Raw genomic sequence first — 43,974 nt, forward strand, 5'->3', positions numbered from 1 at the left:
CTGCTCGCGCTGCTATCCGGGTTCTTCGCGGTGGTTGGCCTGGTGCTTGCCGCCGTGGGACTGTACGGCGTGTTGAGCTACTCCGTGGTGCGGCGAACGAAAGAGATCGGCATCAGGCTGGCACTCGGCGCGCAGCAACTCGCTGTCGTGCGGTCGGTCGTCGCCGATGCCGGCATCACGATACTCATCGGCGCAGCGTGTGGCATGGCCGGCGGCCTCTATCTCGCGCGCTTCGTGAGAACGCTTCTGTATGAGGTCGAGCCCTTCGACTTCTGGAGCCTTGTCCTGCCGGTCGGCTGTCTATTGTGTGCGGGCGCGCTGGCCGCAGCACTACCGGCCCGGCGCGCCGCGTCTGTCGATCCCGTCGTGGCACTTCGGCACGAATAGCAGCCTGCTGAGCCTCCGCGCAAGCTCCGTGCCGAGCTCGCCCCGGGGCGAGCTCGCCCGCGAGCGCTCGGACTACCCCCGAAAGCCGTGCGCGGCGAGCTGCACCGTCAGTCCATCCGGATCCGGAAAATAGATTCGATTGTCCGTGACACGCGGCTGAATCCCCTGCGCCCGGAGCTTCTCCGCCGCCCCGCCGGCGGTGTAGTCTTCGACCGAATAACAGTAATGGTCCATGCCCGGCGACTCGCCGCGGAACAGCGCCACGAAGTGCTCGCCGCATCTCAGAAAGCAGTTGTTGGCACCTTCCCTCATCACAGCCATGCCAAGATGCTTGATGTAGAAATCTCTGGACCGCGGAATGTCGGTCACGCGGAGCGCGATGTGGTTCAGGCCCGCGGCCTGGAACGTGCTCGAGTCTTGGGCTGCAGCAACGGGGACGCGACCCGCAGCTGTCGCGGTCACCAGGGCGGTAAGCCCGCCGATTGCTTGACGACGGGAGATCTCTCCACGTTCGAGGCACTCGATCAGTCTTTCGATGATCGTCTGCATGGCGACACTCCTTCTGGGGTCTTGACAGGTTGAGCGGTTATTATCGATCTCGAGGATCAACGAATGCCAGAGACGATGCAGTCGAATGCCACCACGTTACAATTTCTCCTCAATCGCCGCAGCATCTCCGCGCTGGTCGAGCCAGGGCCGACGCAGGAACAGTTGAGCGTCCTGCTGCGCGCAGCGACGACCGTCCCGGATCACGGTTGCTTGCGTCCGTATCGCTTCGTGGTCGTGCCGCCGAACGGTCGAGAAGCCTTTGGCGCGGCGCTCGTCGCCGCTGCGGAAGAACAGCGGCCAGACCTGCCGCCAGAGGCTCGCGAGAAGATCCGCAAGAAGGCGTTCGCCGCGCCGACGCGGATCGTGCTCATCGCCTCACCGCGAGACGATGAGAAGGTTCCGGAATGGGAGCAGATTGCCTCGGCATCCTGCACGGGCTACGCGATCGTGCTGGCTGCGCTCGCCCAAGGGCTCGGCGCCGCCTGGAGGAGCAGCCCCATCGTCGACGGCACAGCCTTGAGGGAGCTGCTTGCGATGCAGCCACGCGAGCGTGTGCTCGGATGGATCAATGTGGGAAGTCCCGCGGTGGTGCCCACGACGCAGGAACGGCGACCGCCTGACTTGAGCACATGCGTGACGGTCCTCGACGCTGATGGTAAGCGGCAATTCTTGGCGGCGACCGTCAAATAACCGCGTCGGGGGGCGGCATTCCACTCACAGCTCGTCTCGGAGGCGGTTGACCAATTCCCGCGCCGCACGTTCCCGCGATCGGCTCAGGGACATTCCGTGGAATTGGCATGTATGGTCGTGGCTGGCCGCCTGCCGGACATCCGTACACGATTACTTGTCGATCTGCATCTCGGTTGCGACGAAGGCTTTCACGCCTGGCACGCCCCAGACGCGGAGTCGCGCGGGGCCACCCTCTTCCGCCATGTCGAGCGTGAATCGCAGGAAGGGGCAGCACTTTCGTTCCATCTCGACCCACGCCATCACGGTCGACGGCGCGACAGCCGTGGTGTAGTGAAACGTGTAGCCCTCGGCATCTTCGGTCACCTGCGCTGTTGCTCGCTCGAGCGTGGCGCGAAGCTCCCGCTGTTGCTTCCGTTCGTCTGAGGTGAGCCCGTCGAGCCGGCACACGAAGACGGGCTGCTTGGACGATGCAGTTTGGTCCGACGAGGGGTCTGTCTCGCCCCGCGGCGGCAACACGGACGCGGCGGCGACAGCGACGAGCCCAGCGGCCGTGAGTACGGTTACGATGGTCATTGTGTTCACTCCTTCCGGCGCCCGTGTCAGGAGGACGCCGTAATCGGAGCGTACGACGTACAGCGCGCTTGAGGTCAAACACCAGGAGGAACCGTGCGAATTGGGGAAGTGGCAGCTCGGACGGGCGTGAGTCCCGCGACCTGCCGATACTATGAGCGATACGGTCTGCTGCCTCGCCCGGCTCGGCGGGCCGGCAAACGTGACTACGACCCCGCGGCCGTGGCACGGCTCGCGCTGATCCTGTTCGCGAAAGAGGCCGGCCTTTCGCTATCAGAGATCCGCGAGCTGCTGCGGCCGGGCCCCACACATGAGCGCTGGCGCGAGGCCAGGAGGCGAAAACTGGAGATGCTACGCGATCTGGAGCGCCTGCTGCGCAAGCAGCGCCGCCTCCTGCACGCCACGACCGAATGCGTCTGCACAACACCGGAGGAGTGCGGGCGTGCGACGAGCGCTCTCCTGGATCGCATCCCGAGGTATCAGGGGACAGGCCTGTAACGTGCGGCAAGCAGGCCAGTCGCTGCTGTGAGGTCGATGTCCGCGATCAGCAATCCTTCCTCACCATAGGGCTGGTAGCTGAGTAGTGTCCCGTCTGGACCAACGATCGCCGACGTGGTCGGTGACCCAGCACTCGCGAAGTTGACGATGGCGAAGTAGCAGTATAGCGAATCGAAGCGATTCCTCACTTCGACGCGAAGTGGTTCTCAGGCGGGCGCATGTCGATCGAGGCGCAGAAATAGCCGCACACGTTCTACTTCCGCCTCCAGCTCTCGGCGGAAGAGGCGATCAGACGGCTGCGACTCGACGTATCCGAACGAGGCGTGGAGCGACCCATTCTGCTGCGACAGATTGCCCCAACCAATCACCTGATCACGCCACAGCAGCGGCAGCGCGTAGTAGCCACGCTTGCGCTTTGCCGCCGGCGTGTATGCCTCGAACCGGTAAGCCCATCGCCAGAACAGCTCGAAGCGCCGCCGGTCCCACACCACAGGGTCGAACGGCCCGAGCAGGTGCACCATGTCCGAGGGCTGACCGCGCGGCACACGCTCTTGCGACGGCCAGTACCAATCGTGACCGTCGACGCGCGCACACGCTAGCCGCTCCTTGACCCGCTGCAGTGCTCCCTTCAACTCGTGCTGCCACTGCGGTACGGCGTACCGCAGCCGGCTGACGAGAGTCGGCAGCGACCGCCCGGGCAGCGGCGCGTAGAGGCTCGTCGCCAGGTCGACCAGCGCGTCAATCCGCTCGCGGCGGCCCGCTGCGTCCATTGGACCTGCGGGATGCTCGCGCGCGGCATAGACGCGAATGCCGCCCTCTCGTCGTGCCACCCGCAGAACGCCGCGCCGATGCATCAGGTCGAGCAGATGCGTTGTCGCGGCCGACGAGCCGCCCCAGTAGTTCGTCACCCTGCCGTGCGCGAAATGGCCGTCCACCTCGCGCGGGTGCACCTCGCCGCGCTCACGTACGAAATCGAGCAGCGCCCGCACGCGTTTACCGTGTGCAGAGGGCCAGCGTGCGGTGGCGCGCGGGTGCATCAGTGCCTGGATGCGGCGCGGCACGAAGCCGTAGTTGATGAAGAAGTCTTCCTCGACGTCCAGCGTGGCGTAGCGACGTTCGAGGTCACCGGCGCGATAGTCCTTGACGCGATGCCGCAGAGTGAGATCCTGGGCTCGGGCCGGCGCTCGGATCGGGTCGGCCTGCACGAAGCCAAGCCGATCGATCGCACGCTTCAGCGTTGTCGGTGTACAGAGGCTGCGGGCAATCGCAAAATGTCGCAGGTCGTCGATCGTAATCGGCATGACTGGCGCGGTGTGGTGAGGGAGCCGAGGATTGCACAAGACCTCCCACAAATGGTCGTCAGGGCCCTGAAAGTCTCCGGTGCTGCATCACGAATCCTGACTGTAACACTACTCGTCGTCCGATGAACTGTCTCGAACGAATCGGACATCCCGCAGGCTCTCCCTCGTTCGTGTCGATGTCCGCCGTGTCGAACATCCAAACGGGTAGAATGACCAGTTGGATTGAGGTGACCACCGTATGAAGGTACTCCGGACCATCGCCGAGCTGCGCCACGCGCTCGCGGCGGTACGCGCCGGTTCGACCGTTGGCCTCGTGCCAACCATGGGCGCGTTCCATGACGGCCACGTGGCGTTGATGCAGGCCGCGCGTGAGGCGTGCGATGTTGTCGTGACGAGCCTGTTCGTCAATCCAACGCAGTTCGGCGATCCGAAGGATCTATCGGCGTATCCGCGGGACCAGGCGGAGGATGAGAAAATCGCTGTAGGGGCCGGCGTTGATTGTCTGTTCATGCCGAGCGTCGCCGAGATGTACCCGCCGGGCTATGCCACCTGGATCGAGGTCGAAGGGCCGGCGCGAGGACTCGAAGGCGACTTCCGGCCAGGTCACTTTCGCGGTGTGGCGACGGTCTGCACGAAGCTGTTCACGATTGTTCGCCCAGACGTCGCCTTCTTTGGGCAGAAGGATGTGCAGCAGGTGGCCGTGGTGAAGCGTCTGGTGCGCGACTTGAACCTCGAAGTCGACATTCGCGTGCTCCCGACCATTCGCGACGCTGATGGGCTCGCGCTGTCCTCACGGAACGCGCGGCTCTCGTCCGACGAACGGAAGCGCGCGCTGGCGATTCCGCGCGCGCTCGAGGCCGGGCTCGCGGCGCAGCAGGCAGGTGGCGACGTGATTGCCGCCGCCCGCACGGCGCTTGCCGATCTCGAGGTGGATTACATCGCGGTTGCCGATCTCGACGGCCGGCCCACGCTGGCGATTGCCGCCCGCGTGGGCGCCACGCGACTGATTGACAACGTGCCGCTGGACGAGCCCGCTGTTGGAGCGGAACGGGTGCCGTCGGCCGCCTCGAAGACTTTCGTAACAGGAGGAGATCCGACGTGACGACCCAGACACCGGTACCGGCATCAGCCGCAGGTCCGCGCGACGCGGCCGGCGCCGCCAAGCTCTCACTACCGGAGCTCACCGACCTGAAGCGACGCGGGCAGCGCATCGCGATGGTCACGGCCTACGACGCGCCGAGCGCGCGGCTCGCCGAGGCCGCCGGCGTCGATCTCGTACTGGTCGGCGACTCAGCCGCGATGACGATGCTCGGCCACGACGCGACGCTGCCGGTGACCATCGAGGAGATGTTGATGCTCACACGCGCCGTGACGCGCGGCGCGCGACGTCCCATTGTCGTGGCGGACCTGCCCTTCGGCTCGTTCCAGGTTTCAGACGAGGCGGCGATTAACGCCGCCATTCGCTTTGTCAAGGAGGCAGCGGCCGACGCGGTGAAGCTGGAAGGTGCCGGGCCCACGCTCTCGCGAGCTCGTGCGATTGTTCAAGCCGGCATCCCGGTGATGGGGCACATCGGACTGACGCCACAGTCTGCCATGCTACTCGGCGGGCTGAAGGCGCAAGGGCGGACGGCGGAGGAGGCCCACCGCCTGTGCGAGGACGCCGTCGCACTGGAGCGCGCTGGCTGCTTCGCGCTGGTCGTCGAAGCGGTCCCGCCACCGGTTGCAGCACGCATTACCGAGACAGTGACAATTCCCACCATTGGTATTGGCGCCGGCGCCGCGTGCGACGGCCAGGTGCTCGTGTGGCACGACCTGTTGGGCCTCTCCGCCGGGCACGTACCTCGGTTCGTCAAGCAGTACGCCGACCTCTCTGGGAGGATTCTCGAGGCGCTCGAAGCCTACGTCGCGGATGTTCGCGCTGGCAAGTTCCCCGCGGAGCAGCATACGTATTCGATGTCGGCAGAGGAGCGCGAACGATTCGAGTCGGATCTACCGCCTTCACGCCGGTAGGGCGCTACCGCGGCAGGCCTAAAGGCCTGCGCTACGGCTGTCAAAGCCACATGCGGCAATCTTCTAGCCGCCACCGCGCGAGGCATCGCCAAGCGTGAAGCGAGGCATCACGAAGCTGTACGCGGTGTAGCGCATCTCGCTCCAGGCCAGCTCGGGCAGTGGATATCCTGGAAACAGCGGGATTCGCACCGGCGTGAACTTGACACGAACGCGAATCGCAGAGCGTCCCTCCGTCAGCGCGCGCGGGATCAGAAACTCATAATCCCGAAATCGCCGGTTGGAGGTTTGCACCACGTGCTCGGTTGGGCCGAGCTCTTTGCCGTCGCCTGGGTTCGAAAAGACGCACGTGTTGGAGCCGGCCAGATACCAGGTGCCCGCTCGCTCCCATTCGAGCTCGCCATCTGCATCGGCGTCGCTGACGTAGACCTCGGCACGCTGATTGGGGAAGGCGTAATCGAGCTTGCGACGAAGCATGACGCCGAGGTTCGTCGGGTCGATCCTCAGTGTGAATTCCGATCCTGTCGTCGTGACGCGTCCGCGGTCCGCGCGCGCCGGATAGATCTCGCGACCCGTCTTCGCTTCGCTTCGGCGAGGCTCGCCAGGGCGCAACGCGTGAGGGCGGTCGTCCACGGTATCCGGCCCCCACTCGTATCGTGAGACGATCTCGTAGGGCTCCGAGGCGTCCGGCGAGGAATAGCGATGCGAGCGCTCGCTGGCCTCATCGCCAATGATCAGCTCGTCAGTCTTTACCACTGAGGCCGCCGGCAAGCCATACCAGTACGTGACGGTCTCGTAGTGCTCGGTGGAATCGTTGACGGCGCCGTGCTCCAAGCGGATCAGTGCATTCTTGCCAAACGGCATCAGATCGGCGAGCAGGAAGCGATAGGCGGAGTTGATCTTGTCTTCCGCGCTCACGGCGGTCTCGGCATCCTTGGCGCCCACGGGATGCCCCGCGAGCGGCAGCGTCATGTTGCTTCCACCCCAATAGTCGCCGCCGCCGCCCCATTCTTCGGTGCCGGTGCCATAAGCCTGAGGCGTCTGGCTGTCGTCGAAGAAGAAGCGCGGGTCGCCTTCGAGCGTGCTGAGCTTCGCCTCGTGCGAAAAGATGAACGACGTTCCAACGAAGCTTCCCGACCAATCTCCCCCTCCCTCGACCGCGCGCGTATCCAGCAGGACGAGATCCTTGCCCAATTCAGGAGCAGGATGATCGCGATAGGTGGCATGGAAGTAGCCGACGTGATTGGCAGGATCCGTATAAGGCGCGTAACGGATGCGCCAGGCGACGTTCGAAATCGCGGCTCCTCCTGGGCCCGACAGCTCGACGCGAGCGGACCGAAAGAACGGCATCGGGAAGTAACAACTCAAATGGACCTGGTCACTGTCGTACCGGATGACCATCGGCAGTCCCTTGACGAGATATTCACGATTGTCGCGGTTGTAGAGAGTGCCTGCTCCGAAGAAGAGGGAGATGGGGGCATCTATCGAGGCGTCGGGGCGATCGTCCCAAGTGACGCGTAGGCGCGCCCGAGAGAAGGCGAGCGCTTGCTCGCGTGGCACCGAGAGCTCCAACGCGCGCACCATCGACGGGCCACGGCTCGAGCTCCAGACCTCGCGTGACTCGGCCGCAGGCAGATCGATTCTGCCCGATTCCTCACGAACGCCAGCCTCACCCGCTCGCGGCGCGATGTCGCTGCCTGCGCTCCGGAGCAGCTCGAGAACGTCATCGTCTGGCGGCGTCTTGCCGTCCCAGCGTTTGATGGGCCGTGAGAGCCTCGCGCCGTCGACGAACTGATGGTAGATGTAGTAACCCGTTCCATAGAACGTCCGCGAATAGCCCATGCGAAACGACTTCTCAAAGCCGATCGGTACCCACATCAAATCTGCGCCCTTGGTGTGCGACCAGGTCCACGTCAAGGGGTTGGGGAAGAGATGTTCCGGCAGAAAGACCGAGCCGGGTGTCGGGTTGAGCGGATCAGCAGTGCTCGTTTCGCGGACGATGTGATCGACCTCGTCGACCTCGTAGTGCCAGGGGCTGCCATGCCAGTGGTTGTAGCGGGCGAAGTACAAGATGCCAGGGCCCGCGACATCGAGGGTCACGTTGTGGTCGTTTGCCAGCTGATAGAGGAAGTGCGACGCGTCGGCTGACTCATTGCCGCCGCGCCTGTCGTAGGTGCTCCGCATGTAGGCCCGGGCACCGATGCGCTGATAGGGCCAGCGGTCCCACATCCGATAAGCATCGAGGCCGACCGGAATCACCGGAGGCTCCTGCGACGACGCTTGTTGTCCGAGGGTGGCACTCGCCGCGAGCAGGATCAGAACGGCCGCGTGGGGCAGTGCGCGCGCTCTCTGCATGGTGCGGGCAGTGTATCGCACCTGGGAAGGTCGTTGGTCCTTGGTTCTTGGTGCGCCTAGTACGCTTCGTAGTTTCCGTACGCCAAAGCGCACCAAGGACCAAGAACCAAGAACTAATGAATCGGTTTCTGACTCTGCTCCACCGCGTCCCGCACGGACAACCGCACATATGCCTCGCCGAGCATCGTCACCAGCCGCTCGAACTCCGCTGGGGACAGCGTGAGCGTCAGTGGACCGAGGCGCAGATGGAGGCAGCCGTGCTCGCAGCGAATGACCGCCCAGTCGGACGCGTCGGCGAGCGTGTGCAGCGATGGGTGGTCCTGATGGTCCATGGTCCGTAGCCTCGAGTCGCTACCGATCGTAGCGAAGCGTCGCGCCGACGTACACCCGCCGGCCCTGCGACGGAAAGTACCGCGCATCCTGTTCGTCGAAGATGTTCTCCGCGCCGACGAAGAGCGCGACGCGCTCGCCGATGTCCTGCCCGACGCGCAGGTCCCAGAGCGGCAAGGCAGGCGCGTAGTCGTCGATGTGGCCATCGCTGTCGAGATCCGCGAACGGACGACGACCGAGGTACCGGCCGAAGAGGGCCACGTTCGTGCCGGTGGACATGGAGTGCACCGAGACGCGGCCCTTGACGCTGTCTTTCGCGCGCGACGCCAGGGGCTCGTCCGTCTCGATGTCCTTCGCGTCGAGACGCGCGTAGCTCAACGAGGCGCTCAGCCACTGGCGAGGCGTGACGTCGATTTGCGTCTCCGCACCGCGGGTGCGCGCCTGACCGACGTTGGCCGTCTGAAACGTGAGCAGGCCGCTGGCAGGGTCTTGTGAGGCAAAGACACTGTCGATGAGATCGTCGATGCGGTGCTGGAACAGCGTGACGGCAACGCGCGCACGCTGGTCCCAGAAGTCCACTTCCACGCCGGCATTGACGCTGCGCGATTCCTCCGGGCGCAGGTCGGGGTTGCCGATCACCTCGTATCCCGCGCTTCGATTCGAGAACGCAAAGTACAGATCCTTCAGCTCCGGCGCCTTGAAGCCTTCACCGTACGACGCGCGCAGGCGAATGTTGTCGGTGCCGTGCAGCAGCACCGCGAGCTTCGGGCTCCAGGCATCGCCAAACTGGTCGTTGTGGTCGTAGCGCATGCCGGCGAGGAGACGAACGCGGTCGTGAACGAACCATTCGTCCTGGAGAAAGCCGACGCCCGTCCGCACATCACGCTCCCCGCCCGTGATGCGATCGGACCGCATGTCTGCTCGCTCGAACTCGCCGCCGACGGAGACGAAGTGACGTCCGCCAACGGGCCGGTCGTACTGCGCCTCCACCTCGCCCAACGCTTCGCGCGTCAGGTCCGGCACCATGACGCTGGTCTCGCGGCTCACCTGTTCTAGGAGATGGCGATACCTGCTCACGTGTCCACGGACACTGAGGGTGCCGTCGGCAACGCCCGTCCGCAGCTCCGCCATGTTCTGCCATCGGCTGTCGAGCACCTCATCGTCTCGGAGGGCGCTCTGGGTCGCCGTGACGTCGGTCGCCGACTCGTCGTAATACCGGCTCATCACGCGGAGATTCGTGTGCTCGTTGAATTGATAGCCGACGCGGCCGTTGACGGCCGCCTTCCTGAAATCGCTACCGGTCGTCGACGGCTCGTCAGGAACGAGGTCATAGGCGTCTCGCGTGATGTGGCTGGCCGAAAGCATCGCGTTCCATGGCCCACGTCCACCACCCGCCGAGACCATGGTCGTCGAGCCGCTCATTGATTCGAACCGCTGATCCACGGACAGTTGCAGGGGACGCGTCGCCTGTCGCGTAATGACGTTGATGACGCCCGCGAGCGCGTCCGAGCCATACACGGCCGACGCGGCGCCCTTCACGACTTCAATCCGCTCGATATCGTCGACGAGCAGGTTGCCGACGTCGACGCTGCTGTCGATGCGGCCAATCACCTCCTGGCCGTCGACCAACAGGAGCAGGCCACGGCCGTCGATCCCTTGAATCTGCACGGTGTCGCCCGCGAGACCGGGCACGATATCCACGCCCGCTTGGTGAGGCAGCACGTCGGCGATCGAGCGAGCGGCAACCGCCCGGACCGTCTCGGCATCGATGACGTCGGTGTACACGGGCACGTCTTTCAATGGCCGTTCCGTTCGTGTGCCCGTGACCACCACCTGCTCGTGATGCTGCAGCGATGCCGAAGAAGAGCCGGGCGCCGCTGCCGCCTGCGCGACGACCCAGTCCGCCATGCGGTCGTCCGGCAGCAGCGTTCGGCCCTCCCAGGCGAACTCCAGATCCTCGAGCACGCCCGGAATCTGCTCCGCGACGCGACCCGGCGCCACGAGCAGGGGAATGACGAGCACGCGCTGGCGAGCGGCAAGCGTGGCGACCGACTCGCGAAGCTCGGCGAGCGCTTTGTCCTTCACCGGCTTTGGCGCATCATCCCGTAGGAGCCGGACGTCGACCGTCGCAAAAGGCACGTTGGCGCGGATTTGCTTACCGAGATTCTCGATCGTGTCGTGCCAACGTGCGGCGTCGTCATCCGCGTTGGGACCGTGCGCGACAATCACGAGCGCTTCATTGGCGGGATCGCGGCTCAACGCGCGGGCGCGGTCCGCGAGGATGTCGGCGACAATCGGGTGGTCGTCCATGGCGCCCGCAACGCCCGTGATCGTGGCCGGCCCACTAATCTGGGTGAGCTTCATGTGCTCGGCATGGGGATAGTCGTCGCGCAACCCTCCGATGAACCTCACCTGCTCGGCATGAGCGCTGAACGATGAGACGAACAGCGGCACGATGACGACCTGCTTCACGCCGGAGGCCACGAGCTTGTCGTAGGCTTGCTGTGGCGTCTGGTCAGGGATCCCCATGAGGAAAGCGGGCTCGGCGGGCATGGTCCGGCGCACCTGCTCGACCACGGTGTGGACCCGCGCATTCCACGTTTGGTCCGCCCCGTGAGCGATGAGCACGACGCCGGTCCCATCGGCAGCGGAAGCAGGGGCGGAGGGCGACTGGCCAGCGTCAGCGAGCGTCGCGATCGAGGCAAGCGTGAGGCCGGTCAGAAAAGAGCAAACGAGCCGTGGCACGGCACGCGTCATGGAAACCTCCAAGGCGACTAGTTGGCGATCAGGCAGTCGCAAGTGAGACTCAGTCTCAAGTGCGCCTACAAGGTATATCCGACCAAAAAGGTCGGGTCAAGGGAAAAAGGACCAAGGACCGTACGAGGTAAGCTGTTGTTAGACATGAAAGTGACCGCACAACGTGTCGAGGATCCCATCTCCACGCTCGTTGCCGGCAGCAACGGCGATCCGTTTGCCGTGCTCGGCCCGCACGTCATCGAGCATGAGGGCGCTCGAGCCATCGTCATCCGGAGCTTCCAACCTCGCGCGACCGCCGTGGATGTCGTTCGTCTGGACTTGTCGGAGAGCACGCCGCGGTCGATGACGCGCCAGCATCCGGGCGGCCTCTTCGAGGCGATATTGCCCAACGAGGACGTCGTCTTCCCGTACCGGCTGCGCGTGACGAGGCCGGACGGTCGCCGCGACGAGATCGACGACCCCTACCGTTTCGCTCCCGTGCTCGGGGATCTCGACCTGCACCTGTTCGGCGAAGGGCGACACCTCCGGATCTTCGAGCGTCTCGGGGCGCACGCGATGGTCATCGACGGCTGCGCAGGCTTCTTCTTTGCCGTGTGGGCACCCAACGCGCAGCGTGTCAGTGTGGTGGGCGATTTCAACAACTGGGACGGCCGTGTGCATCCCATGAGGCTCCGTATCGGCAGCGGCATCTGGGAGCTCTTCGTTCCCGGGCTCGGTGAGGGCCGGCGATACAAGTACGAGATTCGCACTCCCAAGGGCCGGCAGGTGTTCTTGAAGGCGGATCCGTACGGTGTCACATCGGAGCAACCGCCGGGCTCGGCTTCGCTCACGCTCGGTCCCAGCCGCTACGAGTGGCAAGATGACGCGTGGATTGCCGCCCGGGCCGAAGGGGGTGGGCGGTTCGAGCGACCCATGGCCATCTACGAGGTCCACCTCGGGTCGTGGAAGCGGCGGGACGATGGCGGGTATCTCACGTACCGGCAGCTGGCGGCGGAGCTCGTGCCGTACGTCAAAGAGATGGGCTTCACGCACATCGAGCTGCTGCCGGTGCTCGAGCACCCATATGCGGCCTCGTGGGGATATCAGGTCACCGGCTTCTTTGCCCCGACGAGCCGCTTTGGAACGCCAGACGACTTCCGGGCGTTCGTCGATGCTTGCCATCAGCAGGGGATTGGCGTGCTCCTCGACTGGGTGCCGGGACATTTCCCCAAGGATGCGCCTGGCCTGGCGCGCTTCGACGGTACTTCGCTCTACGAGCACGAGGATCCACGGCTGGGCGAGCACCAGGATTGGGGCACGCTCATCTTCAACTACGGCCGCCACGAGGTGCGCAACTTCCTGCTCGCGAGCGCGCTGTATTGGATCGAGGAGCTCCACGTCGACGGGCTGCGGGTCGATGCCGTTGCATCGATGCTGTATCTCGACTACTCACGGCCGCCGGATCAGTGGCTGCCGAACAAGTACGGCGGGCGGGAGAACTTGGAGGCGGTGGACTTCCTCCACGAGCTCAACAGAATCGTTCATGGCGACTATCCTGGCGTGCTGACCGTCGCGGAGGAATCCACGGCGTGGCCTGGCGTCAGCCGGCCGGTACACCTCGGGGGGCTTGGCTTCACCTACAAATGGAACATGGGATGGATGCACGACATCCTGAGCTATATGAGCAAGGAGCCGGTGCACCGCCGTTGGGAGCACACCCTCCTGACCTTTTCGATGCTGTACGCGTACCACGAGAACTTCATCTTGCCTTTCTCCCACGACGAGGTCGTGCACGGCAAGCGCTCGCTCCTGGACAAGATGCCCGGAGACGCCTGGCAAAAGGCGGCGAACCTCCGGGCGTTGTACGGGTTCATGTACACGCACCCGGGCAAGAAGCTGCTCTTCATGGGCTGCGAGCTCGGTCAGTGGCTGGAGTGGAACCACGACGCCTCGCTGCCGTGGGACATCGTCGACGAGCCGCCGCACAACGCCATTCGCCAGTGGGTTCGCGATCTCAATCGTCTGTATCTGAGCGAGCCGGCGCTCTATGAGTGCGACTACGATCCTCACGGGTTCCGTTGGATCGACTGTCACGACGCGGACCACAGCATCGTGTCGTTCATCCGATGTGCGCGGGACGAGCGAGATTTTCTCGTCATTGTCCTCAACCTCACGCCGGTGCCGCGCGAAGCGTATCGTATTGGCGTGCCCCGCGGTGGTAGCTATCGCGAGGTACGGAACAGTGACGGCGCCGCCTACGGGGGGAGCAACCTGGGGAACGCTGGACAGGTCGAGGCCCAGGCCGTCCCGGCGCATGGCCACGAGCACTCGCTCGCGCTCACGCTGCCGCCGCTGGCGGCGTTGATCCTCAAGCCAGCATAGCCGTCAATGAAGGTGATCGATGCCCTGGCTGTTCAAGGAAGAGCCGTTGAATTACAGCTTCGATTCGCTAATGGAGGATGGTGGCACCACATGGACCGGCGTGAAGAATCCGGTTGCCCAGCGGCACCTGCGCAGCGTCAAGCAGGGTGACCAGATCTTCTACTACCATACCGGAAAGGAAAAGGCGATCGTCGGCATCGCTCGGGCATCAACGGATGCGTACCAGGATCCTGGAGACAAGACGGGCAGAGCGTACGTCGTCGACGTGCAGCCGGTCAGCCGCCTGAAGCACGGCGTGACCCTTGCCACGCTCAAGGCACATCCGGCGTTTGCGAGCCATCCCATCGCGCGTGTGCCACGGCTGTCGGTGATGCCGATCAGCGCGAGCGAATGGCAGATCGTCGAAACGCTGAGCAAGGACTCGAGCACATGACCGATTCGCCTGTTGCCTTCACCGAAGGCTACTTCGACGCCATCGTCGAGCGCCGCTTGGACGACCTGTTGAAACTCTACGAGAAGTCGAACGAGATGTTGGTGTTCGACGAGGGGCCCGGATGGTCGTTGGTTGGCTATGACCGGGTGGTAGCGAGCTGGCGCGAGTTCTTCGGCGGGAGCCTCGTGCTGCGCGGCTGTCGGTGGGTCGAGCCGCCGGTCAGCGAGATGGCCGGAGAGCTCGCGTGGGTGGCCGGCACGATCGGGCTCGAGCTTCAAGTGGGCGATCTCGTCAAGCGGGTCAAGGTCCGCGGGACGCTGGTGCTCCGGCGCGTCGATGGGCACTGGCGCATCGCCCACGAGCACTTCTCCCAACCCTCGGCCGATCCCTACCAGCACGGCGACTGGCTTTCCCCCGCGCATTGAAGGCAGTGGTCAGTGGTCAGCCGGTTGACGATCGCTTGGGGCTAGCGACGAGCTACCGCCGGGACGTGATGCTTGCCACCGGCGGTTGGTCGATCGGCTGGCCCCTGACCACATCCGATGGCGGATCCGATCCGTCCAACCGCGACGGCGTCCAGCTGCGCGACCAGGTCACATCGTGGCATCGAGCACCTCAGAAGGAGAATTGACCGCCCGTGCTGGTCATATCTAATCGATTAGATCGACGCTCGTGGGAACTGGCTCGACGTACTCGAACTCGATGCGCGTCACCTCGATCGCTGTGGTCGTCAGGCGGTGCCTGCGCAGGAACCGTGCGATGAAGTCATCCCTCGACCAGCACGGGAATCCTTCGCGAGGGAGCTCGTCTTCGGCGTAGCGCGCGTCCTCGATGAGGCGTGCGAGCGGCTCGACCCGGACGTTCTGGACCCGGAGGATGGCCAGCCGGCGGACGGGCCCAGCGCTCCTCGATCCAGGTGCCTTGTCGACAGCCTGGATGAGCTCGTTCGGCTTCAGGAACCGCCAGCCCAGGCGGCGCGTCACGGTCTTCATTCCTGCGCGTACTTCGGACGCGGCATGCGAGAACGACATGCGTCGCATTGGTCTCCTCTCTGCAGGTCACGCGCCGGCGGAACACGACCGTCGAGATCCTACGTCTACGGCCGTAGACGGCCTGCGACGATATGATCCCTTGCCCCTTGCCGCCCCCCAGTTTTTGACCTGCTCCCCCGAAAGGCCGGATGCCAGCGTCCCTCAAGGTAGGGAGAGGTGGCACCAGCCGCGCGCTCGCGCCGGCGATGACCCGTTTCGCCGCGTGGTGATAGTTGCGTGTAATATCGTAGCACGTGTGCGAGTGTTACGACGTGCCAAGCCTCACGGCCCGGCGGCTCGCCGGTCGTCGCCAGCAACTCGTCGCGCAGCTCGCCGGGCTGGGCCCTGCTCTGCGGGCGTCGTTGATTGAACGGTTCACCCAGTGCGGCAAACCCGGATGCAGGTGCATGCGGGGCGAGAAGCACGGGCCCGCCAGCGACCTCACCGTGAGCTACGCCCAGGGCAACACCCGGCAGGTGTATGTCCCCAAAGATCTGCGCCCGCTCGCTGAGCGGTGGGTCCGCCATGACCACCACGCGACGACCCTGCTCGAAGAGATCTCGAGCATTAATCTCGACCTCATCCGGCGCAAGGACCCGGATCCCCACCGCTCGGGTGGATCCCCATCGTGGTCGATCAAACGACCATGCGCGGGACGCCCGTCATCATGGCCGGCGTCCCCGTCGCGCACCGGATCCTGCCGGTCGCCTTCGTGTACTACGAGTATCAGACCCTGCGCACGAGTCAAACCGCGATCGAGGACGAAGACCGGCTTGCAACCGGGCGGCAGGATGCGGCGATCAGGAGGAGCGGCGACTCCTCGACCACATGTTGGCTTTTGCGCAGGGTGGCGTAGTCGCAACAGGCGAAGGCCACGGGGAGCACGCGGTGGGCCACGCGCACGCCGGCCAGGATCACCGGCGTCCCGCGGATGGTGGTCTGATCAACCACGATGGGAATCCAGCCTTGCGGGGCCGGGCCGAGGGCGAGGCGGACGAGCAGCGGCGTCATCACGGGACCGTCGAGGGCGGCGTTACGCAGCAGGCGATAGAGCCGCTTCGAGCGGGCCTTTTCGGATTCCTCAAGCGGCACGGTGCGCGACAAGGCGCAGAGCGTCAGCCAGCCAGAGGGCCGCTGCGGGCGCCGCGGCGGTGAAGCCGACGCCGCCTGCCGTCCGGCCGCCGCGGTCGAGCGCCTCGCATCGGCCAGCGCCCACAGGCCATCACGGTTATTGAAGGAGAACGACAGGGGACATTTCTATTTCGTTCAGAACGGGGACATTTCTATTTCGCCTTGACAAGTCCCAACAAGTCCCAACAAAAGTCTTGACAAATTGATGTCGACGTTATAAATACCCTGGACAATACTTTGTGCAGCATACATAATATATTCTACATCGACTTTAAGCCCTGAAACAGGAGGAGGAAGCGTTGAGAAAGACTACGCTTGCATTGCTGGGCTTAGGTTTGTTGGGGGCGCCTTGCGTGTGGGCTCAGGAGCAGTCGCCGTTCTCGAACCGGTTCTTCGAAGTCAAGCAGTACTCGCAGGAGGAGAACGAAGCGATTGTAAAGAAGTTTCGGGGACCTCTGGTGCGGACGACCGACGTGGCTGACGCGCTGCAGATGGTCGGACTGCACGGGGTCACCCTGATGGACCGTGACATCGACCCCATGTGGATCGACAACGAGAAATTCAGCCACGTCATCTACGGCGTGGCCATCACGCTACGATTGGTCCCTCCGCAGGAGCGCGCTCCGGCCCGGGCGTTCTCCTCCGACGAAGAATTTCAGCAGTGGAAGCGCGAATGGTCGGGGCGCTGGATGGGCGGGGGGCTCTCGGTCCACATCCAGCCCGACACCATCCTGGTCATCGATGCTCCGCTGCGGGCGGATAACGGCTATTGTGGTTCGAACAACGCCATGGGTTGGCTGGGGCGCGGCCTGCGGGGAATCGTCACCGACGCGGGCTGTCGCGACTCCGACGAGATGAGGCTCGAGGGGATTCCAGTCTACCAAAGGGAATCGACCCGTTGGATCAACCAGGGAACAATTGCGGTTGAGTCCTACAATCAGCCCGTCGTCGTAGGCGGCGTTCTCGTCATGCCCGGGGACGTTATCGTCGCCGATCTTGACGGCGTCGCCGTGGTGCCTCGCGCCAAAGCGGAAACCGTGGCCGCCTTCGCGCGCAAAATTCGGGAAGACGACAATGAGGGGCGTCGTCGTCACTACGAGAAGATGGGACGGCCCTTAGATTTCACATTCCGTCTGGACCGCGATCCTTAGACTCGTCCCAAGGAAATCGAAGGGAGGAGAGATATGTCTATTCACCGGACTATCTCATGGCTCGCTATCAGTTTCTGTTTCTGCTACACCGTCGTTCCCGTGACGGCCCAGGAAACACGCGGCACGATCATGGGACGTGTGGTCGATCAGTCCAGGGCGGTGATCCCGGGAGCCGCGGTGCACGCCGTGAATGTCAACACCGGCGTGCGTACGTACGCCACCAGCAACGAGACGGGGGACTATATCCTTCCGTTCCTGATCCCCGGCACCTATACCGTCACGGTGGAGCTCGAGGGATTCAACACGTTTGTGCGTTCCGGCATCAATGTCCGGGTCAACGACCGCATCACCATCGACGCCGTGCTGGAAGTGGGAGAAGCCACGGAAACCGTGGAGGTGGTGGCTGACTCCCCCCTCCTGGACACCTCGACGGCGTCCATCGGCCAGGTGATCGACAGCAAAACGATTCTCGAGCTGCCGCTCAAGGATGGGATGGTGCTGATGATGGCCACCATGTCTCCCGGCGTCCTGAGCTTGGGCACCTCGTCCGGTTACGTGCGTCCGTTCGACACCAGCAACCCCTCCAATCTTTCGGTGGGCGGCGAGCGCACTCGAAGCAACTACTTCACGGTGGACGGGGCGCCCAACATGCAGCGCTCGGACGTCGCCTATTCGCCGCCGCCGGGTGTGGTGGCGGAATTCAAAGTTCAGACGTCCAACTTCGACGCCAGCACCGGTTTTATGTCCGGCGGGACACTCAACATGAGCCTGAAATCCGGGAGCAACGAGCTCCACGGACAGCTGTACTATTTCGGGCAGAATCCGGCCACGCAAGCCAACCAGTTTTTCTTCAATCGGGATGGCCTGGAGAAGCCCAATTTCCGGATTCACCGCTGGGGAGGCAGCAGCGGCGGCCCGCTGCGCCTGGGCGGCCTCTACGACGGCCGCGACCGGACCTTCTGGATGTACGGGTACGAGGGGATGTGGAGCTTCGATCCTTCTCCGTTTTTTGTGGACGCGGTGCCGACCGAGGCGATGAGAAGGGGCGATTTCTCGGAGCTGCTGGCTCTCGGCCCCGAATATCAGATCTACGATCCCTACTCCGCCAGGCGCACGGCGGATGGGCGAATCGTCCGGACGCCGCTCCCCAACAACATCATTCCCGAGGACCAGATCAATCCGGTCTCCCGAATGATCGCCTCGTTGTCGGAACTGCCCAACCAGGCCGGGACGGCCGATGGGGTGAACAACTGGCAGAAGGGCAAGAACGCCCAGGACAGCTACTACAATCATACGCTGCGCCTCGACCACGTCATCTCCGACCGGCAGCGGCTGTCCGGACACGGCTATCTCACCTTGATGGATCGTCCCGAGAACGAGCGGCACAACCGCGCCGTGGGTGACCGCTTCCGGCGTTGGAACCGCGGCCTCAGTGTCGATCACGTCTATACCGTATCGCCCAGTTTCATCGTGGACACACGCTACAGCTTCACGCGCTTTATTTCAGGATTTGATCCCTTCCAGATGGATTGGGATCTGGCGGATCTGGGCTTCGACCCGGACTTCATTCGTCAGGTCGAACAGGTCGATGGTCGCGCCCTGAGATTGCCCAACGTCCAGCTGCCCGGCTACGCCGACCTGAGCATCGAGGCGCTGAGGCGACAACACAGCAACATCCACGATGTCGCCGTGAACTTCACCACCCTGATTCGGTCGCACATGCTGCGCTACGGGATCGGGTATCGGGTCTACCAAGAGAACAATTTCAACCTCGGTGACTCGGCGGGCAGCTTCACCTTCGGCACGAACTGGACGCGAGGTCCGTTCGACACGTCCGGCTCCGCGCCGATCGGCCAAGACTTTGCCGCCTTCTTGTATGGGCTGCCGACCAGCGGCTTCTTTCCGATCAACGACTCCTACGCCGAACAGACGACTGTCCTGCCCCTGTTTATCCAGGATGATTGGAAGATCAGCAGCAAGCTGACGCTCAGCCTGGGCCTGCGTTACGAGCGGCACTCGCCCCTGACAGAGCGCTTTGACCGGACCGTGCGCGGTTTTGATCCTGACGCGCGAAGCCCGATCGAGGAGGTCGTGCGCGCCAACTACGCGGCGTCTCCGCTTCCCGAGCTCCCGCCGGATCAGTTCCAGGTGAAGGGCGGCTTGACGTTCGCAGGCGTGGACGGTCAGCCGCGCGCCCTGTGGAAGACCAACCACAACGTCATGCCGCGCATCGGGGTGGCCTATTCCCTCACGCCGAAGACGGTCCTGCGCGCAGGGTATGGAATCTACTACGCGCCGATCGGCACGGTTTACGCACACGTCGACCAGACGGGATTCGACCGCAGCACCGACTTCGTGGCCTCACGCGACAACGGACTGAGCTTTGTTGCCACGCTGGACAATCCGTTTCCGGACGGCTTTCTCGAACCGCTGCAAGCGGACGGGGGATTAGCGACCAACCTGGGCCAGAGTGTGTCGTACTTCTCGGAGAACCTGGCCAACCCCCGATCGCACCGCTGGCAGTTCGCTGTGCAGCAGGAACTGCCCGCCACGTCCGTCGTGGAGGTGTCGTACGTCGGCAACCGGGGGACCCGGCAGCGAATTGGTCGTGAGCTCAACCCGATACCGAGAGAGTACCTGAGTACGTCCCCGACGCGCGATCAGGAAGCCATTGACTTCCTGAACGAGAGATTTCCCAACCCGTTCTATCCCTTACTTCCCGGCACTGCGCTCGCGGGCGAGACGATCACGCGTACGCAGTTACTCAGGCCTTTCCCCCAATTCACCAGCGTGGAGGCCGACGTCAACGACGGGTATTCCTGGTATCATTCCCTGCAGACGCGCTTCGAGAAGCGCTTTTCGCAGGGGTTCTCGTCGTCGGTATCGTACACGTGGTCGAAATCGATGGAGGCCAGACAATTCCTGAATGATACCGATTCAGGCCCCTACGAGGTCATCTCCGACCAGGACCGCACTCACCGCCTTGTTTGGAATTGGATCTACGAATTGCCGTTCGGCCGGGAACGTCGCTTCGGCACGAACTGGAGCGGCGTCGTCAATACCCTGTTCGGCGACTGGCAGCTCCAGGGCATCTTTTCGATGCAGAGCGGGATCCCGCTCGGTTTCGGGAACGCGATCTTCACGGGAGACTTGAACGATGTTCCGCTTCCCTCGGACGAGCGCACGGTGGAGCGCTGGTTCAACGTGGATGCGGGCTTCGAGCGCGACTCACGCAGGCAGTTGGGGTCGAACATCCGAACGTTCCCCCTTCGCTTCAATGGAATTCGCAGCGACATCCAGAATAATTGGGACCTCTCGCTGATCAAGAACGCGCAGCTCACAGAGGGTGTCCGGCTGCAATTCCGGGTCGAAACGATCAATGCCCTGAACCACCCGCAGATGTGGACGCCGAATACGAATCCAACCAGCAGTGCTTTTGGGCAGGTCTCGAGAGAGTGGTCGTGGCCCCGGTTGTTTCAGTTTGGCGCCAAAATTCTGTTTTGATCGGGGTGTCCGGGGGTGTCTCTAGGTCCCCGGGAACTTTGACAAGCAACTGCGCGGTCGTGGTCCTAGTGTAGAAACTCCGCGTCCTATGGAGGGCACTGATGCTGATGTCGGCACGAAACAAAATCGCTCTGCTGCTGTTGATGGGGACCGGGTTGGCGTCTGCGCCGTGGTCGGTTGGGCCCAGACACGTCTTTGTCGTGGAGGCGTCGCAACAACCGGCCGAAACAAGCGTTCCTGACAAAGTCCGGCTGTTCATCCCCTATACGGACTACTCGCAGGAGGACAACGAGCGAGCTCTCGCGATGTACAAGTATCTTCGAGTGGCGGACGTCTCCGATGGCATGGATGTGGTAGGGCTGCAGGACATCGGCCTCGTCGATCCTGAGGTCCACGCTCTCTGGAAGGATACCGAGCAGTTTACGCACCGCGTGGCGGGTATTGCGGTGACCGCCCGCTACGTGCCGACCAACAAGCGCGAGCCGCAGATGGATCGCGACGCGATCGGCCGCTGGTACAGCACCTTGACCTCGGAAGCGTTCACGGACGTGCTTGCGCCGGGCACGATGCTCGTCATCGATGCCATGGAGGATGGTGAGTCGCGCAGCATCGGCTCTTCGAATATTCTGGGCTGGCGGAAGCGGGGCATGGTCGGCCTGATCACGAGCGGCGGATTGGCCGACACCGACGAGATTACCTACCACAAGGTCCCGGTCTACTTCCGACGGCTCGCACGCGGCATTCGCCCCGCTCGTAACGAGCTCGAGTCCGTGAATCGGCCGGTGACGATTGGCGGCGTGCTCGTTCGGCCGGGCGACGTGGTCATGGCCGACGGCGACGGCGTGGTCGTGGTCCCGCGCGAGCGAGCCGAGGAGGTGGCGAAGGAGGCGCTGATGTTCCTCGACAACATCTCGCGTGAGCGTTACATCAAGGAGACAGGGAACAATCCGTGGGCAGAGCGCCGGCAGCCGAGTAACGAGCCCTGATCCGAATGGTCGAATTGGTGATACTTATTCACCATGGCGAACTCCCGTATCAAACCCAGCATTGTCGAGGCCGAGGATCCGGCCGAACGGCTGTTCGAGTTCGATCCCGCGACGCTCTATGAGGCGGCCGGAAAGAGGGGGATGGTCGATCCGGCGATCCGCCCCGCCTGGCACGGGGCGAAGGTGCGCGGCCGGGCGACGACCGTCGAATGTCCGCCGTGCGACAACCTGATGCTCCACATTGCGGTGGCGAGCGCGCAGCCGGGGATGGTCATTGTCGCAACGGTGGGCGCGTATCTGCTGGCAGGAGCCTGGGGCGAGGTACTGACCGCGGCAGCGCAGGCACGCGGCGTTGCCGGCCTGGTCATCGACGGCGCCGTGCGAGACGTCGACGCGATCGAGGCGCTGAGGTTTCCAGTGTTCAGCCGCGGTCTCGCGATAGGGGCGTGCACCAAGGAGCGACCGGGAAAGCTCGATGTGCCTATCCAGCTCGGAGGTGCGCTCGTTCGCCCAGGGGACATCGTCTTGGGGGACGCGGACGGTCTGGTGATCGTCGACCAGGACAAGGTCGAAGAGGTCTACGAAGCGGCGTCCGAGCGGCGGGCGCGAGAAACGGAGATCATCCGCCAGCTTCAACAGGGCCGGACCACTGTGGAGCTCTTGGGGCTGATGGATCCCCGCAAGCCGTAGCGCAGGCCTTTAGAGCCTGCGAAGAATTGCTCGTAGCGCAGGGCTTTAGCCCTGCCTGCTGCGGCGTTGGCAGGCCTGAAGGCCTACGCTACGGCGATTGTTTCTCACGCTCTTTAGGCCTGCCAACCCCGCGATGGGCAGGCCTAGAGGCCTGCGCTACGGCCGAACCCACAACTGACACGAGAGAGCGCGTGGAGTCACGACGCTACAGGCACGAGGAGCTGTTCGACTACACCTGCCGCGTGCTGGGACGTCTGGACGTTCCGTCAGAGGATGCCCGCGAAGTGGCCGCCTGCTTGATCAAGGCAGAGCTGCGCGGCGTGGACTCGCACGGGCTGGTGCGGCTTCCCGTCTATGCACGGCGCGTTCGCGCTGGTGCGGTGAAGGCGAGGCCGGAGATTCGACTGTTCCCGTCCACAGCCGCGGCGGCGCTGCTCGATGGCGACAACGGCCTGGGTCCGGTGGTGGGTGCTCGCGCCATGGATGCCGCGTTGGACCTCGCCCGCACGCACGGCACTGGCCTGGTCGGCGTCCGACGGAGCAATCACTTTGGATCTGCCGCCTACTATGTCGAGAAGGCGGTCGAGCAAGGTTGTATCGGCGTTGCAATCTCGAACGCACCTCCGAATATGGCGCCATTCGGCGGAAGGCAGCGCTTCCTGGGAACCAATCCGGTGGCGATTGGCGTGCCTGCCGGCGAGGAAGGTCCCTTGATCTTCGACGCGTCGACGAGTGTGGTCGCACGCGGAAAGATCATCGTAGCCGCGCAGACGAAAGAGCCAATTCCCGAGGGGTGGGCAATCGACCCAGACGGCTATCCGACCACCGACCCGGAGCAGGCGCTGGCCGGCGCCGTGCTTCCCTTCGGCGGACCGAAGGGATCGGCGCTCTCGTTCATCATCGACATTCTGTGCGGCGTCTTGACTGGAGCCGCGTTCGCCGTGCATCTGAACACGCTCGAGAACCTCACGGCCGTCCAGAACGTCGGTCACGTCCTGGGCGCCGTGAGAACCGACCTGTTCATGTCCGAGGCGGACTTCAGGACGCGCATGGATGCAATCCTGAAGATGCTCAAGGCGTCGCCGCCGGCACCGGCAATGGAACGGGTCCTCCTGCCGGGCGAGATCGAGCTCGCCCACGAATCGAGGAACCGAGCGGAAGGCATCGCTGTGGCAGCGGCAATCATGGAACAACTGACACGCCTGGGCGCGGAGCTCGATGTCCCTCTTCCGTCTCCGCTCGAGGTCTCTTCAGTTTCTCGGCTTGATTCAGCATGAGATTCGACGCTGGTCAACAATTCAACTTCCTACCCATTCCGACGGATATTCACTTCGGATACGGGTCGTCGCGTACGTTGCCAGACCACGTACGTTCCCGGAAAGCCCGTCGAGTCTTCGTGGTGACAGACCCGGGCGTCCGCGCCGCCGGAATCCTCGACGCCGTGACGAGCACGCTCGAGCGTGCCGGCATCGACCTCACAATCTACGACCGCGTCACGCCGGACTCTGGCTCGAGTCTCATCCGTGAGGCGGTCGACGAGCTGAAGACCAGCGGCGCCGACCTGGTGGTGGGCGTGGGAGGTGGGAGCTCGCTGGACACGGCCAAGGCGGTAGCGGCGCTTGCAACGAATCCGGGCTCTCCTCTCGACTACGTCGGCCTCCACAAAGTTCAGAACCAGTCGCTTCCCACGATTGCCATCCCGACGACCGCGGGCACCGGCAGCGAGGTGAGCTTGTGGTCGGTGTTCACTGACGATGACCGGAGGCTCAAGGTGGCGATCGGCGGGGTTCTGCTCTATCCGACCATGGCGCTCTGCGACCCGGAGCTGACGATGGGCTTGCCCCCGGCCTTGACCGCGTCGACCGGGATGGACGGGCTGGCGCACGCCGTCGAGTGCTACACCAACACGGCCTGTCAGCCGATCTCGGCAGCGCTGGCGCTCGGAGCGATCGAGCTCATTGGAGGTCATCTGCGGCGCGCCGTGGTCGATGGCCAGGATCGTCACGCGCGGTACGCCATGCTGCTGGCGAGCACGATGGCCGGTATGGCGATGAATCCAACGCGGCTCGGACTGGCGCACGCGCTGGCGATGCCGCTCGGAAGTTGGGATCTCAGGATTCCGCACAGCGTGGCGATTGCCGTGACGCTGCCGGTGGTGATGCGGTTCAACTGCTCCGCCGCGCCCGAGCGGTTCATCGCGGTGGCCCGAGCCCTTGGCGAGCGTGTGGACGACTGTCCGCCGGCGGAAGGCGCCGTCCGCGCCGCAGCGGCCGTCGAACGTCTGGCAAGGGCAATTCGGATTCCGGAGACACTCTCGGAGCATGGCCTGCGCGCCGAGCACGTGGATGACGTCGTGGAAGAGGCAATGAAGAGCGGCAACGTGGCGGTGAACCCGCGGCCGACGAGCAAGGAAGAATTGACGGAGATCCTGCGCCGCGTCTTGTAGGCGCTCAACGCCAGACCTAAAGGTCGGGCGCGCGCGAGTGACGACGCGCCCGGCAACATGAACATGGAACGGCACCACAATTTCATTCGTGGCGAATGGCGGCCTGCCTCCGGCGGCAAATGCTACGCGACCCACAATCCTGCGCATCCGGAAGAGTGCCTCGGAGAGTTCGCCAACTCCAGTGAAGCGGATGTGACAGCAGCCGTGGACGCGGCTGTCGCTGCCAGCGAGGTCTGGGCGAATACGCCCGGTCCCCAGCGCGGCACGGTGCTCTTCCGGTTCGCCCAGCTCCTGGAGCAATCGAAGGCCGAGCTCGGGCGGATCGTCACCCTCGAACAGGGCAAGGCGCTCGCCGAGGCCGAGAGCGAAGTTGGGCGTGCCGCGGCGGAGGCGCGCTTCATGGCCGGCGAAGCCAGCCGCGGGCTAGGGCAGACGTTCCCGAGCGAGCGTCCTGGCGTCACCTGCTACACGACCTCGGAGCCGCTTGGCGTTGTTGCCGCGATCTCCCCCTGGAACTTCCCCGTGGTCACGCCCGTACGCAAGATCGCGCCAGCGCTGGCGTGGGGCAATTCCGTTGTCTTCAAGCCGTCATCGTTGACGCCGTGGTCCGCCTGTTATCTCGTCGGGCTGCTCGAAGAGGCGAGCGTGCCCCCAGGCGTGGTCAATCTCGTGACCGGCCTTGGCTCGGTAATCGGCGAAGCGTTGATTCAGGACGAGCGGGTGCGCGGGATCAGCTTTACGGGGTCGACTGCCGTCGGTATGCACATCTCTGAAGCCGCCGCGCGCCGGTTGGCGAGAGTGCAGCTCGAATTGGGCGGCAAGAATCCGGCGCTCGTCTTCGATTACGACGATCTCGACGGCGCAGCGCGCGAGATCGTGGCCGCGGCGTTTCAGTGCAGCGGCCAACGGTGCACCGCGCTCAGCCGTGTCATTGTCTCCGAAGCGCAGGCGGATGCGCTCGTGGAGCGCATTGTGAGCCTCGTCAATCGCCTCGAAGTGGGGGACGGGTCGAAGCCTGGTACCACGATGGGGCCATTGGTGAGCCATGACCAGCTCCGCAGCGTCGATCGATACGTCCGTCAGGGCGTTGCCGCCGGATGCGAGCTGCTGACGGGAGGCCGGCCGCTCGTCGACGAGCCAGAACGGCAGGGGTACTACTACGCGCCGACCCTCTTCGACCGCGTACCGGCCGATTCTCCGTTGGCTCTCGAGGAGATCTTCGGGCCGGTGCTTCCTGTCGTGAGGGTGCGCGACCTGGACGAGGCCATCACGATTGCCAACGGCACACGATATGGCCTCGCCGCGTCACTGTTCACGGATCGTTTGCGCGCTGTTCACGAAGTGACCAGGCGCGTCGAAGCCGGCATGATCCATGTGAATCATGGCACGGCGAGCCAGGCGCACGTTCCATTCGGCGGCGTCAAGGAGTCCGGACAGGGCGCCTATTCAATTGGTCCGACAGCCAGAGAGTTCTTCACCAATGTCAAAACCATCTACGTCAGGTGGTAGGGCCGCGAAGCCAGCGCAGGCGCCAGCGCAGGCACCTGCGCTCGAGCCGTTGTCTGGCACGCTCCAGTTGGGCGCGCGGGCGTATGTCTCACTGTGGAACGGCATCGTGGGTGGCCGTATCGAGCCTGGAACGCAGCTTCGTCCGGACACGATCGCCGAGCAGCTCGCGATCAGCACCACACCGGTGCGTGAAGCGTTGCACCGGCTGGAGGGGGACGGCCTGGTCGTGAAGAGGCCGTATCAAGGCTGGTTCGTGCGGGCGTTCACCGAGCAAGAGGTACGGGAGCTGTACGAGATGCGCGCCGCGCTCGAGTGCTTCAGCGTCAGGCTGGCCTGCGAGCGCATTACAGACGAGGAGCTGGCGTGGCTCCGTGAGCATCAATCGGTCGGCGAGGCCGCTCTGAGAGATGGGGACATGGATGCGTATCGAGCCTACAATCGGGACCTCCACGCCGCGATCATGCGGGCTGCCCGCAACTCCTATCTCTCTTCCATGATGGGGCAGCTCGACCTGCAGAGTCAGATACTGATGGCTAGGACGATCCGGCTGGTGGGACGTCCGTCACGTGCGATCGAGGAGCATCACGAGCTGGTCGATCTCATTGCACGCCGGCAGGCGAGAGCGGCGCAACGAGTGATGGAGCGGCACATTTTGAGCGCGCTCGAAGACATCGTGCGCGTTGGGATTCGAGGGCAGGTAGAAGATGCGGACGCTCCGCAGCGATCCAGCATGAAGAGCTCGCGGCGATGAGCAGGACGACCGAGGCGCCCAGTCGTCTGCCGCGCTATATGGTCATCGCAGCGCTGTTCGTGCTGTCGTTGATTACCTACATCGATCGAGCAGCGATCTCGACCGCCAAGGGGCCAATGGCGGGTGATCTGTCGCTCTCCGACGCTCAGATGGGGTTCGTGTTCAGCGCGTTCGCGCTCGGCTACGCCGCGGCGCAGATTCCCTCCGGTTGGTTTGCCGATCGCATCGGCCCGCGCCACGCGCTGGCAATCGTCGTCGCGCTCTGGAGCGTGCTCACGGCGCTCACTGGTGCCATGACGCGGCTGGGGTCGCTCCTCGTGGTGCGATTCCTGTTCGGTGTGGCGGAAGCGGGCGCGTTTCCCGGCTCGGCACGAGTCTTCTACAACTGGCTGCCGGCGGCTGAGCGGGGCATTGCCAACGGCGTCCTCTTCTCCGGCGGGCTCCTCGGTGCCGCCGTCGCGTTTCCCATCTTCGTCTGGTTGTTGGAGGGCTACGGCTGGCGCCGCGCGTTCTACATTCTGGGAATTCCTGGTCTCGTCTGGGTGCTCTGTTGGCTGATATGGTTTCGAGACTACCCGCGCGAGCGGATCGTCCACGAATCGACGGCGAGCGGACCGGAGCGCGGTCTCGGGGAGCTGCTGCGCTCGCGCGGGATGATCCTCGCGATGGTGCAGTACTTCGCCGGGAACTTCACATTTTACATCTGCATTTCGTGGATGCACCCGTTCCTGCTCGAGCAATACAGCTTGACGCAAAACCAAGCCGCCCGCTATGCGATGGTGCCGCTGCTGTGCGGCGCGTCCGCGAACTGGGCGGCCGGGCTGTTCGTGGACTTTCTGTACAAGTCGCGTTTCCGCGCCTGGTCGCGCCGCCTGCCTGGCATGGCCGGCTTCGTGCTCGCGACGACGGGTGTGCTGTGGGCCTCCGTGGCTGACAGCGCGGTGGGCGCGGTCGTTGGCTTAGCGGTGGCCACGTTTGGCGTAGAAATGACGATCAGCCCGAGTTGGGCGTTTTGCCTCGACGTCGGCGGGAAGCGGTCCGGAGCCGTCTCGGCCTCCATGAACATGGCGGGCAACTTCGGCGGCTTCGTCAGCACGAACGCCTTCCCGCTGCTTCGCCGGCTGACGGGCAGCCCCGCAACTTACTTCCAGGTTGCGGCGCTCCTGAATTTTGCGGCGATTCTGTGCTGGCGGTCGATGCGCTCGCCTGCCGCCGTGGAAACCGGGGACGCCGAGGCGCGCCTTTCGGAGCAGGAACGCGGTTACCATAAGCCACGTGCTTGAGGCGCGCAGAAATGCCCAGGTGAGACGTGTGCAACGCGGAGGACAGCTCGGCCTCATCTTGGCTTGTGTGGCGGCGACGGCGCTCGCCGCACCCCAAGCGAGGCCGAAGCCGCGCATCACGATTCTGACGACCGGCGGAACCATCGCCAGCCGCGCCGGAGCGCCCATGCAGCCGGGCGCCGCGTTGATTGCCGCAATACCGCAGCTTGCCGAGCATGCCGACATCAGCGTCGAAGAAATCGTCCGTGTCGGCTCGTCGCGAATGACGCCGTCGCATTGGCTCTCGCTCTCGAAGCGGATCGACGCACTGTTTCGTGAGGAGCCGTCCCTGCCGGGCGTCGTCGTGACCCATGGCACCGATACGCTCGAGGAGACGGCGTTCTTCTTGAACCTGACCGTACGCGACAGAAGGCCTGTCGTCCTGACCGGCTCCATGCGCGCGAGTGACGAGGTTTCTGCCGACGGACCGGCCAACCTGCTCAACGCCGTGCGGACGGCGGCCTCCAAGGAGGCGGCCGGCCGAGGCGTGCTCGTCGTGCTCAACGAGAGCATTACGGCCGCACGTGACGTCTGGAAGACACACAACCGGCGTGTGGACACCTTTCGCTCACCGGAGCTGGGGCTCCTCGGCTATATCGATCCGGACGGTGTCGTCTTCTACCGGAGCCCGGCGCGTCCGCACACGAGCAAGAGCGAATTCGATGTCTCGGAGTTGGATGCGCTGCCGAACGTTGTTCTGGTTGCTGACTACGCGGGCTTCGACGGCACGTTGATGGACGGTGTCATCGCCCGTCGTCCTGCCGGCCTTGTCGTGGCTGGCTTCGCAGGCGGGCGGTTGAGCGAGGGTGGGCGGCACGTCGTCCGCCAGGCCGCCGCTGCCGGAATACCGGTGGTTGTCTCCTCTCGAGTGCCCGGTGGCCGCATCGTCGGGGAGGCCGTGTCGGGCCTCCCGGCTGTCGTGGCGCGAGACCTGTCACCGCACAAGGCGCGGATTCTCCTCATGCTGGCGCTGACCCGCACGCGCCAGCTCGAAGACATCCAGCGAATCTTCGACACCTACTGAGAATGCGACCCTGGGCCTCGACGAGTGGCGCGGCCGCGACGCCCATCGTGCCTGGTGGCTTCTGATCTCGCTATTTCACGCGGAGGAGGGAAACAGCGACAGCCGGAGGAAGAAGCGACTCTAGCACGAGTCTCCGGATGAAAGGGATTGCCGAAGTGAGTCCAGAAGGGCGCGAGTGCCATGCTGTGCGCACCAGCGTTCAATGTATGTCCAGTCCAGCGACGAGCCCTGGACTGCGAGCACATTTCGAGCGTCGTCGAGGTCCTTTGCCCGGTTTCCCTGACGCGCCCACCGAAGCTTCGTAATCACAGTATCTTCTGCGGTCATCACGAACGCGTGCCGCGCCAGGAGTCGCATGCGCTGGCGCCGCACGAACCGCTCCCGATCGTGAGGATCGTCAGTTAGGCCGAACAGCTCGAACGTGAACGGGCTGCCACGAAGCTCGATCACGTGGCGAGTGGTTCCGGTGATTGTCTCGAACGACGCCTGAGGATTCAGCCGAAACGCCGGGCCCAGCGTCGCCACGAGCCGCTCCAGAGCACCAGGGGATACTTCCACGACGAAGTCGGCGTCACGCGTCGACCGAGGAACGCCGTGGACGTTGGTCGCCAGTGAACCGACGACCATGAACGGAATAGCTTCCGTGGTTAGCGCATCGATGACGTGGGCGACTGCTTCGTCGCTCGTCACGGGCTACGCTCCAGCTGCCCGGCCAAGTCGAGCTGCCACCGGAGCATGGCTTGAGCCTGCAATTCGTCAAGTTCAGGGTGACGATGGCGGATGCCGTCCATCATGACACGGCAGGTGCGATCGAAGAGTCGCGGGCCCTCGAGTAGCTTTACTTCCGCCGACATTTCACGCGCACGCGCGACCTGTTCCGTGAAGAGGCGCTCCAGAAGCTCAGTAGTCGGGTTCATGACTTTCCAAACCCGATTGTAGCGCACGGCGCGTTCGGCGAACGCGCCCTACCCTCCCCGATTCGACAGCAAGGGACGGAGGGCTCACCGCGTCGATCTGCCTCATAGTCTGTGATGGCCCAGACGATGGAGCGACGGCAACTGTTGCAACGACTCGACAAGGCGTGGCTGGCCTTCAAGGCATCGTATGCCGGCCTCTCCGACGCGCAACTGATGGAGCCTGGTGTCGCCGGCGCCTGGTCGGTCCGAGACATCATTGCTCACGTGACCACCTGGGAGGAGGAGGCACTCGAGCACCTGCCATCCATCCTCGAGGGCCGCAGGCCGCCGCGATACTCGGTCACCTATGGCGGCATCGATACTTTCAACGCCCTGATGACGAAGAAGAAGGCAGGGCTGTCGCTCCCGGAGGTGTTCCGGCAGCAGGAAGAAATCCACCGACGGGTTGTCGCCCTGATCGAGCACGCGCCAGAAGATCAATTGATTGTCGAGACGCGATTCCGTCGTCGGCTGCGACTCGATACGTACAGTCACTACCCGAAGCACGCCGGCGCGATACGGCGATGGAGAGAGCGACAAGCGGTGGCCGGAACAACGCCTTGAACGACACGTCCAAGACCGTTATTCCCGACGCGAGCCGAGAAAGCTCCAGTCCTGCTCGCGTGCCCAGTCCTCGAAACGGTGCCAGCGGATGTCCGGCGCCGTCTGGCGGACCGCCGCAATGTCTGCGCTGTAACCCACGCGGTCGAACCATTCTAACATCGCCGCAAGATCCGCGTTGTCGGCACGGATGGCCTCGAGCGGCAGCTCCTGATAGCGGATCTGCTTGCCTGAGACGTTGGAGACGATGGTCACCATCTCTTCACTCGTCAGCTCATCCGACGCGAGATCCATACGGGTGCCGAGAAACTGATCTCGTCTATCGATGACGAGCGCGGCGAACGCCCCGATGTCGTCCACGGCGATCTGCTGCAGCTTACGTCCTGCGGGCAGCGCTTGGGCGAAGACGCCATTCTCGAGCCCGGCAACGTTCCACGGTGCGAGCAGATTCTCCATGAAGTAGACGGGGGCGATGATCGTGAAGGGAAGAGCGCTGCGGCGGAGGTGCTCTTCGACCTCGAGCTTGCTCTCGAAGTGCGGAATGCCGGTCTTGCGATCGGCGCCGGCCACCGAGGAGAAGACGAAGTGCTGTGTGCCCACAGCGCGCGCTGCGTCCACGATGGCGATGCCTTGCCGCGTCTCGGCTTCCGTGCCGGCTTCGAATGGCGTGCACATTGTAAAGATCGCGTTGGTGCCGCCAATTGCCTGCTCGAGTGAAGTGCGGTCGTCGAAGTTGCCGGTCGCGAGCTCCGCACCAGCGTGTCTCAGGGCCTCGGCGGCGGGGCTGGTGGTGTTGCGGGTGAGGGCGCGGACACGATGTCCGCGGGCGAGCAACGCTCGCGCCGCGGCGCCACCTTGCTTGCCCGTTGCGCCGGTGACGAGCACTGTGAGCGTTCGATTCGTGGTCATGCTTGATCTCCAGTGAGTGTCAACCCGTTCAGTGCAGGTAGTATTGAGCCATCGCGCTGGGCCGACTGCCGGCTGAGCGCACACAACGGAAGTGAGTGGCTTATCATGAGCGATCCCGTGCTGGTTGTCGGCGGCACACGTGGTACTGGGCTCCTCATCGCTCGCCTCTTGCTCCAACGCGGTTATCAGGTGCGTGTGTTGGCCCGCGATGCGGCGCGAGCAACGCTGCAACTCGACTCCGCGGTAGACGTGGTTGCGGGCGACATCACCAAGCCTGAGACGCTTCCCGCCGCAGTTGAGGGCGCCAGCCACATCATCTTCACCGCGGGGGTTCACAGCGGCCGCGCCGCCCGCGAAAGCCTCGTAAAGATGACAGACTACCAGTTTCGAAACGAGTGCCAGGGCATCGCCGGATCATGAGGCCTGAGGTGACAGCACAACAGCGGCAGACCCGAAGTGGTTGGATCGACTCACTCACGCAGTTCCTGACCGTTGAAGCGGCAGGCGGCGTCGTACTGTTGGTGTGTGCGACCGTCGCGCTCGTGTTGGCGAACTCACTGTTCCGAGCGCCCTACGAAGCCATCTGGCAGACGATGGTGGGTTGGAGCGCGGGCAGCGTGACCATGCAGCATTCGCTGCGGCACTGGATCAACGACGGCCTCATGGCCGTCTTCTTCTTAGTAGTCGGCCTCGAAATCAAGCGGGAGCTTGCCGTTGGCGAGCTCCGCGACCGGCGTGCGGCCCTGCTGCCCGCGGCGCTCGGCGGAATGGTCCTTCCCGCGGCGATCTATCTCGGCCTGCAATGGGGGCAAGACGGCGCCGCGGGATGGGGCATCCCCATGGCAACCGACATCGCCTTCGTCGTCGGCTGCCTCGCCGTGCTGGGGCCGCGCGTGCCGCATGGTCTGCGAGTCTTCCTGCTGTCTCTCGCGATCATCGACGACATCGGCGCGATTCTCGTCGTTGCGTTCGGGTATTCGACCGGTATCGACGCGCGCTTCGTCGCCCTGGGCCTCGCTGGGCTTGTGGCTGTCGCGATTCTCGTTCGTATAGGCGTGACGACGATTGTGCCGTTCGTGGTTGCGGGCGCGCTCACGTGGCTGGCCTTCCATGAGTCGGGTGTGCATGCCACGATCGCCGGCGTGCTGCTGGGGCTATTGGCGCCCGCTCGCGCCGCTCCTGGTGAGCACCACGCATCACACGCTCTCGACAGGCTCGGTGAGCGGCTCGGTGGTAGCCACGACGACGTCGATGAAGCCGAGGACGTGACTGCACCTGCCGCGACGGCAGCTCACGGCGTGGAATCGCCTCTCGAGCGGCTCGAGTCTGCGCTCCATCCGTTCGTGTCATTCGTTGTGATGCCCATATTTGCCCTCGCGAACGCCGGCGTTGCCTTGGAGCTCGAGGGCATCGGACACCCTGTAGCGCTTGCGGTGATCGCCGGCCTCGTGGTGGGGAAGCCCGTCGGTGTGAGCCTGTTCGCATGGCTCGCAGTCCGCCTTCGCTGGACGCGCCTCCCAACCGGCGTGTCCTGGCCGCTGCTCGTGGGAGCGGGATGCCTTGCCGGAATTGGGTTCACGATGGCGCTCTTCATCTCGAGCCTCGCCCTGGACGGCACGTTGCTGGACGCGGCCAAGATCGGCGTTCTCGCGGGATCGCTCGTGGCCGGGGTTGCGGGGTTCCTTCTGATATGGCTCCGGCTACCTGAAACGCAGCCATGACGCCAATTGGAAACGTCGCTGCTTCAATGATTGCCCTGTTGGGATGGTGTGCGCTGGGGCTCCAATGCTATCTGACCGTCAGCGTCACGCGGCGGCGGGCGACGCCTGAGCCCTAACCTTCGCCATCACCTTCCCAGTGGAATCGATGGAGGAGTCTATGGACAACAGGCGCAAAGAGAATCCCAGTAACGACGAGGAACACGAGTCCCGCATAGAGCGCGTAGAGCGCCGCGAAGAGCTTCCCGCCCTCGGTTATCGGCACCCGCACGAGCCCCATCCCACCCAGCAACACTGCTGCATGGAGAAAGGCGTCACCCCACGCGAGCCCTTCGAAATATCGATACCCCAAGACACCGCCACCAAGCGACACAGCAACCACGAGTGTGGCAACGGCTGCGTGCAGGGCGACACGCCGTAGGTAGAGGGCCCGCGGTAAGGGTGGGGTTCGGAGATTTTCGTACATGGTCTGCTAATGCCGAGCGCGCTCAGCGTGAGTGAATGGCCAGCAGAAACGCGCCCGCTGAGGCTGAGAAGACGGAGTAGTTGAGCGGGCCCTTGATCCCGAGTCCGATCGTCATCCCGATCGCGAAGGCCAGGAGCAGGAATCCGCTCAACAGAGCTGTGGTCTGCGTACGGAAGCCGACAATGAGGGCCACGCCAAGCACCGCCTCGGCAATCGTCACCACCCATCCAACCGGCGGAATCAGGCTCAGCGGGAGGTACGGGTTGAGGGTCGCTGTGTAGTCGAGAAAGGCTTGGAAGTTACCCCACGCGACGTTGGCGGCGCCGGGTGGCCCCCACAGGCCAAACCGGTCGGTCACCGCGGCGAGGAACGCGGCACCAAGGGCAAGGCGGAGATACGTCGGAACATGACGCGTGACGCGATCGAGCGAGTTGGTCATTGCTTTTTCCTTTCAGCTCAATCATGGTTTCCCACCAGGAAGCTCCAGCAGTTTCCGAATCCTCGTTCCAAACCGCGCAAGCTTCCGAAGGGCGCTGGGAGAGAGGCGACGGGTTTCCTCATGCCATGAGGTGACCGCTTGTAGGAACTCGAGCATGTGGGACAGGCGCTGCTTCGCATAAGCCACATCGGCCCCTGCGCCCGCCTCATCGAGTTCTCTCATACTGGCGCGCAGCATGTCCAACGTGGGGTCGAACTCGCGTCGCCTACGCTCGGCGGCAATTCGCTGGAAGGTCTCCCAGACGTCTTCGAGCGCCTCGTAATGCTCCCGCCGATCCCCTAGCCGCTGGGTCACCGTGACGATCCCCCAGCCCTGAAGCTCCCTCAGACTGGTGCTGACGTTGGATCGCGCCAATGACAGCGTCTCGGCGATCTCGTCCGCCGGGAGAGGCTCGGGAGAGAAGAACAGGAGCGCATAGATCTGCGCGACCGAGCGGTTAATCCCCCACCGCGCTCCCATTTTTCCCCAGTGGATGACGAGCTTCTGCATGGTGGGCGAAAGGTGCATTCGAGTATTCCTGTACGTTCTGTACATTCAGAAATTACAGTATATAATGCCCTATGTCAAGGGACAGGTCGGGACATGACTCCCGGCCAGCGGGAGCGACGATGCCGACTTCTTGCCCGAGATGCTGTAGGAGCTCTTCAGCGCGTGGCGCGCCGGCGCTGCCGGAGCACCTGACCGGCAAAGCCCTCCAGCGTCACTGAATCCCACACATCCGGGAGCGGCGTTTCGGCACGGTCGTTGACGATGCGAAGGGTGCCAAGAGGCCTGTCGTCGACGTAGACGTCGAGTCGGTCGAGTCCCCGCGATGTGACGGTCAGTTTCGGAGAGAGTGCAGTGATCTGGAGGTTGGTCGACGGCTCCGCGCCCAAGAGTCGGCCGCAGTACTCGAGGAGGTCGCGGTTGGCGTGAAGGAGGTCGTTGCGCGTCATCGCGTAGCGCCTGTGTCCGGCGACGCCGAGATCCTCGATCGCAACACCTTCGGCATCACCGATCCGCGTGGCGCGGCGCACCGAGATGCGGTAGGTAATCCCCGAGGGCAGCAGGGCGGGCGCGAACGACGTTCCAGCGAGCGCGGCGCCGACAATGGAGGGATCCCAGACGTTGGCGCCGCCGGCGCCTGTCGCCTCACCAACGGTGACCAGCGTCCCGACGTTGTTGTCGACGAACCCCGCCGCAAAGAGATCGCCCGCAGAGTAAGTATTCGGGTCCACCACCGCGACGACCGGTCCGCCGTAGACCTGACCAATGTCATTGCACCGGCTCGGTGGCGTAATCGGCAGCGCTTGCGAATAGAGCTCGCCGGTGGCAACGGCGCTTCTGAGGCTTGCCGCCCACGGGCTGAGCGAGCCCTGATTCTGTGGTGCCTCCGCCATCGCGCGGGTGAGCTCGGTGGCTGCCAGGGAAAAGCGCACGGGCTGTACGGGATGCGGCGTGAAGAGCTGCAGCAGTCGCTCGGCTGCCCAGATGAGACCGCCGGGGTTCGCGCGCAGGTCGATGATCAGGCCGCTCTGCGGAAGGCGCTTCAGGATCTCGATCGCTTCGGCGAGGAACCCGTCATCATCACGCAGATCGAAGCTCCACAACCGCAGGTATCCGAAGGTCCCGGATGACGTCTCGACCGTCCTGGCAGAGACGTTGTCACCGAAGCGCCCGCTGATGGTGTCCTTTGCTGGATTACCGAGCCTTGCACGGTGCGCGCGAGTCGCACTTTCCCGCGCCCAGAGCTCCCCGTTGAACATGAGCTTCTTGGCGCGCCGGATCTGCTCGCCTGCGGGGTTGAGCGCTTGTGCGGCGACGGCAGCAGCGGCGGTAGCCGGACCGGCGGTGTCGGGCGCCGTACGCGGCGTGACGAGCCGCCACGGAAGGCGCGCCTCTCGTGCCTTCCCGTTCTTCGCGACGTACCCGATCAGCACCCAATGTTCATCGGGCGGCGGGCCGTACTGCAGCGCGCGAAACGTGAGCGACTCCACGGCGCGCGCCAGTCGTGCATCTGCTCGTCCTCCGGTCTCACGGTCGGCGTGCCGCTCGACTGCTGTCGTGAACGGCATGCCGTTCCACATCGTCAGCTCGACGCCCGGCACGAATTGACTGTCGTCGATGACCTCCGGAGCCGTCTTGGACACGAGGTAGCGCGGGTTGTCATGCGGCCCGTACTGCTCGACGAGAAACGGGAGCCTAGCGACGTGACCTGTTCGGCTGCTGGGCCCAACGTAGATGGTATGGGCGTCGCGACACGCCCGCACGATGTACCACAGCTCTGTGTGGAACGTGCGGTCGTCCACCTGCTCCGCCCGCTGACGGAGAAGACGCAACTGCTGGATCGGGTCGATGCCGTACATGGAGCGCTTGAGCGGGAGATGCGTGTAGAGTCCTTCGAACAGGCTCAGGAACGCATCTACGACCTGGCGGCGCTGTTGTGGCGTGAGCTGTGGCTCCGCAGCCGCCAGGTCGGTTACAGCCGTCCCAGCCTGCGCGCGGCGGATCGTCGTCTTGCGGGAGCTCATGGTCGTAGCCTCTTTACACGTAGTAATCAGCAACGCGATCGAGAACGCCGTTGTGAAAACCGCGCTCGCGCAGCGAGCCGAGCCACGCTCGGTCGTGAACGAGTGACGAAGGCTCCGGTACTTCGTACTCGACACCGGGCGGCGGCGGGCCGGCAAACATCTCGGGTGCGCCCGGCATGTCGAGCTCGAGCACGAGCCCTGGCGGCGGCGCAGCGCCGTTCATCAGCGAGGCTTCGAGGGCAGCCCTTGCCACACGGTGACCGCGATCGATGGCGGCGTCGGGATCCGCACGGACCTCGTCCAGCTCGCCCAGCACGCTGCTCCAGGTCCACACCTGCTCCGCATCGTCTGGCTTGCGGAGCAAAGCGTGGCGCCTGTCCGCTCCAATCCCCACCGATGTCGTACGCGACTCGCCGCAGGCGCGCATGAGATCGCGCGTGCCGTAGCGGGCGTGCCCGCCCACAATGACGAGGAGCACATCGCTCTCGCGTGCCATGACGAGGTTCTTCCACGGGTCTGGATGACGACGAGCGACGACCGTGATGTCGGCGAGCCGTCCTGCCTCGAGGCGGCCGGCCGCGTGCGGCCAGCAGGCGCCCAACACGTCGCCAGGTGACGAGGTCACCATCTCGACGAGATCGAAGTGGCTGATATCGAGGCCGGCTTCACGAATCCACAAGTTGGCGATCTTCAGCTCGCCTAGGAGGTTCTTGGTTCCGGAGGGCGCCCAGTCCGTTCCCAGGCACACGGAGACGTGATGCTTGCGCGCGGCTGCAACATCGGTCGTCTCACCGTACAGCCACAGGTTCGAGAATGGAGACCACACGACGCTGCCCGGCGAGGCGTCTCCCGCGAGCGTGGCGTGTTCCTGCCACTGACGGAAGTCGGCGTCGCCAACGGCGTTACAGTGAATTGCAATCAAGCGGCTGCGCAGACATCCGGCGCGCGCGGCCTCGGCGAACTCCCGTGCAGCCAGGCTGCCGCCCTGGCCCTCGGCGCAGTGATAAATGAAGCCACCGCCAGACTCGATGTGCCGGGCACGCTGTTTCAGGTCCGACACCGAGAGTGTGAGCGCCGAGGTGCGAATGCTGTTATCGCTCGCATTGCCAAAGTTCTCATCGTCGATGTTGCGAACGAGCTGGTTGGCAGGGCGTCGGTTGGCTGGCGGCCAGCCCTGGATGCTGGTGGTCCCGCCCGCGAGCGCGCGTACCTGCGCGTAGGCCAGCAGCGCCTCCGGTGCGCCCTTGATGAGGGCGTACGCCGGCCAGCTTATGAACGGCCGATAGCTAGGGGCGCTCGGCCAGGTATTGTGATGAAGGAAGGGATGATCTCTCGCTGGCTCGTCCCAGAGCGGCAGCGACGCAAAGCCAATGTGTGAATGCAGGTCGATCAAGCCCGGATAGATGAATGCATCACCCACGTCTACCACGCGCAAGCCGTTCGATGACGGAGTGCGATTGCGCAAGACGCTGTCGATCGCGCCATCTTCGCCGAGCCTCACGCGGCCCCTGAAATGGCGCTGTGGATCGTTGGCCGCAAGCGGCACCACCCTCCCGTGGAGCTCCATCACGTCAGTCCTTTCATTCTTTCGTTTGCCGCGCGGCCTGAAGGCCGCGCGCTACGTACCGAACCCATCGCACAGCGCCTAGCGAGGGGTCTCTAGACCCCTCGAACCAAAGGTGCGGCTACATCCATCGGTCGTCTTGATCATGTCAATTCGTCGATAGCCTGCTGCTCGGCTGGCGACAGCGGTGCCGGATCGAGCTCGGCCGTCCATTCGGGCATCACGAGCCTGTAGTAGTTGGAGCTTGGCCTCCCCGATTGACGGGCGCGCTCCGCACGATCTCCGCTGCTTCCCTGCCAGCGCAGGGTTCCGAAGGGAAGGTCGATGCGGGGAATCTGCTCGCGCTCACCGTCGTACGAGAACGTGGGTCGAGAGAGGTCCTTGCTATACCGCAAGGACTTCAGCTCGGTGAGGGCCGTCTGCCAGGACCGCTTCCAGGAGCGCTGGCCGAAGGCCCGCAGGTTCACGACTCGCGTGTTGCCGAGATCGCTGCGGTCGAGCAGTCGCCGAGCATCGGTGCCGATTGCCAGGAGCACGCCTGGACGCGCTCTGCGAATGACCTCCGCGTAGAGCGCTTGTGTGCGAGGGTCGTCGATTGCCGCACGCATGCGGGCAGCGTCGCCCTCCAGCGTGTCGACCGGCAGCACACGCAGGATCGCGTAGCGCTCGGTGACGCCTGCGGCTCGCAGAAAGGCTTGCAGGTGTTGGCCCGCGTCGCCGCTGAGTGCGCGCCCCGTGAACAGATCGTCGTGACTGCCTTGGTCGACGATGGCCAGGAGGCCGGGGCGGTCGAGTCGTCCTCGGTAGATTGGTCCGTAGCCAAACGAAGGGTGACCAAGCAGGCCGAGCGTGGTGAAGTCGGGCCACGGAAAGGCGGCCTCGCCGCCGAGCAGCAGCCGGGCGAATCGAGCTTCCGGTCCTCGATCGAACGCGCGATACTCTATGCGCGGAGGCTCGTAGGGAAGGTCGCCTCGATCCTCGACGTATCCCGCCTTCGAGCCATTCGTCGAGCCAACGTACGAGATCTGATGGCCGGTGTTGTTGGACCTCCCATCCGCCGAGAACACCTGGATGGCCGTCTGGTCGTCGCTTCGGTTGCTCGAGGTCGCGCCGCGGCCCAGGCGCCAAGCTATCCCGTAGGGGAGGTCGCGGAATGGGATTGGTGCTGATTCGTACGTGTAGTCGCCTGCAGGCTGGCGTGCTCCATCCGGATCGGCAGGGAGCCACGAAGGGTCGTCTTGCGACCAGCGCTCGATCCGCCGCAGCGCTGCCGTGAAGTCCGCCGTGATCTCACTGATGGGTGTGTCCCGGACGGCCCCTGGGTGGACGACACCCACCATCCTGAGCCGCGGCGAGATGGCGCTCGCCTCAGCGTTGTGCAAGCGACGGGGGTCGGCGCTGCCGCCGTGAGACGCCACCCAGGTCGCCAGCGATTCCTTCGCCGCGTTCCCGACGGCAATCGCGAGGTGGAGGTCGTTTCTGGCGGCGACGTAATCGAAGATCTCGTGGCGGTGCCGGCAGACAGGAGATCTGAGGTCCTGGGCCAGCGCCCGGAGGGAGCTGCCGTACTGACCGAAGATCGGATAAACGAAGGTGTTCAGGAACAGATAGGAGCGCGTAATTCCGAGGTGGAGCAGCACGTGCTGCATCCGGGCTCCGGTGCCGCCGGTAAAGGACCGATGCGCCAGCGACTCGTCTTGCGCTCCCTCCTGACCTACGATCAACACCTTCGCCTGGCCATCGCTCAGCCGCCCGCGATAGAACATCGGCCCAAAGTGCCAGCGGAAGGCCTCTCGGCCGGTCAGCGCCTGGCCAAGCGCACGGTAGTTCGGTGTTTCGGCGAACAGGCGCGGCCAGCTTCGGTTCCGTGGAGGCCCAGGGTCGTACTCCCACGGAAAGCCGCGGCCTGTCCATTGGTCCTCGGGCACGAGCTCCTCCCCTCATCTGTAGGAAACGCAGGACTGAGGGGGAGTGAACAGGCGGGCTATTCTCTATTGCTCACTCAAGACCGTTACCGGGTCGACGCGCGTCGCACGGTGTGCGGGAGAGATGCATGCGAGCAGCGCAATGATGCCCGTTGAGAGGATCACCGCGGCGAGCACGACCGGTTCCGTTGGTGTTACGCCGAAGAGCTGACCTTCGAGCAGCCGACCCAAAGCGACGGCTCCCAGCAGCCCGAGCGTCAGGCCGCCTGCGACCAACGTCAGTCCTTCCTTGAAGATGAGCCGAAAGATACGGCGTCGGGTGCTGCCGAGTGCGACGCGGATACCGATTTCACGTGTTCTCTGGGCCACCACGTACGCCAGCACGCCGTAAACACCGAGGACCGACAGAAGCAGGGCGACAAGGCCAAACATGCTGGCCAGGCCCATGGCAAGCTTTTGCGGCACGACCGAATGCGACATGCGCTGGCTCATCGTCTGGGTGTCGGAGAGGGCCAAATCCGGGTCGATCGCCGTCAATGCCGACCGAAGCGATCGCATCACGCCAGGAGACTCGCTCGCCGTCTTGATCGCAATCCACCGGAGCCGACCCAACGCTGGCGCCTGCGTATGCGGGAAATAGGCCGTACCGACAGACTCGGTCCGCCCGGCTAGACTCTCGAACCTCACATCGCGAACCACACCCACCACCGTGTACCGTGCGGAGCTCCCGCGATGCAGACCCTTCCCAATCGGATCCTCATTCGGCCAGAATCGTGCGGCGAGGCGCTCATCGACTATTGCGACACGTCGCGTGTGCTCCTGATCGCTTTCAGCAAAGTACCGGCCGCGAACAAGGGGAGTGGCCATGGCCTCGAAGTAACCGGGTGTGACGCTCACGACGGACGGGAGTACCAATGCTTCGTCGGGCCGTGGGGTGTAATCCGCGGCAGAGACCGTTGCCGGACTGGTTCGGCCGCTCAACGCGATGTTCGAGGTGAGACCTGCCGCCTGGACGCCTGGCATGCTCCGGATCGATTCCAGGACTCGATCGGACAACGCAACCACGGCATTGTCATCCTCGTACCGCGACGGCGGCGGGAAGATCGTTGCAGTGGTGACACGCTCGGCGTCGAAGCCGGCGTCCACAGCCAAGAGATTGCGAAAACTGGTCAACAACAGCACAGCGCCGATCAGAAGCACGACCGAGCAGGCGACTTGTGTTACCACCAATCCACGCCGGAAGAGGCGTGTCACGCGTCCACCAGTTCCGAGCCGGCTTCCTTCGGCGAGAGCCCGATTGACGTTCAGCCTGCTCATAGTCGCGGCGGGCACCAGTCCGAGCAGCACCCCGACCAGGAGGGACATCGAAACGGTGAAGCCGACAACGGTCCAGCCCATCTGGACAGACGAAGCGTTCGGCATATTCGCTAGGCCGCCGGATCCAAGCACCTGGAGGATCCAAGCGCCGACTCCCACACTTGCCAGGCCTCCGGCTCCGGCCAGGAGGAGGCCCTCGATGATCAGTTGTCGTGTCACACGGAACCTGCCGGCACCGAGCGCCAGTCGCACGGCCAGTTCCCGGGCGCGGACGCTCGATCGCGCCAGCGACAGATTCGCGATGTTGAGGGCCCCGATCAGCAGAACGAAGGTGGCTCCGCCCCACAACAGATAGAGGATGCCACGGACGCTGCGGGTCAGGGCCTCCTGGAGCGGCGTCACAGCGGTGTACATGCGCAGCTCGGACAGGCCAAACTGAGGGAAGCGCTCGAAGTTCGCCGCATTCAGCGCATCGACCTGCGCCTGGACTTGCTCGACCGTGGCATCCGGCCTGAGCCGGCCGACATGGAAGAAGCCGTAGCGGGTTCGCTCTTCGTCCGACCGCTGCGCCGCCGTGAAGGCGAGCGGTATCCAGAACTGCACCTGCTCACCTGCCGTCCGCGCGTGGCCGTCGTTGCCGAGCTCGAAGAAGGAGAACCCGCGCGGCATCACGCCGACGATGGTATAGCGCTGCCCTGTCCAACCCAGTCGAAGCTGCCGTCCCACCGCCGCCGGATCACCGCCATAGAGTTGTTGCCAGAGCCCGTGGCTCAGGATGATCTTCTGCTCGGCGCCGATCTCACCCTCGGCGTCGGTAAACGTTCGGCCCAGACCGGGAGCAACTTGCAGGAGGCGAAACAGCGAGGGTGTCGCTCTCATGCCACGGATTTCTTCTGAGACGCCGTCGATCGTGATCGTGTCGAACCACAGGGCGAACATCGCCTGTTCTTCAAGGGTGGTGATTGCTTCGAGCCGATCGAAATAGGACGGCGCGGTATTGGACAAGATGTCATTGGGAGTAATCGTGGGATAGACATCTCCCATTGCGACGATGCGATCGGCGTCGGGAACGGGCAGCGGTCGCAACAGCACAGAGTAGACCGCTGTGAAGATGGCCGCGTTGGCGCCGAGACAGACGGCGAGCGTCAGGATGGTGGTCGCCGTGAAGCCACGACTCTTGACGAGCATTCTGACACCCGCCCGCAGATCCCGAACGAGTCCAAGCCCCAAGAGCTCGCGAAGGCCCGACATGAGCCTCGCCTTCGTCGTGCCGGCGAATGGTCCGCGCTGGGGGTGCGCCAGCCGGACGGTGGCCGGCTCGGCGTCGAGAAGCTCGTCGCCGAGCGTCTTCCAGTCCGGCAACTGACGCTGAAGCTCGTTCCACGCCTCTTCGTCGGAAAGGCCCTGGCCGATGAGGGACTCATAGGATCCCATACGAGACGCCTACACGCTGCAGGATCGGATCGGCGTGCAGCTTCAAGAGGCGCAGCTCCAGAAGCGCATCAAGGTGCGTGAGGCCGTGGCTCTGTGGGCATCTCTGTACCGCAAGCCGTTGAACGGCGATCGTCTGATCGATCAGCTCGGTCTGGGCGACAAGCGAAACGCTTGGTTCATGACGCTGTCGGGCGGTCAGAAGCAGCGCCTGTTCATTGCCCTGGCGCTCATCAATGACCCCGAGCTCGTATTTCTCGACGAGCTCACGACAGGACTCGACCCCCAGGCGCGTCGGGCGATCTGGGATCTGGTGCGCGGCATCCGCCAGCGTG

40 protein-coding genes and 2 pseudogenes are annotated in these 43,974 nt (G+C 64.3%); 22 read left to right on the top strand and 20 right to left on the bottom strand.

The window, feature by feature from the left end; genetic code table 11:
- Positions 1–387: an FtsX-like permease family protein gene (locus GEV06_17810; GenBank protein MPZ19752.1), complete on the top strand. Its 387-nt coding sequence runs from the start codon at positions 1–3 to the stop codon at positions 385–387.
- 72 nt (positions 388–459) lie between these two features.
- Here the strand turns inward: GEV06_17810 and GEV06_17815 are convergent, their stop codons facing one another.
- A complete protein-coding gene (locus tag GEV06_17815) occupies positions 460–936 on the bottom strand; it encodes a hypothetical protein (GenBank protein MPZ19753.1) in 477 nt (158 codons plus the stop codon).
- A gap of 63 nt (positions 937–999) precedes the next feature.
- Between GEV06_17815 and GEV06_17820 the strand changes: the two genes are divergently transcribed.
- Entirely contained in the window at positions 1,000–1,626 is a 627-nt protein-coding gene (locus tag GEV06_17820) for a nitroreductase (protein ID MPZ19754.1), read from the top strand.
- Positions 1,627–1,776: 150 nt separating this feature from the next.
- Here GEV06_17820 and GEV06_17825 read toward each other — a convergent pair whose 3' ends face one another.
- A complete protein-coding gene (locus GEV06_17825) occupies positions 1,777–2,199 on the bottom strand; it encodes a hypothetical protein (protein MPZ19755.1) in 423 nt (140 codons plus the stop codon).
- A 93-nt stretch (positions 2,200–2,292) separates the two neighbouring features.
- On the opposite strand from GEV06_17825, the gene GEV06_17830 reads away from it, so the two are divergent.
- The gene (locus GEV06_17830) at positions 2,293–2,694 is read left to right on the top strand and encodes a MerR family transcriptional regulator (protein MPZ19756.1); all 402 of its coding nucleotides are present in this window, start codon (positions 2,293–2,295) and stop codon (positions 2,692–2,694) included.
- Here the strand turns inward: GEV06_17830 and GEV06_17835 are convergent.
- Together GEV06_17835 and GEV06_17840 are read right to left on the bottom strand one after the other, a co-directional pair.
- Positions 2,676–2,855, bottom strand: a pseudogene (locus GEV06_17835) (carbon-nitrogen hydrolase family protein). The gene GEV06_17830 and the pseudogene GEV06_17835 sit on opposite strands and share 19 nt — an antisense overlap.
- A 45-nt stretch (positions 2,856–2,900) precedes the next feature.
- Positions 2,901–3,995, bottom strand: a complete 1,095-nt coding sequence (locus tag GEV06_17840; protein ID MPZ19757.1) for a winged helix-turn-helix domain-containing protein — start codon at positions 3,993–3,995, stop codon at positions 2,901–2,903.
- Between the two features lie 238 nt (positions 3,996–4,233).
- Here GEV06_17840 and GEV06_17845 point away from each other — a divergent pair, with 238 nt between their 5' ends.
- Both GEV06_17845 and panB read left to right on the top strand, forming a co-directional pair.
- Complete coding sequence (locus GEV06_17845; GenBank protein ID MPZ19758.1) at positions 4,234–5,097, top strand: pantoate--beta-alanine ligase; 864 nt, start codon at positions 4,234–4,236, stop codon at positions 5,095–5,097.
- On the top strand, positions 5,094–6,005 hold the full coding sequence (gene panB / locus GEV06_17850) for a 3-methyl-2-oxobutanoate hydroxymethyltransferase (GenBank protein MPZ19759.1): 912 nt from the start codon (positions 5,094–5,096) through the stop codon (positions 6,003–6,005). Before GEV06_17845 ends, panB begins: the two co-directional genes overlap by 4 nt.
- 63 nt (positions 6,006–6,068) lie before the next feature.
- On the opposite strand, the gene GEV06_17855 is transcribed toward panB, so the two are convergent.
- From GEV06_17855 to GEV06_17865, 3 genes are all read right to left on the bottom strand, one after another.
- Positions 6,069–8,357 carry a DUF2961 domain-containing protein gene (locus GEV06_17855; GenBank protein ID MPZ19760.1) on the bottom strand — a complete coding sequence of 763 codons (2,289 nt, stop codon included), beginning with the start codon at positions 8,355–8,357 and terminating at the stop codon, positions 6,069–6,071.
- Between the two features lie 113 nt (positions 8,358–8,470).
- Positions 8,471–8,689 (bottom strand): hypothetical protein, encoded by a 219-nt coding sequence (locus tag GEV06_17860; GenBank protein ID MPZ19761.1) that lies wholly within the window; start codon positions 8,687–8,689, stop codon positions 8,471–8,473.
- Between the two features lie 19 nt (positions 8,690–8,708).
- Positions 8,709–11,444, bottom strand: a complete 2,736-nt coding sequence (locus GEV06_17865; protein ID MPZ19762.1) for a TonB-dependent receptor — start codon at positions 11,442–11,444, stop codon at positions 8,709–8,711.
- Between the two features lie 144 nt (positions 11,445–11,588).
- Here GEV06_17865 and glgB point away from each other — a divergent pair, with 144 nt between their 5' ends.
- The 3 genes from glgB to GEV06_17880 are packed head-to-tail and all read left to right on the top strand — an operon-like array spanning position 11,589 to position 14,663.
- Positions 11,589–13,805 carry a 1,4-alpha-glucan branching protein GlgB gene (gene glgB / locus GEV06_17870; GenBank protein ID MPZ19763.1) on the top strand — a complete coding sequence of 739 codons (2,217 nt, stop codon included), beginning with the start codon at positions 11,589–11,591 and terminating at the stop codon, positions 13,803–13,805.
- Between the two features lie 19 nt (positions 13,806–13,824).
- Complete coding sequence (locus GEV06_17875; protein MPZ19764.1) at positions 13,825–14,238, top strand: EVE domain-containing protein; 414 nt, start codon at positions 13,825–13,827, stop codon at positions 14,236–14,238.
- Entirely contained in the window at positions 14,196–14,663 is a 468-nt protein-coding gene (locus GEV06_17880) for a DUF4440 domain-containing protein (protein ID MPZ19765.1), read from the top strand. The genes GEV06_17875 and GEV06_17880 overlap by 43 nt, the downstream gene beginning before the upstream one ends.
- A 225-nt stretch (positions 14,664–14,888) precedes the next feature.
- On the opposite strand, the gene GEV06_17885 is transcribed toward GEV06_17880, so the two are convergent.
- The 3 genes from GEV06_17885 to GEV06_17895 all read right to left on the bottom strand — a co-directional run bounded on the left by GEV06_17885 (position 14,889) and on the right by GEV06_17895 (position 16,373).
- On the bottom strand, positions 14,889–15,278 hold the full coding sequence (locus GEV06_17885; GenBank protein ID MPZ19766.1) for an ASCH domain-containing protein: 390 nt from the start codon (positions 15,276–15,278) through the stop codon (positions 14,889–14,891).
- A 56-nt stretch (positions 15,279–15,334) separates the two neighbouring features.
- Entirely contained in the window at positions 15,335–15,877 is a 543-nt protein-coding gene (locus GEV06_17890; GenBank protein MPZ19767.1) for a hypothetical protein, read from the bottom strand.
- A 136-nt stretch (positions 15,878–16,013) separates the two neighbouring features.
- A complete protein-coding gene (locus tag GEV06_17895; GenBank protein ID MPZ19768.1) occupies positions 16,014–16,373 on the bottom strand; it encodes a hypothetical protein in 360 nt (119 codons plus the stop codon).
- Positions 16,374–16,699: 326 nt separating this feature from the next.
- Here GEV06_17895 and GEV06_17900 point away from each other — a divergent pair, with 326 nt between their 5' ends.
- From GEV06_17900 to GEV06_17945, 10 genes are all read left to right on the top strand, one after another.
- Positions 16,700–17,551: an RraA family protein gene (locus GEV06_17900; protein ID MPZ19769.1), complete on the top strand. Its 852-nt coding sequence runs from the start codon at positions 16,700–16,702 to the stop codon at positions 17,549–17,551.
- Between the two features lie 33 nt (positions 17,552–17,584).
- Entirely contained in the window at positions 17,585–21,055 is a 3,471-nt protein-coding gene (locus GEV06_17905) for a hypothetical protein (GenBank protein ID MPZ19770.1), read from the top strand.
- Positions 21,056–21,156: 101 nt separating this feature from the next.
- Positions 21,157–22,041 (top strand): RraA family protein, encoded by an 885-nt coding sequence (locus GEV06_17910; protein MPZ19771.1) that lies wholly within the window; start codon positions 21,157–21,159, stop codon positions 22,039–22,041.
- A 33-nt stretch (positions 22,042–22,074) separates the two neighbouring features.
- A complete protein-coding gene (locus tag GEV06_17915) occupies positions 22,075–22,731 on the top strand; it encodes a 4-carboxy-4-hydroxy-2-oxoadipate aldolase/oxaloacetate decarboxylase (GenBank protein ID MPZ19772.1) in 657 nt (218 codons plus the stop codon).
- Between the two features lie 26 nt (positions 22,732–22,757).
- Positions 22,758–24,008: an Ldh family oxidoreductase gene (locus GEV06_17920; protein ID MPZ19773.1), complete on the top strand. Its 1,251-nt coding sequence runs from the start codon at positions 22,758–22,760 to the stop codon at positions 24,006–24,008.
- On the top strand, positions 24,005–25,177 hold the full coding sequence (locus GEV06_17925) for an iron-containing alcohol dehydrogenase (protein ID MPZ19774.1): 1,173 nt from the start codon (positions 24,005–24,007) through the stop codon (positions 25,175–25,177). Before GEV06_17920 ends, GEV06_17925 begins: the two co-directional genes overlap by 4 nt.
- A gap of 57 nt (positions 25,178–25,234) precedes the next feature.
- Positions 25,235–26,686, top strand: coding sequence for an aldehyde dehydrogenase family protein (locus GEV06_17930; GenBank protein MPZ19775.1), 1,452 nt, complete (start codon positions 25,235–25,237; stop codon positions 26,684–26,686).
- Positions 26,658–27,437 (top strand): FCD domain-containing protein, encoded by a 780-nt coding sequence (locus GEV06_17935; protein ID MPZ19776.1) that lies wholly within the window; start codon positions 26,658–26,660, stop codon positions 27,435–27,437. The genes GEV06_17930 and GEV06_17935 overlap by 29 nt, the downstream gene beginning before the upstream one ends.
- The gene (locus tag GEV06_17940; GenBank protein MPZ19777.1) at positions 27,434–28,720 is read left to right on the top strand and encodes an MFS transporter; all 1,287 of its coding nucleotides are present in this window, start codon (positions 27,434–27,436) and stop codon (positions 28,718–28,720) included. The genes GEV06_17935 and GEV06_17940 overlap by 4 nt, the downstream gene beginning before the upstream one ends.
- Positions 28,605–29,783: a type II asparaginase gene (locus GEV06_17945; GenBank protein ID MPZ19778.1), complete on the top strand. Its 1,179-nt coding sequence runs from the start codon at positions 28,605–28,607 to the stop codon at positions 29,781–29,783. The genes GEV06_17940 and GEV06_17945 overlap by 116 nt, the downstream gene beginning before the upstream one ends.
- Positions 29,784–29,903: 120 nt before the next feature.
- Here the strand turns inward: GEV06_17945 and GEV06_17950 are convergent, their stop codons facing one another.
- Entirely contained in the window at positions 29,904–30,473 is a 570-nt protein-coding gene (locus tag GEV06_17950; protein MPZ19779.1) for a hypothetical protein, read from the bottom strand.
- Entirely contained in the window at positions 30,470–30,700 is a 231-nt protein-coding gene (locus GEV06_17955) for a hypothetical protein (GenBank protein ID MPZ19780.1), read from the bottom strand. Before GEV06_17955 ends, GEV06_17950 begins: the two co-directional genes overlap by 4 nt.
- Before the next feature lie 126 nt (positions 30,701–30,826).
- Between GEV06_17955 and GEV06_17960 the strand changes: the two genes are divergently transcribed.
- Positions 30,827–31,303, top strand: a complete 477-nt coding sequence (locus GEV06_17960; protein MPZ19781.1) for a ClbS/DfsB family four-helix bundle protein — start codon at positions 30,827–30,829, stop codon at positions 31,301–31,303.
- Between the two features lie 18 nt (positions 31,304–31,321).
- On the opposite strand, the gene GEV06_17965 is transcribed toward GEV06_17960, so the two are convergent.
- A complete protein-coding gene (locus GEV06_17965; protein MPZ19782.1) occupies positions 31,322–32,209 on the bottom strand; it encodes an NAD(P)H-binding protein in 888 nt (295 codons plus the stop codon).
- Positions 32,210–32,314: 105 nt separating this feature from the next.
- Between GEV06_17965 and GEV06_17970 the strand changes: the two genes are divergently transcribed.
- Complete coding sequence (locus GEV06_17970) at positions 32,315–32,629, top strand: SDR family NAD(P)-dependent oxidoreductase (GenBank protein MPZ19783.1); 315 nt, start codon at positions 32,315–32,317, stop codon at positions 32,627–32,629.
- Positions 32,626–33,930 carry a Na+/H+ antiporter NhaA gene (nhaA, locus tag GEV06_17975; GenBank protein ID MPZ19784.1) on the top strand — a complete coding sequence of 435 codons (1,305 nt, stop codon included), beginning with the start codon at positions 32,626–32,628 and terminating at the stop codon, positions 33,928–33,930. Before GEV06_17970 ends, nhaA begins: the two co-directional genes overlap by 4 nt.
- Before the next feature lie 112 nt (positions 33,931–34,042).
- On the opposite strand, the gene GEV06_17980 is transcribed toward nhaA, so the two are convergent.
- The 7 genes from GEV06_17980 to GEV06_18010 form a co-directional block, all read right to left on the bottom strand.
- Complete coding sequence (locus tag GEV06_17980) at positions 34,043–34,393, bottom strand: hypothetical protein (GenBank protein MPZ19785.1); 351 nt, start codon at positions 34,391–34,393, stop codon at positions 34,043–34,045.
- A gap of 22 nt (positions 34,394–34,415) precedes the next feature.
- Positions 34,416–34,832, bottom strand: a complete 417-nt coding sequence (locus GEV06_17985) for a DoxX protein (protein MPZ19786.1) — start codon at positions 34,830–34,832, stop codon at positions 34,416–34,418.
- 21 nt (positions 34,833–34,853) lie between these two features.
- The gene (locus GEV06_17990) at positions 34,854–35,399 is read right to left on the bottom strand and encodes a MarR family transcriptional regulator (protein ID MPZ19787.1); all 546 of its coding nucleotides are present in this window, start codon (positions 35,397–35,399) and stop codon (positions 34,854–34,856) included.
- Positions 35,400–35,536: 137 nt separating this feature from the next.
- Complete coding sequence (locus tag GEV06_17995; GenBank protein ID MPZ19788.1) at positions 35,537–37,402, bottom strand: hypothetical protein; 1,866 nt, start codon at positions 37,400–37,402, stop codon at positions 35,537–35,539.
- A 13-nt stretch (positions 37,403–37,415) separates the two neighbouring features.
- On the bottom strand, positions 37,416–38,969 hold the full coding sequence (locus GEV06_18000; GenBank protein ID MPZ19789.1) for an amidohydrolase family protein: 1,554 nt from the start codon (positions 38,967–38,969) through the stop codon (positions 37,416–37,418).
- 140 nt (positions 38,970–39,109) lie between these two features.
- Positions 39,110–40,894 carry a hypothetical protein gene (locus GEV06_18005; protein ID MPZ19790.1) on the bottom strand — a complete coding sequence of 595 codons (1,785 nt, stop codon included), beginning with the start codon at positions 40,892–40,894 and terminating at the stop codon, positions 39,110–39,112.
- Between the two features lie 63 nt (positions 40,895–40,957).
- Positions 40,958–43,642: an FtsX-like permease family protein gene (locus tag GEV06_18010; protein ID MPZ19791.1), complete on the bottom strand. Its 2,685-nt coding sequence runs from the start codon at positions 43,640–43,642 to the stop codon at positions 40,958–40,960.
- Between GEV06_18010 and GEV06_18015 the strand changes: the two are divergent.
- Positions 43,635–43,974: pseudogene (locus tag GEV06_18015) on the top strand (ATP-binding cassette domain-containing protein). The gene GEV06_18010 and the pseudogene GEV06_18015 sit on opposite strands and share 8 nt — an antisense overlap.

The sequence above is a fragment of the Luteitalea sp. genome, from assembly GCA_009377605.1.
GTDB lineage: Bacteria > Acidobacteriota > Vicinamibacteria > Vicinamibacterales > Vicinamibacteraceae > WHTT01.

What these genes read in the sequence shown, in the direction of transcription:
- GEV06_17910 (MPZ19771.1), top strand. Translation starts at nt 21,157, where the DNA reads ATGCTGATGTCGGCACGAAACAAAATCGCTCTGCTGCTGTTGATGGGG.
- GEV06_17990 (MPZ19787.1), bottom strand. Translation starts at nt 35,399, where the DNA reads ATGCACCTTTCGCCCACCATGCAGAAGCTCGTCATCCACTGGGGAAAA.
- GEV06_17860 (MPZ19761.1), bottom strand. Translation starts at nt 8,689, where the DNA reads ATGGACCATCAGGACCACCCATCGCTGCACACGCTCGCCGACGCGTCC.
- GEV06_17885 (MPZ19766.1), bottom strand. Translation starts at nt 15,278, where the DNA reads ATGCGACGCATGTCGTTCTCGCATGCCGCGTCCGAAGTACGCGCAGGA.
- GEV06_17925 (MPZ19774.1), top strand. Translation starts at nt 24,005, where the DNA reads ATGAGATTCGACGCTGGTCAACAATTCAACTTCCTACCCATTCCGACG.
- GEV06_18000 (MPZ19789.1), bottom strand. Translation starts at nt 38,969, where the DNA reads ATGGAGCTCCACGGGAGGGTGGTGCCGCTTGCGGCCAACGATCCACAG.
- GEV06_17960 (MPZ19781.1), top strand. Translation starts at nt 30,827, where the DNA reads ATGGAGCGACGGCAACTGTTGCAACGACTCGACAAGGCGTGGCTGGCC.
- GEV06_17865 (MPZ19762.1), bottom strand. Translation starts at nt 11,444, where the DNA reads ATGACGCGTGCCGTGCCACGGCTCGTTTGCTCTTTTCTGACCGGCCTC.
- GEV06_17880 (MPZ19765.1), top strand. Translation starts at nt 14,196, where the DNA reads ATGGCAGATCGTCGAAACGCTGAGCAAGGACTCGAGCACATGACCGAT.
- glgB (MPZ19763.1), top strand. Translation starts at nt 11,589, where the DNA reads ATGAAAGTGACCGCACAACGTGTCGAGGATCCCATCTCCACGCTCGTT.
- GEV06_17840 (MPZ19757.1), bottom strand. Translation starts at nt 3,995, where the DNA reads ATGCCGATTACGATCGACGACCTGCGACATTTTGCGATTGCCCGCAGC.
- GEV06_17825 (MPZ19755.1), bottom strand. Translation starts at nt 2,199, where the DNA reads ATGACCATCGTAACCGTACTCACGGCCGCTGGGCTCGTCGCTGTCGCC.
- GEV06_17985 (MPZ19786.1), bottom strand. Translation starts at nt 34,832, where the DNA reads ATGACCAACTCGCTCGATCGCGTCACGCGTCATGTTCCGACGTATCTC.
- GEV06_17995 (MPZ19788.1), bottom strand. Translation starts at nt 37,402, where the DNA reads ATGAGCTCCCGCAAGACGACGATCCGCCGCGCGCAGGCTGGGACGGCT.
- GEV06_17845 (MPZ19758.1), top strand. Translation starts at nt 4,234, where the DNA reads ATGAAGGTACTCCGGACCATCGCCGAGCTGCGCCACGCGCTCGCGGCG.
- GEV06_17955 (MPZ19780.1), bottom strand. Translation starts at nt 30,700, where the DNA reads ATGAACCCGACTACTGAGCTTCTGGAGCGCCTCTTCACGGAACAGGTC.
- GEV06_17970 (MPZ19783.1), top strand. Translation starts at nt 32,315, where the DNA reads ATGAGCGATCCCGTGCTGGTTGTCGGCGGCACACGTGGTACTGGGCTC.
- GEV06_18010 (MPZ19791.1), bottom strand. Translation starts at nt 43,642, where the DNA reads ATGGGATCCTATGAGTCCCTCATCGGCCAGGGCCTTTCCGACGAAGAG.
- nhaA (MPZ19784.1), top strand. Translation starts at nt 32,626, where the DNA reads ATGAGGCCTGAGGTGACAGCACAACAGCGGCAGACCCGAAGTGGTTGG.
- GEV06_17855 (MPZ19760.1), bottom strand. Translation starts at nt 8,357, where the DNA reads ATGCAGAGAGCGCGCGCACTGCCCCACGCGGCCGTTCTGATCCTGCTC.
- GEV06_17965 (MPZ19782.1), bottom strand. Translation starts at nt 32,209, where the DNA reads ATGACCACGAATCGAACGCTCACAGTGCTCGTCACCGGCGCAACGGGC.
- GEV06_17930 (MPZ19775.1), top strand. Translation starts at nt 25,235, where the DNA reads ATGAACATGGAACGGCACCACAATTTCATTCGTGGCGAATGGCGGCCT.
- GEV06_17815 (MPZ19753.1), bottom strand. Translation starts at nt 936, where the DNA reads ATGCAGACGATCATCGAAAGACTGATCGAGTGCCTCGAACGTGGAGAG.
- GEV06_17940 (MPZ19777.1), top strand. Translation starts at nt 27,434, where the DNA reads ATGAGCAGGACGACCGAGGCGCCCAGTCGTCTGCCGCGCTATATGGTC.
- GEV06_17820 (MPZ19754.1), top strand. Translation starts at nt 1,000, where the DNA reads ATGCCAGAGACGATGCAGTCGAATGCCACCACGTTACAATTTCTCCTC.
- GEV06_17915 (MPZ19772.1), top strand. Translation starts at nt 22,075, where the DNA reads ATGGCGAACTCCCGTATCAAACCCAGCATTGTCGAGGCCGAGGATCCG.
- GEV06_17875 (MPZ19764.1), top strand. Translation starts at nt 13,825, where the DNA reads ATGCCCTGGCTGTTCAAGGAAGAGCCGTTGAATTACAGCTTCGATTCG.
- GEV06_17935 (MPZ19776.1), top strand. Translation starts at nt 26,658, where the DNA reads ATGTCAAAACCATCTACGTCAGGTGGTAGGGCCGCGAAGCCAGCGCAG.
- GEV06_17905 (MPZ19770.1), top strand. Translation starts at nt 17,585, where the DNA reads ATGTCTATTCACCGGACTATCTCATGGCTCGCTATCAGTTTCTGTTTC.
- GEV06_17980 (MPZ19785.1), bottom strand. Translation starts at nt 34,393, where the DNA reads ATGTACGAAAATCTCCGAACCCCACCCTTACCGCGGGCCCTCTACCTA.